This window comes from Flavobacterium johnsoniae (assembly GCF_030388325.1).
In the GTDB taxonomy this organism is placed as follows: domain Bacteria; phylum Bacteroidota; class Bacteroidia; order Flavobacteriales; family Flavobacteriaceae; genus Flavobacterium; species Flavobacterium johnsoniae_C.
Map to the genome: position 1 here is coordinate 4,902,077 of NZ_CP103794.1, position 57,671 is coordinate 4,959,747.

The following is a 57,671-nucleotide window of genomic DNA, read 5'->3' on the forward strand; positions in this document are numbered from 1 at the left end:
TATTGCCGTTCTCGTCGCTGATATATAAATCCTTACCCTCCATCCAGGCCGTCAGCGTACCGCCGCTTACTGTTTTCAGCACTGCTTTTCCTTTTCCTGCTTTTATCGCTTTTGCAATATCGGAACTGTTCATCTTTCCTGCAACCACATGATAGGTCAGAATAGTCTGCAGCATTTTCATGTTTTCCGGTTTCAGTAAATTGTCTACTGTTCCTGCAGGAAGTTTGCCGAAGGCTTCATTGGTGGGTGCAAATACGGTGAAAGGGCCTTTTCCCTGAAGCGTCTCTACCAGTCCCGCCGCTTTTACCGCCGCCACAAGTGTGGTATGGTCCTTAGAGTTGACTGCATTTTCTATTATGTTTTTATTTGGATACATTGCTGCCCCTCCCACCATCACGGTTTTCTGGGCGTTCATCGTAAATCCGAATCCCAATGTTAAGACTGCCAAGGCTAAAAATTTTCTAGTTTTCATAATTACATTTTTTTTTAAGTTATAAAGTCATCTACGCTGCAAACTGCTTTATGGTTTTACCACAAAAAGGAATAATCGCGAAAAAATAGGCATAAAAAACACACAGGCTTTAAAAACTGGTGTTTATCCCCAAAAAAAAATATTTACTTTTTATAATTTTTTTTGCCAATTTTTTTTGCCAATTTTTTTTTATTAAAAAACAGCCCCAAATTAAAACCGCATCTTATAAAATTTCGTTAATAACATAATATGATTATGTTATTAACCTTAATAAAAAACCTAGATTATGAAAAACGAAGTTAAAATTCAGCAGGTAAACCCTTCACTTGACAGCAGAAGGAATTTCCTGAAAATCAGCGGTCTCACATTAGCTACAGCAGGTTTGGTTTTGGCCGGATGCAGCGACAATGATAATGACGATAACATGGAGGACACTTCACTTCCGGGAATACGAAACGGTGTATTTGATTTAGGGTCAGGGGATTTCGGCGTGCTTACATATGCCTACGCCCTTGAACAATTAGAAGCAGATTTTTACACTAAAGTGGTGAATGCCTCAAACTTCAATACGGTTTTCAGCAGTTTGGAACGTGAAGTTTTAACAGATCTGTACCACCATGAAGTGGTGCACAGGGATTTCTTTAAAGCGGCATTGACCGGAGCGCTTCCCAATCCGGGCTCTCAGCTGCTTCCCTCTTTAGCCTTTAATTACGGTTCCTTGAATTTCAACAGCCGCACTGAGGTACTGGCCACTGCAAAGGCGCTTGAGGATACGGGAGTGGCCGCCTACAACGGAGCCGGCAGATTGATAAAAACGGCTGACTACCTATTGCTGGCCGGAAAAATTGTTTCTGTAGAGGCCAGACATGCCGCCGCAATAAGAAGCCTGATCAATCCCAATTCAAAAGATTTCGCCGGAGATGATATTGTCAATATGTCAACAGGTCTGGATGACGCAAAAGATCCTTCTAAGATCCTGCCGATTGCCGCGAACTTTATTACTACAAAATTCACGGCCAAATACCTTCCTTAATACTAACTGCTAAAACTTAGAAATTATGAATATCTTAAAATTTATAGAAACTTTTACCGATGATAATTTGATGAAAAGCACCGGCACCCGCAGGGACAGCTTTTCGCAGTTTGGGAATATCGGAAAAAATCTAGCCATGGCATCAATCCCTTTCGGATTATCAGCTCTTACCAGCAAAGCTTTTGCTAAAGACATTACAGCAACTCCGGCAACTCCTATCGGGGCACTCCAGTTTGCATTGACTCTGGAATATCTTGAAAATGAATTTTATGCTATGGCACTGGATTCAGGGGTGATCCCTGCCTCTGAAAACGGCGGACGGGATCTGAAAGTTTTCCAGCAGATTGCAGATCATGAATCCGACCATGTCAAGTTTTTGATTGCAGGACTGGGAGGAACGGCAAGTGCCAATTTTGTTCCAAAACCTACTTTCGATTTTACAGTAGGAGGAGCTTTTGATCCTTTCAATGATTACCCTACCTTTTTAGCGTTAGCGCAGGCTTTTGAGGATACCGGTGTAAGGGCCTACAAAGGCCAGGCGGCCAACTTGATAACAGCACCCGATTTATTGACCGCTGCCTTGCAGATCCATTCTGTTGAAGCGCGCCATGCTTCAGAAGTCAGAAGGCTCAGAGGTCTTAAAGGATGGATTTCCAATTCTGAGAGAGGTGCAGGAATGCCGGCTGCGACACAGGCTGTGTATGATGGAGAAGGTATCACGATGCAGGCAGGGTTCAACACGGCCTCTGCATTTGGAGCCGCGGCAGGATCTGAAGCCTATGACGAACCGCTTACCACCCAGCAGGTGGTCGATATCGCCAACATCTTTATTGTCTGATTTTTACATAAAACGCTTTCATAGTAAAATGAAGGCGTTTTTTTTTCATAAACCCAGGCAGCAACTTCTTGAGGCAGGAATGCTTTTATAAATGGGTAAATCCAGCGCTCCAGCGCAAATGATTTTAAAGGCATTTTAGAGAAAGACATTCAAAATTGGCATTACATTAACATTTTATTCCGGGCATAACCACCCTTCTGGTTTATCTTTGTATTTCCACACAATTCCATCCAGGACAATGTTCAAAAAGCAGCTCATCAAAGCAAAACAGGTATTGATGCTCGGACAGCGGCAGCTCTCCCGCAAACAGTTTATATTTCTCTCAAGTGTTCTTATCGGCATTACCGCATCCTTTGCGGTAATCTTTCTAAAGGCTTTTGCCCACTGGGTATATTCATTTGCAACCTACATCAACGGAACATTAAAATTGAGTTTCCTTAACAGCATACTGCCTGTTGTTGGAATCCTGCTTACTGTTCTGGTAGTGAAAAAAGCATTGGGCGGGACCCTGGAAAAGGGGACTTCACAGATTTTGTATATAGTGGCTAGAAAAGCCAGCATTATCCCTAAAAAGCAGATGTATGCCCAGATTATCACCAGCTCGCTGACCGTCGGACTTGGAGGGTCTGCCGGATTGGAAAGCCCTATCGTGATCACGGGCGCCGCATTCGGTTCCAATTATGCCCAGCAGTTCAGGCTGAGCTATCAGGAGCGCACGCTGCTGATTGGATGCGGGGTGGCAGCAGGCATTGCCGCCGCATTCAATGCCCCCATCGCAGGGGTGCTTTTTGCCATCGAGGTGCTGCTTGTCGATGTGACCATTTCGGCTTTTACCCCCATAATGATTGCCGCGGCCACAGGTGCGCTGGTTTCCGCAATCGTCCTGAATGAAAACATACTGCTGGCTTTCCGCGAAAAACAGACCTTTGACTACCATAATATTCCCTTCTATGTTTTGATGGGGCTTTTCACAGGCTTTACAGCGGTATTCTACGCCCGCAATTTTTTAAGGACCGAACATGCCTTTGCGCATTTAAAATACGGCCCCTATAAAAAAGCACTTATCGGCGCCTGCATTCTGGGTCTCATGATCTTTATATTTCCCACCCTTTTCGGAGAAGGATATGAAAGCATCAAAACTCTTGCTGATAAGGATCCCGGAAGGCTGCTGGAAAACACGCTGTTCTCGGATTTGGCGTCCAATGACTGGATGCTGCTGGGCTTTGTCGGGGCTTCCATGCTGCTCAAAGCTTTTGCCTCAGGCATAACATTGGGAAGCGGCGGCAACGGGGGGAATTTTGCCCCTTCCCTCTTCCTTGGCTCATATGCCGGTTATTTCTTCTCAAAACTTTTAAACCTCTCCGGTCTTACCGATCTGCCTGTGGGCAATTTTACCCTGGTGGGTATGGCCGGGATTCTCAGCGGTCTTTTTCATGCGCCGCTGACCGCCATTTTCCTTATTGCGGAAATAACCGGAGGATACGATCTGATGATTCCCCTGATGATTGTCGCCTCGGTAAGTTTTGCCGTTTCCAAACGTTTTGAAAAGCACTCCCTCGATGTAAAAAACCTGGCCAGAAAAGGAAATGCCTTTACAAGCAATAAGGATTCTAATATCCTCTGCACCCTAGAGATTGAAGACCTGATAAAAAAAGATTATCTGACCGTGGAACCCGATCAGCCGCTTGCAGACGTCGCCGGGCTTCTGGCACATTCCGACCAGGTGATTTTTGCAGCCGTCGATAATGAGAATGAGCTTCGGGGACTGGTTTACTTCAATGACATAAGGGAAGTGATTTTCGATAATCTCAAAACAGAAAGCATTCTGGTCAAGGATATCATGACACAGCCCGTGCAGCCCGTGCATCTTTTTGACAGCATGGAAACGGTGATGAAAAAATTTGAGAAAAGCGGCAAGGTCTTTCTTCCGGTGCTCAAAAACGGAAAATATTACGGCTTCATAACAAAATCAGACGTTCTGGAATCCTACCGCAACAGGCTCAAATCAATGATTTTCGAATAGGGCTTCAACCGCACTTTGGCAGATCAGGCGTCCCTGGCTCTATCTTTTTCCTATTCTGTTTCCAATTAGCAAAATTAGCCTTATCTTAGTAATGCATGCCGCAATTAAGAAAACGCAAACTTTTGAATTTTAAGATTATGAGAATACTAACAGATTTGCTGAACCTTCATGAAGGGGAGGACGACAGGGCAAAAACACTCGAAGCCGTTAAGAAAAACATCACCTTCAAAGGTGCCAATCTCTGGATTCTGGCCTGCGCCATAATCGTCGCCTCGGTCGGGCTCAATGTAAACTCCACCGCGGTGATTATCGGAGCCATGCTGATATCCCCTTTGATGGGGCCGATAGTAGGCGCCGGGTTTGCTTTGGGCATCTATGACTTCTCACTGCTGAAGAAATCACTTAATAACCTGCTTACGGCAACTGCTGTAAGTCTGGCGGTATCCACCCTTTATTTTTACCTGAGCCCCTTTAAGGATGTGCAGTCCGAACTGCTGGCCAGAACCTCTCCCAATATTTACGATATCCTAATAGCCTTCTTTGGAGGCCTTGTGGGGGTTATTGCCGTGACCAGGTCCGAAAAAGGGAACCCGATTCCCGGTGTGGCCATTGCAACAGCACTTATGCCGCCGCTCTGTACGGCAGGTTACGGACTTGCTACCGGACAGTGGAAATTTTTCCTGGGGGCTTTCTACCTCTACAGCATCAACTGTGTCTTTATAGGTATCGCAACCTTTCTGATTATAAAATACCTGAACTACCCTGCCGTAAAGCAGATAGATGAAAGCCATCAGAAAAGGGTCAAATACACCATCGCCTTTCTAATCACTGTTATGCTGGTGCCCAGCAGCTATCTTGCCTATTCGCTTTACAGGGAACAGCAGTTCAAAAAAAATGCGGATCTTTTTATTGAAAATGAGTTTTCCGCCAAAGGATATACCATCGTGTACAGAAAGACGGACTTCAACCCTAAAAACAAAAGGCTCGAACTGGCATTCCTCTCAAAACGCTTTTCTGAAGCAGAAATAAAAGACCTTGCCGGAAGACTCAGCCGGAACAAATACCTGGCCGGCACCCAGCTGCTCATTAGGCAGGACAGTACCGACCGTTTCAATGCCCTGAAGGGAGATATTCTGAACCAGATCAAAAGCAGCGAAAATGAAATGAACCTGAAAGATGTCAGGATCATGCAGCTGGAGAAAGAACTGGCCAGAAACCAATTTGACAGCCGCCAGATCCTCAAAGAAACCCGTGCGCTCTATCCTGCAGTCAATTCATTATCCATCAGCAGAAATACCCTTGTAAGCCCTAAAGACAGCATTACTTCGGTAACGGCTGTTATCTATGACGCATCAAAAGACCTTTCCAAAACAGACAGCGAAAAACTGCAGAAATGGCTCAATGAACGCTTATCGGTAAATGATGTGGAACTCTTCCGCAAACACTAAGCTCCCTAAAATCTCATTTTCTGTTTTCTGCTGTACAGCCGCAGAATGGAGAAGCCTGTGATGCCCGCCGCCGTGGAAGCTGCCAGTATGGCAAATTTGGCTTCGTTCTGCAGCACCGCATCGTTAAAAGACAGTAAAGCAATAAATATCGACATCGTAAAGCCTATTCCTCCCAGCAGTCCAAGTCCTAGCACATGCACCCAGGTGACAGATTCGGGCAGTGCGGCTATTTTCAGCTTTACCGACAGCCAGGACATGATAAAAATCCCGACAGGCTTGCCCAAAAAAAGACCCAGGACTATCCCAAGGCCCAGACTGCTGAAAAGCCCCTGCAACATAGCAGGTTCAAAGGTTATATTGGTATTGGCAAGCGCAAAGACAGGCATAATCAGAAAATTGACAGGACACGCAAGGAAATGCTCCAGTTTTTCAAGCGGCGACTCGGTATCGTCTTCATTGGTTGGTATGGTCATCGCCACCAATACTCCGGCTATGGTCGCATGGACCCCGGAATGATGTATAAAATACCAGATCAATATCCCCGGGAGCAGGTAAAACAGCAGGTTTTTAATACCTGAGCGGTTAAAAATGACCAATAAAACCAGCAATGCTCCCGCATAGCCCAGATACATAAAGTTCAGCTCCGAGGAATAGAATAAGGCTATCACTAAAATTGCAATCAAATCATCGACAATTGCAAGGGCGGCCAGAAAAATCTTCAGCCCAGAAGGCACTCTGCTGCCCAAAAGCGATAAAATTCCAAGTGCAAAGGCGATATCCGTAGCCATAGGAATGCCCCAGCCTTTAGCTGTTTGGGGATCCGAAGCATTAAAAAATGCGTAAATCAGGGCAGGGACCGCTACCCCTCCCGCCGCGGCAAGGACAGGCAGAACCGCATGTGAAAAGGTGGAAAGCTCCCCTTCTATTACCTCCCGTTTAATCTCCAGACCGACCATCAGGAAGAAAACCGCCATCAGCCCGTCATTGATCCAAAGCCCTACAGGATATTTTAAATGAATCCAGGCTGTATTGAATCCCAGTTCAAAGTTAAGGATCCCTTTAAAACCTTCCGACCAGCCAGAATTGGCAATGGCCAAAGACACCAGCAGGGATGTTATCAAAAAAATGCCGCCTGCCGAGGAGGAGCGGAAAAAATGCGCGAATATTTTTAAGTTGATCAGTTTTGTCATATCCGCAAATTTAAAACTTAATTACTGTTATTCCAATCGTAAAATTGAGGATATGAATTGGCCTGATTCAGAAATTGCGGGGCTTATCCAAATCAAAGCTTTGAATGCAAACGATATCAGCACCATATAAATCTCTTTAAATTTTAACAGGGGAATCTAGCTGCTGTTTTTTTTCGTTAATAAAATTTAGAATCATTCTACTGGTTTTCACCAAATAAGAAAAGACATTTTGAATTAATTTTATTTTGAATTAAACCGATGAAAATGAATGCTATTGATAAAGAGTCGCTTCAGGATGCTCTAAAAAGCATAGATGAAAAAATTAACCGGCTGAACAGACAAAAAATAACGGCTTTATTTGAATCCTTGGGTCTGCTTGAAAGAAATGATATTTCCAAAGAATATCTGAACTGGGAAAATGTGCTGATAGTGGTTCCGAGCCGGGATATTTTTAATGAAATAAAAAAATATAAAGATCTGACCTCAAGGCTTGCATTGGTCATAAACACCAATGCCGATCAGATTCATATTTATGATTTTGCTCTTTGGGATAAAAGCATCAGGAACAAGACAAAATTTCAAATCAGGGAACTGCTCAAATCAAATTTTGGCGGCACCGAAAAAATCGCTGAAAAACGTGACTGGGTTAAACTGCTGCTCAAATAAAAAAGGCACATCGAAAACCATTGCACAAATAATTGGTATGCTTCTTTAATGGAGGTCTATAATACTGCCTGTTAAAACTTGCACAGTACTGATTAACTTTTAGAATCTTCAAATCCTAAGACATGTTTTGTATATACTTTTTGATTTAAAACTGCTTAAACTTTAACATTCAGTATCATATTGAAAACTTAAATAAAATGAATTAGTAAAATAAGGGATTGCTTCCTCTTTTTTAGATCATTTAAACCCAACAGGCCATATAAGCCCCAACCTAATCAAAAATTAAAACATATTTTTTTTGGGTTGCCTGCAATTTCACCAAAAATTTAAAAGCGTTTCTAATGGCAATAAACCATCAAAATTTTGTGGAAAAACTTTAATAAAATCTGTTGATTAAAATAAAAAATTAAAACAATCAATAATTGATAAGCGCATCTTCGAATGTATATTGGACATTTTTGAACGGATAAAATATTGAAAATAGATGTTTGACTCTTGGTGCAGAATCGGTGCACGCACATTCAATACACCACCTAATACACTATAAAACAACTACTTGAATCCCTAAGTTCGAAACATTACTAAACATCAAAAATATTATAGCAATCACTCGTTTTAGAATTGCAGCAAAATGATGGCACATGATTTTTTGGAAAATAGAAAGTAAGCAAAATCAAGTGCTAACAAGTTTAGATTCAAAACTATTATACATTACTTTATTTAAAAGCATCTCGCGAATAGCAGCATATTCACTGTATCTATTTCGAACAAGAGATTAAATCTAAAAAGCAGATAACTTTCATGAAAATGTTATAATTACAGCTTCACACATCTAAAATTGACGTGATGGCAATAGACCTCATTCCATCTTTTCCACTTGTTCCCATCATATAACGAGTGAAGTATTGATCGGCGAATAAAAAGATCCTCCACATCATATAGTCCGTCATCGTTTGGAGCGTATTGTACTGTTGCTGCAATTCCTTGAAACCGTCATATCCAGTATCTGCCACTTTTATATAGAAATGTCTTGACAAATATTAGCCAGAAATTTCCCTTTGGATTTTAATATATAATCATCAGGCAGTTCAGGTACATTTAAGAAATATAATCAAAAAAAAATATTTTAACCTACAAACTCCATCCTGCTTGCAAAAGTTGATAAATGATGATCCTGTTCTACAGTATTGCTGAGATATTTTTCTAATTGTTACTATTGTTCAGTTTATATCTAGTCCCGTAAACATTCACTTACACCTTGAAAAAGTAAATTGCGGGACCAAAAAAAGATTATAATTATTTAAACAAAGAATAATGAAACTAAAATTAATTGTACTGCTTACTTTATGTATGTCTCCATTTTTATACTGTCAAGATTGGAATGGTATTCCCGTTCCTGCAAATGCTGGAACAGGAAAAATTTGGAAAATTCAGCCACAGTCTGATGATTTTAATTACACCTATAAAGCGTCCACTAATCAAGCAACGATTGGCGGAAAGTGGACTAACTTTTATCACAACACTTGGGATGGTCCAGGGCCTACAAAATGGAGGTATGAGAATACTACCGTTAGCGGAGGAAATCTGCATGTTTTTGCAACTAGACAGGCAAATGAAACTAAGACTTTTACTGTAGATTGTGATGGAGATAATGTTGCCGAAAGCTGGACTATGGCGGCTACAAGAGCGGGCTGCATTACATCGAAAACAAGGGTAAAGTACCCTGTATATGTAGAAGCGCGTTTTAAAATCGCAAATGCAGTTATGGCTTCTGATATTTGGATGCTTAGTCCAGATGACACCCAAGAAATCGATATCCTGGAAGCATACGGCGGAAAAGCAACTAGAAATGATTGGCTAGCACAACGTTTGCATTTAAGTCACCATGTATTTATTAGAAGTCCGTTTTTGGATTATCAGCCTACCGATGCCAGCACATGGTACACGGGAGCTACAAAAACCTATTGGACAGACAAATGGATTCGTCTTGGTGTGTACTGGGCTAGTCCAACTCGGTTAGAATACTACTTGGATGGTCAATTAGTCAAGGTAATGGACAATCTAGATACTGTGAACGGCAAAGACGGAATAGACCCATTAAATTATACCTCAACAGCTACTCCAAGAACTGCCGCTACACGCACGGGACTGGTAAAAGAAATGGATATCATTATTAATATGGAAGATCAAAACTGGAATGCCTGTAAAGGACGTACTCCTACTGATGAAGAAATTACAAATTTTGACAATCATAATTTCAATATCGATTGGATTCGAATTTACAAACCTGTGACCGATCCAAATTTAGGGAAACAAGATGCCAAGATTGAAGAAAAAAAATTGATGCTATTTCCAAATCCTTTTAAAGATTCTATTCAAATAAATTCAGAAAAAAACATAAGCACTGTCCAAATTTACAGTTTAAGCGGAACTAAATTGTTGGTTGAAAAAATCAATAATACCAATGCTACTATTGCTACTAAAAACTTAAGCGCTGGAATGTATATTGCAAAAATTAACTGGGAAGATGGCACTACAATTTCCCAAAAGGTCATAAAACAATAAAGCTCAAAAATTTCAAACTAAATTTACTTTTCTCGAAAAAAATACAACATTTGAAATCTTGAGCATTAGTAGCGTTGGAGATTAACTATAGATCAGTATCCAACGCTAATTGGATCAATAATGTGAGCTTTTGCATGCTGGATTTAGTTTTTATCCTTTTTTATCCGTTCCAATTGCTCTACTGAAAGTTTTTGCGAAAAATATACTTCTGGTTTCAAAAAGAGATTCGTGTTTTTCATTTTCGGGTCATAGATATCTAAACTTAAATCACAATCAAAACGACCTAGAATACTATAGTTTTTATTAGGACCACCCATATCTGTAAAATGACATAATCCCCAACTTATACCACGTCCGTTGCCGTTACTTGTAAAAGCATCGGGTACATAAGCCCCCGCAGCAGTAGGCAGCAAAGCCGAAACCGAAGCAATATTAAAATTGACTCCATCCTTTGCATATTGGATAGTGTTGCTTTCATTTCCGTTACTTGTAATCAGGGCAGCAATACCCTCTTTAAAAGGAAACAAAGCGGTTTCGTGACCTGAATTGAATAAAGGATTCAAAGGATGCTTAGTGAATGGTCCCAAAGGATTATCGGCCATAGCCAAGCCATTCCCAACTAAATAATCAGGCCGATCACCATAAGCCGCCTTAAAATACAAGTAGATTTTACCTTTATACAATAAAGGATACGGATCATGAATAGAAAATTGATCCCAAGTCCCTTTATCACCATTTTCGACAATTATTTTATTTGCCGCTATCCATGGGCCATCTGGTGAATCAGAGTATGAAGCAGTCACAGGACAATGATCTCCTTTTTTTCCGCTGGCTTCCATAAACCCTTGGTAATACAAATAAAATTTTCCTTCCCATTTTAAAATATCAGGAGTCGCTACTGAGCGCCATCCTACTTGTGGCAGTAAAGGTCTTTCGATTGCCACGCCCTGTTCTTCCCAAGACAAGCCATCTTTACTGGTAGCGTACCATATTTCACATAAATCCCAATCGGTTGAGGGAATGTTTTCGGTACTTTCACTAGCTCTACTAGCACCTACAGGAGCTGTTTCTGTATCTCTTTTAGTGTACCAAACATAGTATTTTCCATTTTCGAAAATAATTTTGGAAGGGTCACGTCTTGAGATTGTTCCGTCTCCATTATGATAATCAAATCCTTTGAGTTCTGTATATTTAAAACTCGAAAAGAGTTCGTTATCCTCCGGTCTTGGAGTTAAATAATTGTCATACAAACGCTCCATAGCCGCACTCAAAGCTCGGTTTGGTTTGGTTTGTGGAATATCCCATGGATAACCGACAATCTCTTTTTGCTTCGAACTTCCACAAGAAGTGGCTAAAAATAAAGTAACTAATCCGATAGAAATTGTGGTCGTAATTCGGTTTTTATTTAAAATAGCTAACATCATTTGTATTTTATTGAGTTTGTAAACTGTTTAATAGTTTTTGTTTAAATTATTCTTCCCATTCTTTATAAAGGGCTTTCAATTGTGCATACGCTTTCTTTTTCTTTTTTCGAAAAGCATCTACAATTCCCCATTCTCTATAACCCGATGTGGGTGTGCCTTTGTAATTACTTCTATAATCATTGTAACTCCATAGCGATACACCCGAAATCCAAGGAAATTGTTTTAATTCCTTGATATAAGTCACCAATTCTTTACGCAGTTCCGAATTGGGTTCATTACCAATCTGGCTTAATCCAATTTCAGAAACAAAAATGGGTTTGCCTTGGAATTTTTCATGTGTTTTTTGCGCCAATACGGGAGCATTTCCATAGCTATTCATCGAAATAAAATCGACTTTTTCGTAAGGTTCGGTGCCAATTTCTCCCTTACGATAAGACGTAATGGTAACATAGGTTTTGAGGCGGGTAGTATCTAAACTAGCCACATAATCGAGCATCTCATTTACATAATCGTATTGGTCTTTAGTCAAAGCTTTTTCGTCCCAGTCTGCTACAGCATCCCGTAATTCGTTCCCCACACTCCAAGCCACCACTGAGGGATGATTAAAATCTCTTTCGATCATATCGGCCATCCATTTTTTGGTTACTGGATTATTTGGAAACGATTGAGGGTCATCATCGCCCCAAACCGGAATTTCTTCAACTAATAGAAAACCATTTTTGTCACAATAATCCAAAAGGTTTTTGGACAAAGGCGCATGCATCAATCTCGAGAACGTACAACCTAAAGACTGAATGTCTTTCATGTCTTTTTTAATCAATCCATCTGGCTCGGTATTGCCGTATTTAGGATGGTCGTGTACCCGATTGACTCCATTCATACGTACCGCTTGATTGTTCAAATAAAACTGTTCGCCACGAACTTCAAACTTTCGAATACCAAAATTATCTTCGGTAACATCCATTTTTTTTCCCTCTACTTGCAGTTCGCTCGTCAATTGGTACAAATTAGGACTATCAAAATGCCAAAATTTAAAATCAGCTAGTTTGCGTTTGAATTTTATTTCAGCAATAGCGGTTGCATTTCGGTTTATTTTTACCGAAACAGGAGCTACATCAATCCCTTTAATTTTGGGTAGAATTTGAGCTGTGGCACTATTGGTACCATTATTTTCCACCTTGTATTTTATAGAAAAATTGATTTCTCCTTTTTCAAAATCAGGTATGGATGCAATATGTTGGTAAACGAAACGCAAATCTTCAGTAGCTACCAACCACACCTCACGGCTAATACCGCCCCAAGCCCACCAAGCGCCTCGTTTGTAAGAGTTATCAGCCATGACAATAATCGAATTGCTTTCGCCTAGTTTTAGAAAAGGAGCGATGTTAAATTCAAAAGGCAAATAGCCTCCAACATGTTTACCTAGTAATTTCCCGTTGACCCAAACCATAGCGGTTTCATAAACAGCTTCAAACTGAACTCTGATTTGTTTTCCTTGCCATTTTTGAGGAACTCTAAAGTCTTTTTGATAATAGCCTTTGCCCACATAAGTTGCATATTTTTCGTGAGTATCCCAATTCCCCGGTACTTGCATAGTATCCCAATTAGAAAAATCCGATTGCAACAATTCTGATTCAGAAAGACTATTCGAAGCCTTAAACTTCCATTTTCCATTTAATGAAATTGTTTGGGCATTAGAAACTATAAAGCCTAAAAATACCAGTATAATTAATTTTGTTTTCATATTTTCAATATTTACGCCTGTTTATTTCCGACCAATAGCTTCCTCTATTCTTTGTTTCTTTCTAGTTTTAAAATAAAAGACTGACTTATTCTATCCCTACTATCAATGGTTATTGGCAAAAAATTTCAAAAACAGCTACAGGCACATTTGAATGGCTTTGTTCCAATTCGATGCTAAATCCTTTGGTTGTTATTTTTGAATCGAAAGTCCAAGTATTAATTGCTTGACAATTGTTTTTTTTTTCGAATAAAACTTTTCCACTCCTGTCTTTGATGGTGTAATTCTGCACACAAAACGGAACCACTTCTTCGGGATGTCCCATTAAGGTCGATTCCATGGGGTGGTCGTAATCAGGGTCTAAGAATAGTTTTATTTCAGAAAGTGCTACTTCGGTTTCCCATTCCACTTTTAGCGTTGGTTTGGTATCAGTAAGATCAGCCAACCAAGCATTGGCACTGCCATAAGGACGTACAAAACCATTGGTTAGATTTTCTACTCCAAAACACGCTATGGTTGGTTCGATTTGCATGGCAATATTCTGTCCTTTGGGTCTGCGAAACGGAATCCAAAATTCAAAAGCATCAATTCCGATGTTGTCAGGAGGCGTTTGTTTTCCGTTATTATTTACCGCTTTATTTTGTCCGTTGAAGACCGAAAGAACTCCTGTATATCGTTTTGTACTGCTTTGAATACTCAGTTTGTCATTGGATAAAAAAGTAACAAAAGCATACTGATTTTCAGTCGTGGCTGTTTTAAATTCAAAAGCTACTTCTTGTTCGCCCGGGTTAATTTTTATTTCTATCGTTTCTAAAATAATATCAGGCGTGTAATTTCTGGCTTTGGACGAAGTACGCAATTGTACTGTTAGCATGGTAGCTTCTTGCGCTTTTACTTTTACTTTAAAGCCATAGTTTTGATGGGCTTTGAAAGGCAATAATTGAGCAACCGCCACTTCTAGAGATGTATATTCACCGTCAAAATCTATTTGGTTTAATTTTAAAGTAGAAGAAGCTTGGATGGTTGCTTGTTTCAATAAATTTTGAGTTTTATCAATGGCTATCCCTGGAATGCTTTGCCCATTGATGCTCAAGGTTTGTTGCAATTCTTTTAGATTATCAGAAATTAGCAATTGGGCTGGTTTCAAATTATTTTTCACACATTGTGCCGCTCCGTATCCAACAGCCTGTGCGGCATGAGCACAAGTTGCCATGACACGAGTCGAACCAAAAGCTACGTGAGTAGCGCTAATGATACGTCCGGAAAGAAATAAATTCTCTATATTTTGACTTATCATGGTGCGTAGCGGAATCTGATATACCCCTTTAGAATGGTATTGGGTACAACCCGGACGGCTGTCATAGACCCCATCCGAAGGATGTAAATCGACTGCCCAGCCTCCAAAAGACACCGCATCCTCAAACGTATTTTGTTCGATTAGATCTTGTTGTTTGATCATATAATGTCCCTCAAAACGGCGGCTTTCTCGTTTACCAGGAATCGTTCCAACCCACTCCAACGTTAGATTTGCAGCATCAGGAAATTCACCCGAGTTTTTGATGTAATCCCAAACTCCATAAACTACTTTCCATAGTTCCCATTTGATGTCTTCAGATTCGTGAATGGTATCTTTTCGTCCGCCATATTCCAACCACCACAAACGACAACCCGAATCTTTATCACTCAAGCTTTTATATCGTGGAATTTCGGTAATGTCTTTTAAGGCAAATTCTGGAGCGACATATTTTACTGGTGCTCCCGTATCTTTACTGTAAAAATAAATGGTATGTCCTAGTAATTCACCATAGGATTGGTCAGGAGCAAATTTCTCTCCAAATTCTTCCACTTTTTCAGCACCCATTCTAAACGCAGCGCCAGCCTGAAAACCCACAATTCCATCTCCCGAAGCGTCACAAAATAAATTGGATTTAAGGATATAAGTAGTTGAGTTTTGGCTACAAAAGGCAGTAACTTGACTAATGTTTTTGGTATCCGCTTTTTCTACCTCATAAACTGCGGTGTTTAATAACAGCGTTAAATTTTTCTCATTCGAAACTTTTTCTAACAAAACCGTATCAAATATAAGTGCATTTCCTTCTTTATTTCGATATAAATTTTCGACTAAAATCTCATCGATGATACCGCCCTCACGAGCCCAACGGTTGTTGTTTCCCATATGTGAAGTTGCGCCCAAAGTCCACAAACGAACTTCGCTTGAAGCGTTACCACCCAAAACAGGTCTATCTTGAACAAGAGTTACAGTTACACCCTCACGGGCAGCTGCAATGGCCGCACAAACACCAGCTAATCCTCCGCCAACAACGACTAAATCAGATTGAATTGTAGTAATTTTATTGGATCTTACTTTTGAACTAAAGCTTTCTACTTGCATTTTTTTCTTAATTAAATCGTATGTATTTATTCTTTATTTTTATAAACTATGAAGATGCCCAATAAGCAAACTGCTGCTCCCACTCCTACCACGATAGAAATTAAAATAGTAGAAATAAATTCTAATGAAAGTATTAAGGCTCCTGTTAAGGCAACTCCAATTCCAATGACTCTTCCCCCTTTTTTATTACTTCCATCCGAATCATCTTCATATACATTTTCACCAATAGCTGTTTTTTGTACATAAGCTTCATAAGTATCTTGGGATGGATTGGTTTGGATTAAATAGAATTCTGATACCAACATTAATACCATTGGAACAGCAACACCTAGAATCATTTCGGCACTACGACTCAGGGTTATATCTAGTAATTGTGGAGCTAAAAATTTGAAAAATCCCGTAATCAATAAGGTGATTAAGGTAACCGATAACATACTAGTCCCTGTTTGTTTTTTAGAGAAAATAGTCCACAACGGAGGCAAAAACATGGCTCCTCCTGTTACCGCTGCTAAACTCAAAACAAAATTGACAACACCTCCTAAAAGTGGTACAACCAAAGCTACCCCAATGGTAATCAAGCCTAAAACAACGGTAGCCGTTTTCCCCACACGCATCAATTGAGCGTCACTTGCCTGAGGTTTGAAATGTTTAAAAAGGTCATTGGTAAAAACTCCTGCGGCGATATTTAAAGTGGTATTTACCGAACTAGAAGTGGCAAATATCATCCCAACGAGCATTAAACCGAGCATTCCCGCTGGTAAAACTTCTTTACACATTAATAAATAAGCACCTTCTGACTCTACTCCATCAAGATTTGGGTTTAGAATGCGGTAAATCATAGGAGGTAACATCCAAAATAACGGACTTATCACATACAAAGCTCCAAACAACCAGCCCACTTTTTGAGCGTCTTTGGGTGTGGCAACAGAGGTGTAACGTTGTACATAAGCCCAGTTTCCGGCCAAAAAAAATAAATTATAAAGTCCAAAAGCAATTATAAAAGCAATAGAATATTCTTCGTTTACCAAATTGAAAAAAGCATCAGGCGAAAGTTCTATGAATTGGCCTACTCCTCCAATTTTATCAAAAGCCAATGGAACTATGATTATGACAACGGCTGTTAAAACCACAAACTGCAACACATCGGTAACGATAACTGCCCAAAGTCCTCCCACGGCGGTATAGATTAAAATTAAGATCCCTAAACTGATGATGCTGGTATAAATAGGAATCCCTGTAGAAACCTCTACAATCTTGGCCACAGGGTATAAAAATGCTCCTGTGGTAAATAATGAAGTCAGTAGAAATAAATAGGTATATGTTTTTTGAATTTTAAAACCATAACGATTGGTTATGTATTCGGCTACGGTTAGCGAATTTGTTTTACGCCATTTGGGAGCAATAAAAAAACCTATAAGGATACCTGCAATAGCCATAGTCCATTGAATACTTACAGCTACCCAACCACTTTTGTACGCTATAGAACCCCAAACAACAAAGGTTCCTGCCGAGAAAAAACTCATGAATAAAGACAACCCACTCATCCACCAAGGCAAGGCGCCTCCAGCAGCAAAATAGGATTTCATGTTTTTTCCTGTTTTAGAAAAAGCCAAACCGCAAACAAAAATGAGTGCAGAAAAAATCAGAATCACCCAAATATCAATGTTTTTCATATAAGTAAATTTGTTTTTTAGTGGTCATTGATAAAATCGCTTTTTAACCAATTTTATTTGCATATGCAAAGCTTTCTTAAAAGGCGATTTCATAACCTTTTTTTAATTTTTATTAAAAGTAAGAATTGAATAAATGGAATTAAATTATATTTTTTACAAACCCTACCGAGAACGTTACCGAAGCTTGTTAAATCTTTCGAGAACGTTACCGAAAATTATTGTACTTTTATAACCTATTAATCATTTTCATTTGTAAAATAATCTTTTCAAGTTGTTTAATTCGCATGAAATATATTACCATCAAAGACATTGCTAAACAATTGAACACTTCAGTTTCTACGGTTTCAAGAGCCTTCAACGACAAGGCTGATATCAATCCTGAAACCAAAGCATTGGTTTTAAAAACGGCCAAAGCATTAGGATATCGTCCTAATCCTATTGCTAAAAAGTTAATGCAACAGCGTTCTTTTACTATTGGTATTATTGTACCTGAGTTTATCAATGCATTTTTTCCTGAGGTCATCATAGGGGTTCAAGAAATTTTGTTTGAAAATGGATATCAAGTGCTAATTGCTCAGTCTAGCGAATGTTTTGAAACTGAATTAAAAAATATCAAAACCTTAGAAGATAGCATGGTTGATGGCTTGATTGTTTCATTATCAAGTGAAAGCAATAATACCGATTATTATCAAAATTTAATTGCGTCGGGCTTTCCAATCGTGCTTTTCAATAGGGTAAACAATCAACTCAATTGTTCTAAAGTTGTTTTTAACGATTACAAATGGGCCTTTTTTGCCACCGAGCATTTGATTAATCAAGGTTGCAAGAATATTGTACATCTCAAAGGTAGGGATGGCGTTTCATTGACAAATGAGCGTCTAAGAGGGTTTTTAGACGCTCACCAAAAATACCAATTGAGCTATAATAAAAATCAAATTGTAGCTACGGGATTCACATTAGCCGATGGTCAAAAAGCGGCGCAAAATATAATAGACTCAGGAAATATTCCTGACGCTATCTTTGGAGCAAATGATCCGGTAACTATTGGAGCCATGCAAGTTTTTAAGAAAAATGGATTTTCTATACCAAATGACATTGCTTTTGTTGGTTTTACCGATTCACAAATGGCAACTATAATTGAGCCTCCACTGACTTCTGTTTCGCAACCTGCAAGGGAAATTGGTGAAGAAGCTGCTAAAATACTTATTGAACAAATTGAAACAAAGAAAGGTTTCCAGCCTAAAAGCATTACCTTAAATGGGCAATTAAATATACGTGCTTCTTCTCTAAAAATCACTTCATTGAAGTGACGAAAGTCATTTTATAAATTTTAGCAATGTGATAAATTATTAGCTATTAAATATTTTGCATGAAGAAGCTGGAGCTATTCTTGATCCAATTGTTTTTAACATTATTTCTGCAATTATTTCTTTCATAAAAACAACAACTTGCCTATACCGTCAAATCTTCAGTACTTCATCACTATTGCGACAACTAATTTTTTTAATCTTATTATATTACATTAAAAGTATAGGTGTTTAGAATACTATTGATTTTAAATAAAGACTTATTATAAGCTACTAACTCTAAAGATATAAAATTCCTCTATGGCAAGGTAACCAGTAGCAATCCAGTTTTACACTGAAAACCTTTAATTCATTTTGTACAAATTATTCCTATTGTTCAGTTTATATCTAGTCCCCTAAACATTGACCTACACTTTGAAAAAGTAAATTGCGGGACCAAAAAAAGATTATAATTATTTAAACAAAGAATAATGAAACTAAAATTAATTGTACTGCTTACTTTATGTATGTCTCCGTTTTTATACAGTCAAGATTGGAATGGCATTCCCGTTCCTGCAAATGCTGGAACAGGAAAAATTTGGAAAATTCAGCCACAGTCTGATGATTTTAATTACACCTATGAAGCGTCCACTAATCAAGCAACGATTGGCGGAAAGTGGACTAACTTTTATCACAACACTTGGGATGGTCCAGGGCCTACAAAATGGAGGTATGAGAATACTACCGTTAGCGGAGGAAATCTGCATGTTTTTGCAACTAGACAGGCAAATGAAACTAAGACTTTTACTGTAGATTGTGATGGAGATAATATTGCCGAAAGCTGGACTATGGCGGCTACAAGAGCGGGCTGCATTACATCGAAAACAAGGGTAAAGTACCCTGTATATGTAGAAGCGCGTTTTAAAATCGCAAATGCAGTTATGGCTTCTGATATTTGGATGCTTAGTCCAGATGACACCCAAGAAATCGATATCCTGGAAGCATACGGCGGAAAAGCAACTAGAAATGATTGGCTAGCACAACGTTTGCATTTAAGTCACCATGTATTTATTAGAAGTCCGTTTTTGGATTATCAGCCTACCGATGCCAGCACATGGTACACGGGAGCTACAAAAACCTATTGGACAGACAAATGGATTCGTCTTGGTGTGTACTGGGCTAGTCCAACTCGGTTAGAATACTACTTGGATGGTCAATTAGTCAAGGTAATGGACAATCTAGATACTGTGAACGGCAAAGACGGAATAGACCCATTAAACTATACCTCAACAGCTACTCCAAGAACTGCCGCTACACGCACGGGACTGGTAAAAGAAATGGATATCATTATTAATATGGAAGATCAAAACTGGAATGCCTGTAAAGGACGTACTCCTACTGATGAAGAAATTACAAATTTTGACAATCATAATTTCAATATCGATTGGATTCGAATTTACAAACCTGTGACCGATCCAAATTTAGGGAAACAAGATGCCAAGATTGAAGAAAAAAAATTGATGCTATTTCCAAATCCTTTTAAAGATTCTATTCAAGTAAAATCAGAAAAAAACATAAGCACTGTTCAAATTTACAGTTTGAGCGGAACTAAATTGTTGGTTGAAAAAATCAATAATACCAATGCTACTATTGCTACCAAAAACTTAAGCGCTGGAATGTATTTTGCACAAATCAATTGGGAAGATGGCACTACTGTTACTCAAAAAATTATTAAAGAATAAAATGAAATTCATCAATCTAACCCACCAAACACTCCTGACCCTAACTCTTTCACTTTTATTAAATAGCTGCTCGAGTACCACTAATCAAACATTAAAAACTCCTATAGCTGTTCATAACGAACCGGTAGAAATCCAATATACAGTAGAAGGAAAAACGGAACGGATAGTCCACCTGAAAGTAGATTCCAAAAATAACTATTCTAACTTATCCTTAGTTTGTGATAGCCAAATTTTGGTAGACAATATTGATATTCCGAACGCTGGTATTGTTACTGTAAACGCATTAGTCGATTTTAAAACAGAGGGAGAAAAGAAAATTAAAATACTCAAACAAGGTGGTGAGATCACCCTTTTGGATATAAAATTTAACGCTACAGACATTCCAGCTATCCCGCAATTTAAAGACATTTCGGATGAATCTGGATTAAAGACAGAATATACTTGGAAATACGGCGGTCCATCGGTGGGTGATTTGAATAATGATGGTTTGTATGATTTTGTTTTAAACAACCACGACAAAGTGCCTGCCAAACTTTTTTGGAATCTCGGAAACAACAAAGTTCAAGAACATTCCGAAATACTCAAGCAATGGGACATACACGGTTCTGCAGTCGGCGACTATGACAATGATGGCGATGTGGATATTATTATTGCACAAGGCGGTGGTAATGGAACTGACCCACAACCGCCTCATTTACTACGCAATGACAATGGAAAATTTACAGAAGTTTCGATCGAAGCCGGAATTACACACGGCTCACGCGGTAGAGCAGTTCGATGGATCGATATGGATTTGGATGGCGATTTGGATTTATTACTTATCAATGCCGAAGGAATTAATAGTAGTTCCGGAAGTCAACAAATTATATACACAAACATAGGAAATGGTCATTTCAAGATTGCACATAGTAAAGCAATTGAAGGTGCCAATGCCGAACGCGTTTTAGTGACGGATATTAATGGAGATCAAAAAGACGACTTAATTCTGTTTTCGCCTATATCGGTTTGGGTTGGCAATGGCGATTTAACCTTTACTGATGTTACCAAGCAATGGGTACCCGAAAATCTTCAAAAAACAGATTTGATTACCGGGGCATGCGAAATAGATATTGACAATGATGGAGACATGGATATTTATTTAAGTAGAGGAAAACCTAGCTACGAAATAGCCAATAAATCTTTGGATTACAACCCTATTACCAAACGTATGGATATGCGAGACGAAGGCAACAAAGGCATTACCAGCATCGACTTTGAGGCTCCGGGTCACATTACCTTATCGGGTATATTTTTATGGTATCGTATGTATAATGATGGATTTCCTTTGCACTTAGGCGCTTCCAAAAAAGAGATCCTGGACGTTCAGGAAAAGGACACCATAAAAGTAACCCCAGAAATGGCCAAAGGATGGCCGAATGAAAGAAAAGAAAATGGTTGGTATCTTGGTTATTTAGGCAACAACAAATGGCGATTGGAATCTGTTAGAAACGGCAATATCTATTGGGAAATTAGAATATCTATTGATGGAGTTCAATCTGTACATCCAGAATGGACACCGCAAAACAGAAATGTTCAGGATGTATTATTTAGAAACGACAATAATCATTTTACCGATGTTACCACCAAGTGGAATGTACCTTTGGGAGGAAATAATCAAGGGGTGGTTGCAGCCGATTTTAATAATGACAGTCATATTGATTTGTTCGTATATAGGTTTGGCTTTTTGAAATCGAGCGTGAGTGATTGGCTTTTGCTAAATAACGGAAAGGGGCAATTTGAAACTACAACGCTTCATAATGCTCATGACCCTAATGATCCTGGACATGGGGATATGGGGCAAGCTTTTGATTTTAACCTTGACGGAAATATCGATTTACTAAACGGAAGCGATAATTATGGAAAATGGTATCTGTATGACAATAGTTTGATCCAGAATAAAAACTATGTGCTAGTTCGCGTAAATTATTCCGATTTGCATCATATTGATCCGATGTCTGCTACTGTAACGGTCACTACACCCTCTAAAAGCTATACCAAAAGAGTAGGATCATCAGGAGAAGTATTTTCGCAAAGTTTATTGAATACCGTACATTTTGGTCTAGGTGATGACGAAACAATTAAAAGCATCACCGTTCGATGGAGAAATGGCGAGACTTATACTGCAAAAAATTTAAAGGTAAACCAAGTTTATACTACTCCGTGAATCATTTAACAACTAGATTAAAAAACACAATTATCCTAAAAATATAAATGATGTCTATAAAAAGAATAATGATACTATTGGCGTTTGCTAATTTACATTGGGTTCAATCTCAAACGATAACATCTGGTCCTCCAGAACCGCCCTTGGGGAAAAGATGGGTTCTAAATCCCGAGCTTTCAGATGAGTTTAACGGAACGCAAATTGATACAACCAAATGGTTTGATTACCATCCGCAATGGAAAGGCAGAGTTCCTGGCTTGTTTCTGGCTTCTCAGGTTTCCGTAAAAGATGGTTTTTTACAAATTAAAGGGGAAAAAATGAAAAAAGACACCCTTATCAAAAACGCCAACGGGGAAGAAAAATTTACTATCGCAGGCGGAGCGGTTGTCTCCAAAAAAACAGTGTTATTTGGGTACTATGAATCCCGAATTAAGGCTGCGGCTACCACTATGTCGGCTACTTTTTGGTTTTCTACCAATGGAAAAACGAAAAGTCTAAAAGAGTGTGACAAATACAGTTTAGAATGGGATATTCATGAATCTATTGGCAGAAATGGACCTTTTGAAGGCAGTTATTTTGCCAATGGAATGCATTCTAACTCTCATTATTGGTACACAGACTGCAATGGAGAGGTTCATGATTACCGCGCTCCTCAAGTTGTTTTTCAAAATGCGGAATTATCTTCTGAAAATTTTAATGTGTATGGTGGATGGTGGCGCGATGAACAAACAGCAAGTTATTACTACAATAATGGTGAACCAAAACATCAAAAATTTTATTCCGAAATAAACAAAAAACCGTTTGACAGACCAATGCACATGCGTCTGGTATCAGAAACCTACCCTTTTCCTTGGATTGAGTTGCCAAATGATGCTGAATTAGCAGATCCAACAAAAAATACCGTTTATTATGATTGGGTACGCGCTTATAAATTGGTAGAGGCTAATATGCCAATTCCGTCTTCTAACAACGAACCGGTTATCCCTCTTTTTAATGAACAAATTCTTTTTCACGTGGCTATTATAAACTTAGTTTCTAAAACAATTTTAAAAATCCCAATACAATATAAGGCCATTGAAGATCGTGAAATACTACTAAAACTATCCGATCCTGAAGGAAAACTAATTAAAGAAACTAAATTCATTGCCTACACTGGTTATGCTAATTTAGAATACGATATGAGAATAGATAAAAAACTTGAACCAAAATCTGGATATTCATTATTGGCTATAATTCGACCATTGAACACTAAAGATCCTGTTGATATTGATTCTAGTACATTGATTATTAATTTAAAAAGCAAATAATTAAACTATAAATTAAAATGACAAAAATAGTCACTTTCGGTGAAATTTTACTGCGTCTTTCAACGGAAAGACATTTAAGGTTCTCACAAGCAGAATCGTATAAAGCTACTTATGGCGGTGGAGAATTTAATGTTTCTGTATCTCTGGCAAATTATGGTCTGAATACAGAATATATTACACGATTACCAAATAATGAATTAGGTAATTGTGCACTAAAAGAGATGAGAAAACTTAATGTCGGCTGTCAGAATGTGCTCTTGGATGGTGATCGAATTGGGATTTATTTTCTAGAAACAGGAACTAGTACAAGAGCCAGTAATATTGTTTACGATCGCGAAAATAGTGGAATGTCAACTTTAAAAAAAGGAATGATTGACTGGAAAGAAATTCTAAAAGATGCCACTTGGTTTCACTGGAGTGGCATTACTCCTTCCCTATCTGAAAGTGCCGCTGAGGCTTGTGTTGAGGCTTTGGAAATTGCAAAAGATATGGGCTTAACAATTTCTTGTGATTTAAACTACAGATCAAAACTTTGGAAATATGGTAAACATCCAAAAGAAGTTATGCCTAAAATTCTGCAATATTGCAACGTAATTTTAGGAGATCTAGACACTGCAAATTTCATGCTGGGCCTACCACAAATGAATCCGGATTATCAAAATCAGGAATCACTGCCCGTGCTGTATGATACCATTTTTAAACTAATTCCGTCGTTAAAATTTATGGCAACCACATTGCGCTATTCTGTAAGTGCTTCTCATCAACGTATAGGAGGAATTTTATACGATGGAAATACAATTTATGATGCAGACGTTCAAGATGTAACTCCGGTTGTAGATCGTGTTGGAAGTGGTGATGCTTTTATGGGAGGCTTAATTTATGGATTAAATGAAGAACCACTAAACAAACAAAGAGCCCTTAATTTTGCTGTAGCAGCCTGCTGTCTGAAACATACTATTGCAGGCGACTATAACTTAGTAACACTTGAAGAAGTTGAAAAATTAATTGGAGGTGATTTTACAGGAAAAGTATCAAGATAATATAAATATGGCACAATATACCCGAATTGAAGTAGCTCAAGCGATGAAAAATACTGGAATGATTCCACTATTTTTCAGTAATGATATCGAATTAAGTAAGAATATTTTAAAAGCGTGTTATGATGGTGGTGCACGTTTGCTGGAATTTACAGCTCGTGGCGATTTTGCGCACGAAATTTTTGGCGAACTTACCAAGTATGCAATTAAAGAATTACCTGGAATGATAATGGGGGTTGGCTCCGTAACCGATGCTGCAGCTGCCTCGTTATACATGCAACTTGGCGCAAATTTTATTGTAACTCCAGTATTACGTGAGGATATTGTAATAGTTTGTAACCGACGCAAAGTTTTATGGTCTCCTGGGTGCGGAACACTTACAGAAATAACAAAAGCAGAAGAATTAGGTTGCGAAATCGTTAAACTTTTTCCGGGCGATATTTATGGACCTGAATTTATAAAAGGAATTAAAGGTCCACAACCTTGGACATCTATTATGCCAACTGGAGGAGTACATCCAACAGCTGAAAATCTGACTTCATGGTTTAACGCTGGAGTAACTTGTGTAGGAATGGGATCCCAATTAATAACTAAAGAGATTGTGGCAAATAAAGATTTTAAGGAATTAACTGAAAAAGTTAAAGAAGTTATTGAAATTATTTCGAAGTTAAAATAATTATATCTAAATATAAAAAGAGATTGTGATAAAATTATTTTATTCACAGTCTCTTTTCTACTTTATAACTCGTTTTATTTTTTTGAATATTCGCTTTTTTAGTTCCAATCTAGTCCGCTACAATAGTATCTAACTTTAAAATAGAGGTACTATCAAATAATTTCCATTTATCAATTTTAATTTTCTGCTTAATAGCTTTTGTACCTAATACATAAGCCTTGGCATTATTAACCGCATCTACGGACAATAAAGTATCTTCATTAAAGTACCAAACTGAAAAACTATTGGGCTTATCTTCTTTTCTAACCACGACCTCGGTATAGCCTTGTGACAGACCAACCATTTGTAATTTGAGATCGTACTGATCCGACCAAAACCATGGAATGGTGTCGTAAACCGAAGCACCTCCACATATTGCAGCAGCCGCGATTTTGGACTGATCTACGGCATTTTGAACCGATTCTAAACGGATAAAGCGGTTGTAATGCGGGTTAAAATGATACGTACAATCACCAATTGCATAAATATTGGCCTCACTGGTTTGCGCCTTTTCATTGACTATTATCCCATTTTCAATTTTGATTCCTGCTTGTTCTGCCAATTCTTTATTTACCAAAATACCTACACCCACAATAATCATATCCGCTGGATAACGAGAACCATCGGTACAAACCACTACGTTTGAAGCGTCATTATTTTCAATTGCGCTTACATTTTTAGCCGTAAGCACTTCTACCCCATTTTGATGATGCAACTCATGAAAAAAACTAGACATTTCTGGAGCAGTCACTCGTGCTAAAATTCGAGATTCACGTTCCAATACCACCACCTGAGCACCTAATTTTTTTAAGGAAGCAGCCGTTTCTAGTCCGATATAACCTCCACCAATCACAACAACACGTTTGGTAGCGCTCGCATTGATGCCCTTTTTGATAGAAGCAACGTGCGCAGCGGTACGCAAAGGAAATACATTTTGAGCAGTTGCTAATCCTTCAATTGGCGGTACAATTGGTCTTGCTCCCGTAGCCAAAACCAATTGATCATAAGACTGTTGCGTTCCGTCTTCCAAAGTAATGGTTTGCTCTTTTGCATGTATTGCGACCACCTTTACCCCCAAATTCAAGGTGATGTCTTCTTTTTGGTAGCTTTCTGCTGATTTTAAAACATTCTTATCAATACCATCATCACTTGTCAAATAGGCCTTAGACAAGGGTGGGCGATGGTATGGCAACACAGGATCGGCATCAAAAAGCAATATGTCGCCTTCCCAGCCTTCTTTTCGTATAGCCGTAGCACAATTTACGCCGCCATGGCTCGCTCCTATAATCACACAAATTGGTTTCTTAGTTTCAGACATACAACATTTTTTAATTATTTAGCCACACGAAGCACTACTCCGTCCAACGCTTCGGTAATTTCTAATTGACAACACAAACGGCTGAATTCATCCGCATCATCATCTAATTCTAGCATATCCGTTTCAATTTCGCTAGCGGTTCCCGTTTTTGAAACATGTTCTGGTAAAACATGTACGTGACAAGTAGCACACGAACATACCCCTCCGCAATCACCATCGATTCCTTTGATACCATTGTCAACTGCAAGTGCCATTACGCTACCCGATGTTCCTTCTAAAGTTATTGTTTCATCATCGCTAGTGATAAAAGTTATTTTTGCCATTTTCTTTATTTTTTTAATTAATTAAATTTTACTTGTAAGCGGTGAAAGCCAACTTTACGTTTGAAATCACCTAAATCTTCGATATTTTCTTCGGCACTCACAATTTCCATAGTGCTCACTTTTTCCGTTAATACTTCCACCGCTATTTTCATAATTGTACGAGCGTGGGTTGCTCCCAAACAGTTGTGTGTCCCGAATCCGAAGCTCAAATGCGGGTTCATTTTACGATCTAAAACCACTTCATTTGGATTTTCAAAAACAGTGGCATCTCGATTTGCAGACGCCCAACACAAAGAAGCTCTTGTATCTGCTTTTATAGCATGTTCACAAACAGCAGAATCAGTTTTGGCTACTCTTCCCATCTGAGTTAATGGCGCAAAATAGCGAATCAACTCTTCAATAGCTTTGTTTCTTATTTCGGGTTCTACACGCAAACGATCTAATGACTTTGGGTGCTCTGCAAAATAAGCAATGGAATTTGACACCGCATTGATTACCGTATCACGGCCACCTGCAAACGTCAAAATCATCACGCCTTTCACTTCTTCTTTTGTTAATTTTTTGCCATCAACTACAGCATTCAGTAATACTGAATACAAATCTTCTCCATTCTTGGCAATGGCTTCATCAATTCGGCCATCGATATAATCATACAAAATAGCCGCTTTAGCACCATCTAAGGCTTCTCCTTCACTACGAAAAACGTGAGTTCCCCATGAAATCCATAAGTCAGCTTCTTCATAAGGCGTATTTAGTAATAAAGTCAAGGCTCTTGACTGTAGTTTTAATGAAAATTCACTGATTACATCTACCGAATCTTTGGCTAAAACCTCATCAACTAAAGCACTAATTTGCTCTTTTAATTTGGCTTGGTATTCTTCCTCTAAAGGTCTTTTGAACCAAGGATCCAAAATAGCTCTAAAGTCTTTATGTTGCGGCGGATCTACTTCAAACGGAATCTGACGTGTTGTTCTGATGTTCACTTCTGAAGGAATCACAATACGACCTGGTACCGCCCCTGATTGAAAGGTTTTCCAGTCGTGAGCTCCTTTGCGCACATCTTTGTGACGCAATAGCATGGTTACAGGATCATTTTGATCGTCCATTTCTCCAAAACCTTGGTTTACACGTGCTTCTTCAAATGGATCGTTAAACTCACTATTTTTCATCTTTTATATTTTTATTAGTATCTTTTTTTTCAACCTGGTACGTTTTAAATGCTGATGACAACACACCTACAACGTCTCGAAAAAGACCTTGCAGGAACATTAACTAACATTATTTATTAGTACTAAACTTTTCATACTGATCATTAAACTCAGCTTCTTAAGTCTATTTTCAGTTTTTAGAACCCATTAAAAAACAACAAACTGTCTTTGATGTGTTCTTGCCAGTATGGCCATTCGTGTGCGCCTTCAAATTCTTGGTATTGATGGTTTATATTGGCATCTGTTAAACCTTTATGCAGATTCCGATTGTATTCGATGAGTAAATCCTCTTTGCCACAATCAAAACGTATGGGTGGCAATTGCTTTTTATTTTTTATAATCAAACTTAAAACGTCTTCGTTAATGGGGTCAAATTGATTGAAATTGCTCTCGTTTTCTTCAACAAAAAGATGCATTTGATTTTTATTGGTCATCGAAGAATGTCCCGTAATGGCTTGGTAACGCTCTGGAAATTTGGCTCCCAAACGCAAAGCGCCATACCCGCCCATCGAAAGCCCCGAGATAAACAATTTGGATTTTTCGCTGGTGCAATCGATGTTTTCTCTCACGGCATCAATCACATCTTCGACAATCCATTTTTCATAATGGGCATTGTTGTGCGGTAAATATGCCGAACCGTCTCCCCATAATCCATCCGAAGGCATCGCAATTACCATCGGTTTTATCAATCCTTCTTCCATCATTTTTAAAGCTGTAAAATGTACTCCTGCTTTGTGCGCCCAAATCCAAGCACTACCATACACCCCATGCATTAGCGTTACAATAGGAAGGTCTTTTAAATCTTCAAAAGGCGGTACAAAAACACAGATGTCACCTCGCCCATTCAGATTAGGGGTTCTAACCGTAATGAATCGAAGGTTATTGCTCTCAAATTCTGGATTGGATATTTCGGTTGTTCTAAATTTTGACATCATTTCTAAAATTAAAAAGTAATTACACCTTTTGCATTTTTTCCAGCCAACATATCGTCTAAGGCTTGTTGCAATTCTTCCAGAGGATACGTTTTAGTAATCATCTCGTCTAATTTGATTTCTCCTTTTCGATAATGTTCGATAATTTTAGGGAAATCTTTTTGCGGATTGCATTTTCCGTACAACGGATTGATGTATTTTTTATCCCATTCGAATAAGGCCATATCAATCAAAACCTCTTGTTCGATTCCGCTAACTTGAACAGCAGTGCCAGCATTTCGAACCATTGCCAACGGTGCAGCGCCCAAAGCTGGAATTGCAGTACACTCAAAAGCGTAATCGGCACCACGACCAGCTGTCATTTCTTTTACCTTTTGAGCCGCTTGTAACAGTCCTTTGTCATTCTTATCGGCCAAAATGGTATGAGTCGCACCAAATTCAACCGCCATATTCAATCGCTCTTGATTGATATCAATCGCAATGATTTTACAAGCTTTCGACACTTTTAATCCTTGAATTACATTCAAACCAACTCCTCCTGTTCCAAGCACAACAGCTGATGAATTTTCGGTAACCTGAGCCGTATTTACAGCAGATCCAAAACCCGTCATAACGCCACAACTTACGATACTTGCTGCCGAAAAAGACATGTTTTGAATTGGATTTTTAACTACTGCCGATTCTTTTACCAGAGTATATTCAGCAAGCGTTCCTATATTAAAGGAGCGAATGATTGGCACTCCATTCAGAGTTGTTCCTTCCAAATGGGCATGTCCGGGGGTGTACCCATTTCCTCCTGCTACTACAGGCGAATTATTTTCGCAAATGTGTTCATTCTCATGCTCGCATTGAAAGCATTTTCCACAAGGAGTTGCCCAATTCAAAATCACTGCATCACCTACTTGTACACTTTTTACATTTGTCCCAACTGCAGTAACAATTCCTGCTCCTTCATGCCCCATTACAATTGGTTTTCCCCAATTTAAGGAGTCATAATCGGTATGACACAAACCTGCCGCTTTAATGGCTACTATCACCTCATCCCCTTGCGGATCATTTACTGTAATGGTCTCTATAGAAAATGTTCCATCTCCTTTTGCAATAGCTGCTTTACAATTGATGCTCATAGAATACTTTTAAAGTTTATCTTTTTATAAAAGTTAAAAGTATATACTATAGTCATTAGTCACAGTACCAATATTGCACAATTAATACCTTATATTGACCTAAAATTTTAAATAAGCTTCTTTTACTAATCAATATTGAATATATTTGAAGAAAAAAAATGAAAGCACTATTTGAAAAAGTACCCTCTTCGGTAGAAAGTTCTTTTAACGCATTTGTATATGAGGCTGAAAATTTTGAAACACCTTGGCATTTTCATCCTGAATATGAACTTACTTATATTGTAAAAGGAGAAGGTACCCGTTTTGTTGGTAATAGCGTTCAGGAGTTTAAAAAAAGGGATTTTGTATTGTTAGGTACAAATTTGCCGCATTATTGGAAAAATCATGATAACCTAAAAGGCGGAGTTCAATCGATTGTATTGCAATGGGACGATAGCGTTTTGGGCGAAAATTGGTTGGAGAAAAAAGAATTTCATTCTATAAAAAGGATATTATCAGATGCTTCAAAAGGACTCTCTTTCCGCACTATTGAAAACGATGTGATTCTCGAGCGGCTGCAAAAAATCATTACCCAAAAACCACTAGAAAAACTACTTGCCTTACTTCTACTTTTAGAAGAACTAAGCAAAATAAAAGAGGTGGAAACCCTTAGTTCAGACGGTTTTGTACCTAATCTAAACAGTAAAGCAAATGACCGAATAAATCTGATTTATAATTATATACAAGAAAATTACAATCAGAAAATTCGTCTGAATGAAATTGCCGATTTAGTGCACATGAATGAAGAAACCTTTTGTCGCTTTTTCAAAAAAAACTTAGGAAAGTCATTTTTCACTTTCGTGAATGAGTACCGCATCAATTTAATTTGCAAACAACTAATTGAAACCAAAAAACAGGTAAGCGAAATTGCCTATGAATGTGGGTATGAAAGTTTGCCTTTTTTTTATCGTCAGTTTCAAAAATTCATGAAATGCTCGCCTTTAGTATTTAGAAAAAAATACCATCTAGAGGATGTCGGCACTACTATTGAAATATAGAAAATATAAAAAAAGATTATAACATATAGAAACATAGATTTTATTTCGAAAAATTTCAGGAAAGTTTGCTAGAAGTTTTTTAAAAAAATATCTTTATCGATTAATCCCAAAATCAAAAAAATGAAAAAAATTAACCTACTACTTTTTGCATCCTTTTTACTGGCGCTTACCTCTTGCAGTTCGTCAGATGATGCTACTGCAGAAACAAATGCCAACTTGATTGTAAAATTAAAATTTGATGAAAATCAGGTTCGATTAGACAACTTAGGAAACCCTTCGGTTATAGCACAAGGAAATGCGGCACAAACACCTATAATGAATGAAATGAGTGCTCACTATTTAGAACTATCCCCTACTGCGAATACTTTAATAGGACAAGGTGAAGTTATTTACAAAGGTGAAGAAACAACCAAGGAGGTGAAAAAGCTATTGATTTTAGCAAAGAAAATTTTGTGAAAGACGAAGAAATGTTTTTAAAAATCCCTTTAAAAGATATTAAAAAGGGAAATTATGAGTGGCTTCGTATATCTGCTTCTTATCAAAATGGAAAAGTAAAAGCACTTTACAATGATGCCGAATACGATGCAATATTGACAAGCTTTTTAGGTTATAACACTTATATTGATAATTATACCATAAATGGTAAAAACGTAGTTATAAAAGCTAATAAACTACAATGTTATTGGGGTTTTGAAGCTTTATGGACTGTTATTGATGGTCAAGCACCAGCAGGAGCCATAACGGTTCCAAACCCAATTTACCAAACTTCTCCAATTCCAGAAGGTTCTTGCGTCCTGACAAGTAAATTTGATAAAGCTTTAGCTATTACAGTAAATGAGACAAAAGATGTAACGATTACTATTTCATTTTCTATAAACAATAGCTTTGAATGGAACGAAGTAAATGTTGATGGAAAATATGAACCTGCAGCGGGAGAAATTCCAGTAGATATGGGGTAACGAGGTCCTAAGTTAGCTGTGGATTAAAACCGAAAAAAGCATTATAAAAAATACATAAGAAAGCTGAAAAATTTCGCTCGTTTTGATTAGCATCTTTTTTCTAGCTTATAAAAAAACGCTTATAGTAGGATTTTAAAGTTCCTCTGTCAGCGTTTTTGTTTTTTCAACTATATTTACTTTTAAATTCAATCTGAGTGCTCCTTTTAGATTTCATCTTTTCTTGAAGCAATTTTCTATTCATAATATTATAAAGTGGAAATCGTTAGTCTTAATTATTTTTATCATTCTCAAAACCAGTAGCTCTAGGGTTTTGAATTTGACTTTCATATCTCTTTCCATCTTCGCCTGTAAACTCTTTGAAATAATGATAGTAAGAACCATAACCTCCATTATCATTTTCTTCTTTTAAACGCAGTTTTTGCCATTCATTGAAATATTTTGTGGCTTCTTTTTGGTCGCCTATTAAAAAGAAATAATCATTTTTAGAGATTACTTTTCCTAATTTATCAGTCAGTTCCAGATTGACAAAGAACTTTGACTTTACCGTTTTCAGTACTTTTTCATTTATAGGAAAAAACGATTTGGCACTATTTTCCTCAATTTTTGACACTTCAAAATTTTTGGTTGAAATCACCGCACCCGAGTCATCTTTCATTTCAAACTTCACCTTACAGTCTTTATATTCTTTATAAAAATCATTAATGATCCAAATATTTCCAATAAAAGCTTCTTTAGTATCCCAACGGCGTTTTTTGAATTCAAAATTTACCAATAAGGGCTGATAAGCCTTTTGAACAAAATAATAGGAGTTTTTTGGTTTTCTGTAATTATCTACAATCGCCCATTTCATATCAGGACCATAAGTGATATAATGGCACAATGCAATACCACTTAAACTTGGTTTGTCACGTCGGAAATGTTCGATTCCGTTTTGGAAAATAATTCCTTGTGCATCTTGCGTTGCATTGACAAACTCTTCCAACGAACCTTTCATTTCACTATTAAAGACATCCCAGTTTTGCATACGCAAATGCGTCAAATCGGCCCAGTGGTGACCCCAGCTCAATCCCGGAGGCCACATTTCATTTTCAGGAATAAATTTTTTCAAACTCTCTACCGATGGCACAGAGGTAATAGCAAATTCAGGAACAATTGGAAATCCGTTTGCATTTGTTTGGTACCAATCTTCGTGCAACCATCGTCCCATTTCATAAAAATAACGCAAAGCATGAACCGCTTCTTTTGGTTTAAATCCCGCTTGTTGTCCTACATGATCCGTCATTGGTGAATCGGGGACATACGGCAAGTTCACATGAGCTTGCAAGGAATCACCTAAACGCTCCAAAAACTGTCGCCCGAATTTTGGATCACGGGTACGGAACATCATTTCTTCTCCACCTTCCATCATGATTAATGAAGGATGATTTCTACGAGCCACAACGACCTTCACTCCTTCGTTAAAAATTTCAGCTAAGTTTTTCTCATCCGATGGAATATTACCTGTTCCTAGCGGAATGATGTCTTGCCAAACGGTCATACCCATTTCATCACAATATCGATAAAACTCAGGAATTTCTGGAGGATGCCATCCGAAAATCCGAATGTTATTCATATTCATTTCTTTAGCCAAACGAATCAACTCTTTGTAATCGCTTATTTCTGTGCGACCCACAAAAATATTTGGCGGTCCACCCCAACAAGCCGAACGAATGAAATGAAACTTTCCATTTATATAAGTCGAACGCGGAAAACTAACATCGACATCCTTTACAAAACCAGGATTCCATTTGGAAGTCACCTCACGAATGCCAAAAGTAGTTTCGTTAACATCCTGATTTAGTTTACCATCTTTAATGGCTATTTTTGCGATATATAAATTTTGATCTCCTAAATCCCAAGGCCACCATAACTTAGCATCCTTTAGATGTATTTTTTGAATTACTTTATGCGTTCCAGGGGAAATCGTTTTTTTTAAAACAACTTTCTCTTCCTTCATTTTAAAGTTTTTACCATTCAGCACTGCTTCAAAAGAACATTCTTTGGCTACTGGATTGGTATTTTCCACCGTAATTTCAAGACTTACATCTGCTGAGCCATCTTTATTAATTTTATTATTGGCATACACATCTTTAAAACGAATCTTACCCGTACGTATCAATTTTACGGGCCCTACAATTCCGATTGGAGTAATATCTCTCCAATAATCGCCAAACCAAGGTGTTTTTTTACCCGCTACAAAAGCATTCACTTGAGGAGGTGTATCCAGTTTTACGACCAACATATTTCGTCCTTTGAGGAAATCCCATTTATGAATTCTTAAGTAGTCGTTGACATTGAAAGAAAATGGAGAAAATACCCCTTCATGCTTTCCTAAGTAATGACCATTTAGCCAGACTTCACAACTGTAATCAACACTTTCAAAAACAAGATCTACCATCTGGTTTTCGATACCTTCTGTTATACTGAATTGCAAAGCATACCACCACTCATATTGTTGTACCCATTGGGCTTTGACACTATTTCTTCCAAAATGCGGATCCTCAATTACTCCTGCTTTCCATAAATCAGTATAGACATCTCCTGGCACTTTGGCGTTGTTCCATACTAAGGTTTCAATATCTTCTGCAGGTAACTTATGAAGCCCTTTTTTCACACCTTCACCGGGTGCCATCATTTTAAATCGCCATTTATAACCACTTAAATCAAGCATTTGCTGACTTGAATCTTCAAGTGACAAAGTCGTATTGGGTTGTGCGTAACTGCCTAAAATCCAAAATAAACTTATAAAAAAAGTAATACATTTCACTAACTTTCTTTCCATTGCTTTACAGTATTAAAACAAATTCATAAAACTGATTTTCAAAAAAAGAGATAAAAACACTTCGTTTTGAATATCAAAATCTGTTAATTACATTGATGATTGCTTCTCTTAAATTATGCTACGCCATTTCCAAAAGCAACAATCACAATTCCGATTACCATACAAGCCAAACCCACATACAAAAAATTTCTCGCTTTGTCTGAGGCATTACGCCACTCTCCTGTTACAATACCACTCATAATAGCGGTAACCACACATGAGGTATTGAATATGGCATAACCAACAGTATTCCCGCTACTTCCTAATTTAAAAGCGGCATACGCAAACAATGCTGAAGCTGCATAGTGAAAAACAGCCATTACTAAAATTAATATGAAGTTTTGAGAGAAAGCAGGAGTTTTAAAATTTACCCACGCTTTTTTAGTAGACAATTGTCCGATAAAATAAGCGGTCATTACTACACCTCCACTAATGAAAATGGGAAACATTACTGCAACAGCGGTAATCCATTCGGCATTTCCATGTGCTTGACAAGCTTCATGTAAATAAGGTCTTCCGACAGCATTGGCATAACTAAATCCAGTAGCCAATAATCCTCCTACAACAGCGATTATAATACCAGTAGCCATAGATCCTTTTTCAGGAGCGCCGTCTTTTCCAGTTGATTTTTCAAATTTTTCTCTAATAAGACCTGCTTGACCATTGGCAAAAACCCCAATCAGTACTACAAAAAGTCCTGATAGAATAAGTGTTAATTTATTTGTTGGGGGCAATCCCTCTACAACGAAAGGCAATAAGGATCCTACCAAAATAATCGTTCCGATAAACAAAGAAAAACCTAAAGACAAACCAATGTGATTAATGGCTTTTCCCCACATCATTACTCCTGTTCCCCATAAGAAACTAGCTAGAGCCATTTTGACCAAAATTTCAGTTGGCATGTTCAAAAAGATTTCCGAAAAACCCGTAATTAGCGATGCAGAGGCAATAATGGGAACTACAAACATGGTCAACAAGAAGAATAAACTCCAGGTGTTCTCATATTTAAAATCTTTTGTAAATTTTTCTGGTAGCGCATAAAGCCCTAACATCAATCCGGCGAAAATTGCCAAAAACATTCCTTCAGTCATGTATTTATTTTTTTTGGTTGTTAATTAAATTTTTAAAAGGAAAATTTAAAAATCGTTTCACTTTGAAAATCTTCTTCCTTTTTGGTAATTGATTTTGGTGAATTACTGATGTTCATACCGTTTGGATAACGATGTGTTTCACAACAAAAACCTCTATATTTTCCGTACTGCTCGCCAGTCTCGCGCTGCAATGCATCCGAAGTGTATTTTCCTGTATAAAAAAGCATTCCTGGTTCTGAAGTAAATACGGTTAAAGAACGATTCTTTTCTGCACATTGAAATTCAGCCACTTGTTCAAGTTCAAAATTATTTTTATCAAAAATGAAGTAATGTTCAAAACCATCATTCATTTTAGCATGTAAGTCAACAATTTTTTGTGTAAATCTTAAATCATCTACTTGCCCTTCTAAGTCTACTACTTTACCCGTTGCAGCACCGGTATGGTCTATTTCTAACTTCTTTGCAGCCTCCACAGTCACAGTATGATTTTCAATCGAATTGGTAAAACCCGATAAATTAAAATACGTGTGGTTGGTAAGCGACAATGGTGTGTCCGCATCTGTACTTGCTAGATAACGGACACTCAACACATTGTCATTGTCCAAACTATAAAAACAAAAAACTTTAACATTTCCGGGAAAACCTTCTTCTAAATCAGTACTTAATAGGGACATTTTCACCCCTACTTTGTCTCCGTTCATTTGGATTTCGCTTTCCCACATTTTCTTATCAAAACCTACTGCACCTCCATGTAAATTGTTGTTACCACAATTAGCGGCTAACAAATATTCTTTTCCGTTTAAAGTAAATTTAGAATCCTTAATTTGCGATGAATATCTTCCGACAACTGATCCAAAATAAGGTGCATTATTCTTGTATTCTTCTGAAAAATAACTTTCAAACTTCTCAAAACCACATACCAGTTCGTCATGACTTCCATCGCTGTTAGGCACTGTAATTGAAGTTATTGTCGCTCCAAAATCCATTATTTTTACAACCATTCCGTTGTCATTGGACAAAGTATATTGCGTTACTTCATTGTTATGATGCGTTCCGAATTTTGATTTAGTTACTTCCATTTTTTATTTTTTTTTATACAAATACTTTATTACAAATAGTAGTTGCTAGTCAATATTATACTTTCAATTAAGCTACTATTTTGTTTTGCCACTGATTCAAAGATTAAAATCGATTTAATAAACATTTCGATAACAAATCTTTTTAATCGAAACGATTTTATCTAACTTCCTTTTAGTTCTATTTATATTAGATTTTTGAGGATGACTTTTTAAACACTATTCTCAATTGCATGATAATATTGAGGGTTTAATCAAAATCTAATTTCGGCTAAAGCCATTTTAATTAATTAAATTGAACCTTTAGCTAAAGCTAAAGGCAATTGAATTCAGTTTTTATGATCAAAAGTTAGCAACTCTCTGTCAAGTTCGAACGACTTTCTTTATTTAATCCGATTCCTAGTTGATGAAAACATAAGATGACTGTCTACTTTCGTTTTAGGCTTCACATTATTTACATTTTATAAGGTGCTAATTTCTCCCAATTGAATATCACACCCGTGCCGGGATAATCCGGTGCTACTGCTCTGTGATTTTCTACCACCAAAGGACGTGTAGTATATTCGTCTATAGGGAAACTGTGTACTTCTAACCAACCTGAATTGGGTTGCGAAGAAACCAAACTTACATGTAGTTCTTGCATTCCGTGAGAGCAAGCAGGAATATTGTGTTTATCGGCTAATCTAGCCGCTGCTAACCATCCTGTAATTCCACCACAATTGGAAGCATCAGGCTGAATAAAAGACAATTTTGCTTGGTCAAAAGCGTATTCAAATTCGTGAATGGTGTGTAAGTTTTCGCCCATTGCTAAAGGAAATCCAGTTTTATCAACGATTTCGCCGTAGCCTTTGTAATCGTCTGGGATGATTGGTTCTTCAAACCAAGTAATATCGTATTGTTTGAAACCTTCAATGGCGCGAATTGCTTTTTCTTTAGACATGGAATAATTAGCATCGACCATAAAAGTTACGTCCGGACCAACAAATTCACGCACTGCTTTGATACGTTGTAGATCCTCTTCAAGATTCTCACGTCCAATTTTAATTTTCACCGCTCTAAATCCAGCATCCATGTAGCCTTGCATGTTGCGCAAAAGCTTTTCAATTGGAAATTGCAAATCGATTCCACCACAATACGCTTTACACGTATTGCCTTCACCACCTGCCATTTTCCAAAGTGGCTGGCCTGCTTTTTTACATTTAATGTCCCAAAGCGCAATATCAATCGTTGAAATAGCAAATGAAGCAATACCGCCACGACCTACATAATGTACGTGCCATTCCATGAAGTCGTAAATTCCATCAATATCAGTTCCATCTTTTCCCACCAATACCGAAGCAAAATCATGCTCTACCATTGCTTTGATCGCGTAACCACCTTTACCGCCAGTATAGGTATATCCTGTACCTTCTGAACCATCTTCAAGTGTAATTGTAGTGGTAACCAATTCAAAATGAGAATGATCTCCGTGTTTTGCATCATTTAAAATTTCAGGTAACGGCACCTTAAATAATTGCACTTTTACATTTTTAATTGCAGTATTCATCTGTTACTTAATTTGTTATTTTAATTTTATCTTTATTTCTGCTGGTTTTGCAGCTCCTAAATTGGCGCTTCTGTGACTTGGTAATGCATTCGAAATTAGCAATTTATAATTTCCTTTGATCCATGTTTTTTCACCCTCTAAATTGGTTTGTTTTAAATCTTCTTCAGTCAGGTTAAATGTTAGCTTTTTAGTTTCTCCTTTATTTAATGGTACTCTTTGGAAACTTTTTAAGGCATAGAAAGGCAAAAAGTCTTTGGTGTCTTCGGGTACTAAGTACATTTGAATCACATCTTCATAATCTTTGTCCCCACTATTTTTTACATCTACAGACACTGAAATCCTTTTTCCTTTTTTGATAATTGTCTCTGAGGAGCTAGGATTTTTAATTTCTAAAGTGCTGTACGAAAGTCCAAAACCAAACGGATACATCGGTTCTTCGGTCATGTATTTATAGGTTCTGCCTTTCATGCTATAATCATCAAAAGGAGGCAGCTGCTCCACATTTTTTGGAAAGGTAATTGGCAAGTGACCAGAAGGTGCTACATCGCCAAAAATGACATCAGCCACGGCATTTCCTCCTTGTTCACCTGGATACCACATCAAAACAATAGCATCAACATAAGGTTCTACTTCGTCTAATGAAACGGGACTTCCTGTTCCTAAAACCAAGATAAGCGGTCCTTTTTTGTTTTTACTTACTGCTTTTATATAATCAATTTGACTTTGCGGTAATTTTAAATCTTTACGGTCTCCTTTGTGTTCCGAAGCAATAGCATCCACTTCTTCTCCTTCAATTTCGTTTGAAATACCCGCTACTAATACTGTTGCATCAACTGTTTTGGGCACTTGCACCGCCCAGTTCAATGGGTTTAAATTATTTTGAAAAGGCAATACTCCCAAACGATATTCTACAGAAGTTCCTAAAGATACCTTCTCGGTAATTCCTTCTAAAACGGTCACCATATTGGGCGCAGATCCATAATAATTGGCCAACAATATATCTGTTGAAGCCGCGAACGAACCTGTAACATATAAGGTTTTAATATTTTTATCCAAAGGCAATACATTGTCCTTATTTTTCAACAGTACAATGGATTGCTGCGATGCTTTTCTGGCAACTGCTTTATGCGCATCGGAGTTGATTACTTCAATACCAATGGTATTGTATGGATTGCTTTCGTCTTTGTCAAAAAAACCTAATTGAAAACGAATTAAAAACAGTTTTTTCAAACGCTCATTAATCAACTCTTCGGTAATTAATCCTTTATCCAGCGCCGATTTTATATTTTTATAGACCCAACCACAGTTCAAATTCACTCCTGTTTTTAAAGCAAGTGCAGCGGCTTCCTCCACAGTTTTTACTTTTTTGTGTCCTTTCATAATGTCCACTAGAGCACCACAATCAGATACGATATAACCCTCAAATCCCCATTGCTTTTTTAAGATGTCATCCATCAAAAGCTTGCTTGCATTGGCAGGATCACCATAAACAGCATTGTAAGCCCCCATGATTCCTTGTACTTTCCCTTCTTGTACCAATGACTTAAAGGCTGGTAAATAAGTTTCGTACAAATCTAATTTGGAAGGATTGGCATTAAAACTATGACGCAATGCTTCCGGTCCAGAGTGTACGGCAAAATGTTTTGCGCAAGCGGTGGTTTTAAAATACTTAGGATCCTTACCTTGTAAACCTTCTACAAAAGCAACTCCAATTTTGGAAGTCAAAAAAGGATCTTCACCATAGGTTTCTTGACCTCGACCCCAACGAGGGTCTCTGAAAATATTGATATTGGGCGACCAAAAAGTCAATCCCGCATAAATACCCCTATTTCCAATTGATTTTGAAACTTGAAACTTGGCTCTTGCTTCATCCGAAATAGCGTTCGCCACTTCTTTAATCAAACTAGGATTAAAAGTAGCGCCCATCGCAATACCTTGCGGAAAAATAGTGGCTTTTCCATTTCGGGCAACACCGTGAAGTGCTTCGTTCCACCAATTGTATTCAGGAACTCCTAAACGAGGAATTGCAGGGGTATCTGAAGTAAATTGACCACATTTCTCATCAATAGTCATTGCATTCAGCAACAAATCAACCCTTTTTTCAAAAGACAATGATTCGTCAAACCATTTTTGGTGCTGACTTTTCACCGTTGATGCTGCTATTAAACAAGCGCAAAGGATTATATTCGAAATGTATTTACTAAAAAACTTCATCTATTTTTATAATTATGCGCTACTTTAACTCAAGTTGTTGAACACCAGAATAAGCATCGCCCCGCATTTTTTCAAAATCCTTCACCATTTCTGATAATTTCTTCGGATTTGATTTTGCTACATTATTTTTCTGAGCGGGATCTTTTTTTACATTGTATAATTGATAACTTTTTTCCATTCCAGTTTCAATCTGAACGTCGGCTATTACAGCGGGACCTTCATAAGGTGGAATCATCAACCAATCTCCCTTTCTCAGTAATGTTTTTGTATTCGCTTCAAGTATCAAAGAAGTTCTTCCTTTATCACTTTTTCCTAAAAAAACAGGCAAAATATCTTGACTATCCGTTGGACTTGCCTTTGCATCAATTAAGGTTGCCAATGAAGCCATCAAATCCATTTGACACACTAAGGCATCGGATACTTTTGGCTTAATCGTTCCTTTCCAATACGTGATGAAAGGAACATGAGCACCCGCATCTAACAGACTGTATTTGCCTCCTCTTAAACCTCCTTTGGGGTCATGATTTCCTAATTTTTCAACCGCATCATCTTCATATCCATCATTTAAAACTGGTCCATTATCACTAGAAAAAACAATCAAAGTATTCTCTAACATTCCTTCTGCTTCTAAACTTGCTACAAATTGACCAATTATCCAATCGGCCTCAAGGATTACATCGCCACGTGGTCCCATACCCGATTTACCTACAAAACGAGGATGCGGTGTTCTAGGAACATGAGGTTCTTGTAAAGCATAGTACAAAAAGAAAGGTTTGTTTTTGTGTTCTTTTACATAAGTGGTCGCTTTTGCTAAAAAATGATCCGCCATATCTACGTCTGACCATTTTGCAGATTGTCCCCCTTTCATAAAACCAATTCTAGGAATTCCATTGACAATACTATTGTTATGTCCATGGTGCCATTTCATTTTTAGTAATTCAGGATTTTCAATTGCTGTAGGTTCTCCTGGGAAATTCTTATGGTAATTAACTTCAATTGGATCTTTAGGATCTAAGCCAACCACATTTCCATTCTCAATATAAACCGTAGGCACTCGATCTTGCGTTGCCGCCATAATATGTGAATAATCAAAACCTACTTCATTGGGTCCAGGAGAAATGTGTGCATTCCAGTTCACATTTCCTGTTCCTAAACCTAAATGCCATTTTCCGATAACGGCAGTTTCATATCCTTTTGACTGAAAAACCTTTGCAATTGTTTCTTGCTCGGTAGAAATCAACAAAGGAGCTGTTCCTGGTAAAATTTTGGCATCTTTATTACGCCAAGGATACACCCCTGTTAAGATTCCATACCTACTTGGAGTACAAGTAGCAGAGGTCGCGTAACCATTTTTGAAAAGTATCCCCCCATTGGCCAACTTATCAATATTTGGTGTTTGCAATGCAGTAGCACCATAACAGCTTAAGTCTCCATAACCCAAATCATCAAGGTAAATTAAAACTACGTTGGGGCGAGTTGTTTTAGTAACCTTAGTCTGAGCCAAGCAAGTTGTAGCGATTGTTAAACAAAGAAACGTTGCAAGTTTTAAATAGGGGGTAATTTTCATAATAATTGTGTATTAACTAAGCTTTATGTCTAATGTAAAATGTTTTCTTTTCTAAATATTGTTCAAAACCATATTTACCATCTTCACCACCAGAACCAGATAATTTATATCCGTTGTGGAAGCCTTGGTGCTGCTCACCATGACCACGGTTTACATAAATTTCTCCGTACTCTAATTCGTCATTACATTTCATAATCGTGTTCATGTCATTGGTAAAAACCATCGCAGCCAAACCATATTCACAATCATTGGCAAAACCAATAACTTCTTCAAAAGTTTTGAATTTTAAAACAGGTAAAATTGGTCCAAAAGACTCTTCGTGAACAATAGTCATGTCTTGCGTAACATTGGTCAAAACAGTTGGTTCAAACCAATATCCCTTTTCAAATCCAGCACCCGTTGGTTTGTTTCCACCAGTGGCAACGGTTGCTCCTTCTTTGACACTCACAGCAACTAAATGTTCCATTGCTTTCAATTCCGCAGCGTTTACTTTTGGTCCCATATCTGTTTCTTCCAACATTGGATCACCTACTTTTAACGCTTTTACTTTTGGAATGAATTTTTCCATAAAAACATCATAGATATCCTCGTGCAAATACATACGTTCGTTACAAGTACACACTTGACCACAGTTGTCAAAACGCGAATGTAAGGCAGCATCTACAGCCGCATCGATATCAGCATCAGCAAAAACGATAAAAGGTGCTTTTCCTCCTAATTCTAATTGAACGTGCGTTAAGTTATCTGCTGCATTACGAGCAATATCCTGACCTACAGGTGTAGAACCTGTCATGGTAACCATTTTAGTGATTGGGCTTTTTACCAAAGCATTCCCCATAGCTCTACCTGGACCTGTAAGAATGTTGATAACCCCCGCAGGAATACCTACTTTATTGGCAATATTTCCTAACTCTAAAGTAGACAAAGGAGTTTCAGAAGTTGGTTTAATAACAATACTGTTTCCTGCAATCAAAGCCGGTCCTAATTTACGAGCCGCTAAAGCAAAAGGAAAGTTCCAAGCCGTGATGGCAACGATTACGCCACGAGGCACTTTCTGAATCCAAATTTGCTCATTGGCATTATCAGAAGGAATAATATCTCCTTCGATTCTACGAGCGCCTTCACAAGCATACTCGATAAAAGATGAAGCTACCGCTACTTCAAAACGAGCTACCTTTAATAATTTACCTTGCTCTTTTACAATTAATTGTGCTAGGTATTCAGCATTTGCTTTAATTTCGTTCGAGAATTTATATAGTAACTCTGCTCTTTCTCTGGCAGGTTTTTTCTTCCACTCTTTTTGAGCTTTATCTGCAAAAGCTAAAGTTTCTAAAGCTTCTTCAGCAGTACCGTTTTGTACTCTTGCCACCACTTCTTCAGTTGCGGGACTTAAAACGTCAATTGTTTCTCCAGAAGTAGAAGTTCTCCACTCTCCGTTTATAAATAATTGGTATTCTTTAATTTCAGCCATTTTACTCCAATTTTAAATATTAATATTAACGTCCCATCCAGCCACCATCAACAAGCATCGTTGTACCGTGCATGTAAGACGCTGCTTCAGAGCATAAGAAAACAGTTGGTCCAGCAAAATCTTCTGGTTTACCCCAACGACCTGCTGGTATTCTTGATAAAATAGATGCAGAACGAATTGGGTCATTACGCAAGGCTTCTGTATTATCAGTATCAATATATCCTGGAGCAATAGCGTTTACATTTACACCTTTACCTGCCCATTCGTTAGCAAAAGCCATTGTTAATTGACCGATAGCTCCTTTACTGGCAGCGTATCCTGGAACTGTAATTCCACCTTGGAATGTTAATAAAGAAGCTGTAAATACTACTTTGCCACTTCCTCGACCAACCATATCTTTACCAATTTCTCTAGTCAAGATAAATTGTGCATTTTGATTTACTTCGACTACTTTGTCCCACATTTCATCTGGGTGCTCTGCTGCTGGCGCTCTAAGAATAGTTCCTGCATTGTTTACTAAAATATCAATCTGAGGAAAGTCAGCTTTGACAGCTTCAATAAAGGCATACAAAGACTCTCTATTACTAAAGTCACAAGCGTATCCTTTAAACTTTCTTCCTAAAGCAGTTACTTCTTTTTCAACTGCACTTCCTTCTGTTTCTAATGAAGCACTTACTCCAATCACGTCAGCACCAGCTTGCGCTAAACCAATAGCCATTGCTTTTCCAATTCCTCTTTTGCAACCTGTTACCAAGGCTACTTTTCCTTTTAAACTAAATGTATCTAAAACACTCATTATCTTTTTTTTTTAAATTATTTATTCTTAGTATTAAAAACGATTCCCGATACATTTCTTGCTCCTTTTCACTCCACAAAAAACACTCGAACAGACGTTTTTAATAATTACACTAACGGATTACAATTGGCAGTCCATCAATACTTTTAATCCTTCTGGATTTTTGTCGATGTTTTCAAAAACCTGTTGAATATTACTTAACGGTTGTACATCGGTAATCATTTGTTCAAAAGGCAATTCGTTGGCAGTGATCAATTCAATTGACTTTTCATAATCTTCTTTCTCGTAAACACGCGCTCCGATTAAGTTTAATTCTTTCCAGAAAAATTTAAACAAATCCACTTCTTTTTTAACCCCGTGTATAGCTACCATTACAATTCGCCCACGAATACCAGCTACCTCACACATGATATCTAAAGCGGGCTGTACACCAGCTACTTCAAATACAACATCAGCTCTGCGGTTTTCCGTTTTGCTCTTTACATATTCAACTAAATCGACCTCAATTGGACTTACAGCGTCAAAACCAAGTTCTTTTGCTTTTGCAATACGATTTGGATTTACTTCTGAAATAATAACCTGCGCCCCTACTTCTTTAGCTACCATGGCTACTAATAGTCCGATTGGGCCTCCTCCTAAAACGACTGCTGTTTCTCCTCTTACCAATCCACTTCTGCGAACATCGTGTGTTGCTACAGAAAGCGGTTCAATTAGTGCCGCTAATTTTAAATCTGTAGAAGCTTTTAATTTATGAAGGACGAAAGTGGGCACATTCCAATATTGTTGCATCGCACCTTCACTATCAATTCCGATAAACTTCAACTCTTCACAAATGTGATTGAAACCTTTATCAGATGCTTTTACTTTTCTATCATCTAAAGGACGCACTACAATTTTGTCTCCCACCTCAAAATCCGTAACGCCTTCTCCAACTGCATCTACCACACCTGACATTTCATGCCCGATTGTTTCTGGAATACTTACGCGTTTGTCCATCATTCCGTGGTAAATGTGTACATCGGTTCCACATACTCCTACATAGGCAACTTTAATTCGTACTTCACCTTCAGCAGGTGCTACAATTTCTTTATCAATTACTGAAAAGGTTTTATTACCTTCATATCTAGTTGCTTTCAATTTATTTTTATTTTAATATTATTATTATTTATGCATGTTTTCAGCTTTCTCTTCTTTTCCTTTAACTGATTTTTCACCTGGAGCCACGTGAGTTGTTTTTCTTTCCGATGAGAAACGCATGATACTTTGATAATTCCAGTTGTTGTATTTATGAGTGAGTCCCCAACGCAAAGCTTCGGTTGGCTCTTTTTCATTATCGGCAGTTCTGTTTATACCAATGGCATGTGGAGCATCTTTTATAGAAGCTTTGATTTCAAAATTGATTCCGTCAGGTGACCACTGTATCGTGTTTTTTTCAGGTCCATCGGTCGTGATTAAGGAAGCAATTCCGCCATTATAAGGCCATACACAAATTTCGTGACCACTATTACTAATTGGGTTATAAGGTGATTTTACATAAGGGCCAAGAGGATTATCTGCTATAGCAACCCCATGACGAATTTGACGACCACCGAAAGTCATTTCTTCTCCCATTTGTTCCCCTTTGTAATACAAATAGAATTTTCCTTTATAAGGCAAAATACAAGGGTCGTGTGTTTTATGACTATCAAAATCCCCTTTTTTCTCTACCAGAAAACGGTTGTCTTCCGTACCTTTCCATATACCATTTTCAGCTGGGGCCAACACTGGAGCATCCAATTTTGTCCAAGGACCATCTGGCGAAGTTGACCAAGCCATACCTACTTTTTCTTTTACACGTACATTGTATATTCCTTCGACAGTTTGGTAGCATAAATAATATTTTCCATCCCATTTCATGATTTCAACAGTAAAAACCGAACGATCATCGTAAGAACCTTTTTTCCCTCTTGCCACTGCTATGCCTTCTTCTTTCCAAGTCCAACCATCTGTAGAAGTAGCGTACCAAATATCACATCGATCCCACGGAAATACTTTTTTATTTTCCATATCCCCACCAAAACCTTCAGTAGGTCCGGTGCTTTTAGAATACCACACATAATACTTGCCGTTTTCCTGGATAATTCCACTTGGATCACGACGCACTACTCCCTCTTCATAAGCCAAATCACCTTTTAAGGTTTGTGGTTCACCAAATTCAATAAACCATTCGTTTCCTAAAGATTGATCCCATTTTAAGGCTCTTTTAGTAGCCGCACTTAAATGATCAACATCTTTAATACCATATTTGTCTTGATATTTTATAGCCAATTCTCTAAGCTCTTTCTCCTCTTTTTTAGACTGAGCTGTAGCCGATGTAAATGCCAACCCTAAAGAGAGCATGCCCATCATTACTGTTCTTGTTGTAGTATTCATACGTATCGTTTTTTTTAATTAGTTTATTTTTGAGTAATTTTTATTGTATTGCTTTCTAGATTGCTTGTTTTAGCTTTTATACTAATGTTTGAAGATTGGTCTTTTTTGGATTGTATAATAAATAGGCATCTTCCTTGACTCAAGACAATTTTATTAGACTGAAAATCCTGTACATTACCCACAGCTCCATTATCAATCCCTAGAACTTTAGCTTTTCCTTCAACCGTAAAGCTAATCTCAGGATTAAAAGTTTTTATTGGATTACCATCAGCATCAACAACTTGAGCTACAATGTGAGCCACTTGATAACCGTCTGCATTTATCAATGTTCTATCCGTTGTCAACTTAATAGCATGGGGTTTTGAAGGCGTTATTAATTTCGTTTGAACAGTTTTTCCTTTATGAGTGCCTTTAGCGTAAAGTGTACCTTTCTGATACGGAACAGACCACTTGTAAATATGATCTTCAAAATCTGCCAATTTTTTCTTCCCAAGAGACACTTCATTCAAAAACAATTCTACTTCATCACAATTGGAATAAATTTCTACTATTGTTCTAGTACCGTTTGCATACTCCCAATGTTCATTTACATCTTGCCAAACCCATAGCGCTGTTTCCCAGGCACCTTTTTTCTTTTCAACAGGCTGCCCTGTTTTTTCATCAACTTTATAATTTGATTTTTCTTCTGTTTGGGTAGCAATGTATAATTCAGGTGCATCATTCCATAGCGACTTCATCATGTGGTAAGAAGGCTTTTCAAATCCCGCAAAATCAAGCATACCGCTGTCAGTTCCTTTTTTTGGCCATCTTTTGTTAGATTCTCCCAAATAGTCAATTCCAGTCCATAAAAAAGTTCCAGATACAAACGGACGATCCAATATGGCTTTCCATTCATGCCATTGTACCAAATTCTCAGTACCCATTATAATTTTATTTGGATAGTTTTTATGTCCGTAGTCATACATTACGCGACGGTAACTGTAGCCCAAAATATCTACTGCATCTCCAAAACCGTTTATATGACTAACCGATGGCAATATGGAATTTGCAATAACATATCGGGTTGTATCCATTTCTCTCGTCCATTTTGCCAATTTATGAGCTGTTTCACCAATATTGTATTTTTCTTTTGGACTGGTTTCATACCTTCTCTTAATTTCTTCTGGACCAATAGGTGGAATAGACCAGAAATAATTACCATCCCAATTCATATTAAAGAAACCCGTTGCATCAACTGATCTTTGATATGTCCACTCTATTTCGTTACCAATGCTCCACTGAAAAATTGAAGCATGATTTCGGTCGCGTAACATCGTGTTTTTTAAATCACGTTCTGCCCAGTCCTGAAAATGTTCGCCATAACCACGTGTAATGTAATCTACCGACTTCTCTTTCATATTCAAGCGTTTGTCTTTTGGATTATCCCATTCGTCAAAAAACTCATCTTGAACCAGAAATCCCATCTCGTCACACAAATCGATAAATTCTGCCGATCCTGGATTATGAGAAATACGAATCGCGTTTACTCCTGCTTCTTTCAACTTCACAAAACGTCTTCTCCAAACATCCTTAGGCACAGCAGCACCAACCAATCCTCCATCATGATGCAAACACACTCCTTTTATTTTCATGTTTTTGCCATTCAAATAAAAACCAGTGTTAACATCAAACTTTATAGTACGCACACCAAAAGTCGTAATCGTTTCATCAACCGATCGTCCATTTTGTCGAATCGTGATTTTTGCATGATAAAGGTTGGGAGAATTCACATCCCATAAAGCAGGATTTGCAATAGTTGTTCTTAGCGCTAGTTCTTTTTCTTTTCCTGCATTCAAGCTAAGTTTCGTCGTTTCTTCTGCTACCTTCTTATTAGTAGCGTCTAGAATTTCGGCAACTACTTCAAAATCCTGAGTCGTATCAAAAGCATTCTTTACTTTAACTTCTACATTTACTTCACTTTTTTCTTTTGTAACTGCAGGAGTTGTGATATAAGTACCCCAAATAGGAACGTGCAATTTGTTTTTGGCAATTAATTTTACATTTCTATAAATTCCCGAACCTGTATACCAGCGGCTGTCAGCGTATCTTGAATGATCTACCTTTACTTTCACCGTATTTTTATTATCACCTATATAAGGAGTGATGTCATAATAAAATGGAGAATATCCATAAGGATGCTCACCCAGCTTTTGATCATTTAACCAAACTTCGCTGTTATTATAAATTCCATCAAAAAGAATATAATGTAAGGTATTGGATTCTTTACCTAGTGAAAAATCTTTTTCATACAAACCAATTCCACCTACTTTATATCCAGTAGCTCCTTCTCCTTTAATAGAGTCAAAACTAAAAGTGGCACTCCAATCATGCGGTAAATTAATTTCTTCCCAGTTATTCACACCCGCCTGTTCTGCTCTTTCCAATTTAAACCTCCAGTCAAAATTAAAATCAGAACTAGTCCCGTCTGTTTTTGAAGCTGTACAACCATATAAAGCCATACACAATATACTTCCGTAAGAAATCTTTTTCAGTACATTATACCTCTTCTTTTTTAAATTCTTTTTCACTCTATGTTTTTTTAATTAACTATAAAGAGATTGTTTCTCTTTTAACTATTTGTGTTTTTTTATTGAGTTTCATTATTCTTTTATTCTGAACATGACAGAATAATCAAATAGACAATCCAAATAAAAAATTAAGTATCGGATTACATTAAGCAACAATGATCGTTAGTATATTTATTTCACAAATTCATTTCGCAACAAATTTGTCTTTTAATATAAAATTATATATATCATAATTTAAATAGATTTAAATAGCACAATACATATAAAAACCTTTTATTTTTTATGAATAAACAGCATTAGCAAATATGGTGATAATAAGAGATATAGTAACATATAAGCAACTAGACATAAACTGAACATTGCTAAAATCGAGAGGTATTGCACACAAAATAAACTAGACAATTTTTATATTGCACTTGTTATTAAGTACAATACTATAAGCAAACCCCATTAACTTACATTTTTTTCATATAAATTTAATCATCAAGATTTATGAAATTCCTATTTAACCGACAAGCACCCGTAAAAAGAAAAAAACCAAAGAAATTTGAATTCATTCATTCTTTGAATTTAAAAAAGTATTTTACTCTACTTATTGTACTCTTTTTTTCATTTTCGACAACCGCCCAGAAAACATATAAAGAAAATGAGTACCTCCGAAAAGCCAAAGCCATAAAATATATTGACTCGAAAAAAGCCATTTATTATTACAAAAAAAGTATTGAAAAATATAAGATAGAAAAAGACACTTTCAACTTAATACACAGCATAAGCGAACTTGCCGATTTATACGGACATAGTGTCGATTATGGAAATTCCTACGATTTGTACTGGAAAGCATTATTACTTGCTGACCAATCTAAAGACGATTTCTCCAAAGCCACTATATACCATGCTTTGGGCTGGCTTTATAGTTTTTACCAACGGGATGATGAAGCCTTAAAATATTTTACCCTTTCTCATAAATTAAAAGAAAAACTCGTTGCTGCAAATGAAATGGATAACGGATACATTGTGAGCGATTATTTTGCATTAGTAAATTTTTATCGTGTAAATGGGAATTACAAAATGGCCAAAATTTACCTTGATAGCTGCTATATCTCCAAACAAAAAACAAAAAACAAAGCCAACAATGGCTATATCGAGGCCGAAGCTGGTTTTCTTGCCGCTACTGATAAAAAGTTTGATGCCGCTATTTCAAAATTACTAGAGGCAAAAAATTATTTTGAAAAAAACGACAAATCCTACCTTATTATTATCAATTCTTTATTAGGAAATGTATATAAAATGAAAGGAGATTATACTCAGAGCGAAATTTATTTAGAAAAATCATTAGCCTTATCCAAAATATACAAAAGCCATGCGAATTATAAATTAATGGATCATACTGCTCTGGCCACAGTTTACTCTAAAAGCAACAAGTACAAACTTGCTTATTTTCATGCAAATGAAGCTATGACATTGAATAATAAAATATTTGGCCGAAAAAGCAAGAACAATCAGCACTTATTTGAAATAAATGACAAATACCGCATTCAAAAGCAAAAGGAAAAAGAACTATTAAAAGAACAGCATATAAAAGAACTGGAAAGCGAAGAAAATATTTGGTTTCTCAAATCGACAATCATGATAATTGTAATTCTATTTTTAATAATCTACGGGCATCAGCTGTTTAAAAACATTCGCAGAAAGCATCTTGCCGAAAAAGAATTATTAGCAAAAAAACAGGAGTTAGAGCTGATAAAAAATAGTGAGATTTTAGAATTAAAAAATAAGGAACTCACGTCATCTGCCTTACAGCTAATTGAAAAAGAGGAATTTATAGAAAAACTAAAGAAAAGCATTACCGAAAACAAAGAGAATATTGACAGCACCTCTATAAACAATATGCTAAAAACTATTCAAGGTTCTTCTGCAAGTAACTGGAAAGAATTCGAAGCCCGATTTACTGCCGTGAACCAAAGTTTTTATAAAAACCTTAAAGAGAAATATCCAGATCTGGGGCAAACTGATCTCAAAATATGTGCTTTGGTAAAGCTTAATTTTTCCAGCAAGGATATGTCCTCTCTATTAGGTATCTCTTTCGAAAGCGTACACACCTCAAGATACCGTTTACGCAAAAAGTTTAAGCTGGATAGAAATGAAAATTTAGCCGATTTTATTGCTTCACTTTAATCCATACTACACAATAGGAGACAAATAATCCAAATTAAACTGATATATACTGTCTTTTTACCTTTTAGCAATTAAAATCTTTTTAATGTGCGTCAACTATATGAGGAAATAATCTAACGCAGAATCTTGGCATAAAAATAAAATCCAAAATCAACTGCAAAACGCATATAAACTTAATACTAATAACTATAAAACAACCTCAATTCTGAAAATTAACCTGAATTCATCAAAGATTTATATAAAAACCAAATTTAATTTTACGAGTTTATTTTTAGTTATTCTTTAACTGAAAAAATCCAGACAAAATAGTACTATATAAGCAGTATTTTATCAAAAATTGAGTTTTGTCAAGATATAGTTGTGTCTAGTTTAGTTAGTTCAGTTGTTAAACGCCTTATTTTACTAAAAAAAATGCATGTCTGTTCAGTTTATATCTAGTTTAAAAAAAACCATTGATAATGTCATTTAAGTAATTTAGCAATCGATAAAATACGAAATCAATAAAAAATCCGGACTAAAATTTCATTATCAAAAAAAAAAAAAAAAAAAAAAACTAACCGTCAATTAATTTAACTACCAAAACTTTATGAAAAAAGAGTATAACTTTTGGAAAAAGACATTCCTTATAATGTTTTTTCTCTTGTTTCTTTGTGCATTCGATGTGAGTGCACAAAACAAACTTACTGGAAAAGTAAAAGATGAAAGTGGGCTACCAATACCAGGGGTAACAATTAAAATCCAGGGATCTACAACTAGTACCTCTACAGATATGGATGGAAGCTATGAAATGGAGGTGAGTGAAAAACAAACCTTAGTTTTCTCATTTATGGGATACAGAACACTCACAAGAACTGTTGGCACTACTAAAAAGTTAGACATTCAGATGCAGCCTGATACGCAAATTTTAAATGAAGTTGTGGTCGTAGGTTATGGAACTCAAAAGAAAAAAGAGGTTACAGGTGCTGTTGCTACCGTAAAGGCAGACCTTATTGCGAAAGCTCCAGTAGCAGATGTTGGAGAATCATTACAAGGCCAAATTGCTGGGGTTAACGTTCAGGCTGCTAGTGGGCGTCCTGGTGAAGCAACTAATATCCAAATTAGAGGAGTTGGTTCATTGACAGGTTCATTAGAACCATTGTATGTAGTGGATGGAATTCCTTATCAAAGCAACCCAAATATCTCACCTGATCAAATTGAATCATTAGACGTATTAAAAGATGGTGCTGCTGCCTCCGTTTATGGTACTAGAGCCTCAAATGGTGTTATCTTGATTACTACTAAAAGAGGTAAAAAGGGAAAAATTAGTATAGATTTCAATGCTTATTCGGGTATCCAAAATATTACTTCAGGTACACCTTTAATGAATACTCAGCAGCAATTGTTTGAGGATTATACAACAAAGGCAATGTTGTCTAGCCAGTTACCAACTTTTTTTATTACAACACCAGAACTTTTAGACTATGATAGTGACTACGTTGGCGACGTACAAAACAACAATGCTTTAATTACTAATTACGGACTAGGTGTTTCTGGTGGAACACAGGATTTAACATTGAATTTTAATTCAAATTATTATAACCAAGAAGGAGTTTTAATTAACTCTGATTTTGATAGATTAAGTAACCGCATTAATGGTCAATTTACAAAAGGTAAATTCAAAGCGTTTGTAAGTATGGGGATGACTGTAGAAAATAGAACGCAAGAACCATGGTCTTTATATGAATATGCTATTGGACAAAGACCATGGCAAATTCCATTAAGCGATGTACAGGGATCCGGGTCTAGTGTTGATTATCCTGTAGAAAATGCTATTTATTATGGCTATTTGGCAAGAGAATTACAAAATGTTGACAAAAGAAAAGTTACATCAAGCAATATTGCCGTTAATTTACAATATGAAATAGTAAAAAACTTAACCTATAAATTAAATATAGGTAAAAGTAATTGGGATTATAGAAGGTCTTTTTTCCGTCCACAAGTATTGGTATATGGTCTTGATGGCTCATATAATGCAACTGCCTCAAGAGCGGATGCATTATTGAACGAAGATTACACTTTTACAGACAGATCTACTATAGAAAACATCCTGGATTATAAATTAAATTTAGGTAAACATTCTTTGAACTTTACTGGAGTAGCCTCACGCGAAGAATACAATTCGAAACAAGTTGGTGTAGGTGTAATTGGTTTATTAAGCAATGAAACGCCTTCTTTAGGTTCAGGTCAGGCAGGAACAAAACCAACAAGTTATGATTACACAAATAGCATTAGTGGTTTATTAGGTAGAGTACAATATAACTACAATGATCGTTATTTAATATCAGCTAGTATTAGACGAGATGGTTCCTCAAACTTTGGACCTGATAACAGGTACGGTACTTTCCCGGGTGTTTCTGCTGGTTGGAATATATCTGAAGAAAAATTTTTCAAGGATGGTGCTATCAACAAAGTAGTAAACAGCTTAAAATTAAGGGCAAGTTATGCTCAGTTAGGTAACCAAAGTATCCCTCCATATACGTATGCGGGTCAAATTGAGTCAGGTGTAAATTACTTATTTGGTTCAGATCAGTCATTAGCAAATGGAGCTATACAAAGACGTTTCTCTAATCCAGATGTAAAATGGGAAACAAGTATTTCAAATAATATTGGATTGGATTTAGCTATGTTTCAAAACAAGTTAACTTTTACTGCTGATATCTACAAGAATGACAAAAAAGATATGTTATTGCCTCAGCAAACTCCTGCGTCTGGTGGTACGTACAATCCCAACGCAGTCGATGTGTATAGCCCAATCATTGTCAATGCTGGAAATATGACTAACAAAGGTATTGAGCTAGCAATGAGCTATAAAAACCAAATGGGAAATGGTCTCAAATATAATATTTCTGGAACTTTTACTAAAAACGTAAATGAAATAACTAACCTTGATGGCATTGAAAGAGGTTATGGTAACGGACGTCCTACCAATTCATTAGGGAATGCTGTAGATTTTACTACATTCTTTGCAGTAGGTCATGAAGCTGGCGCTTACTTTTTACTAGAAAATGCAGGTGTTATAAAAGACGACGCAACTTTACTTGAGTACAAAAAAATAGAACCAAGTGCAATTTTGGGTGATATGCGCTACATTGATCAAAATGGTGACAATAAAATCACTGACGATGACCGTGTATATGCGGGTTCTGGTCAGGCAAAATTTGAATCAGGGTTGAATTTAGATCTAACGTACAAAAGTTTCGATTTTGGAATTCAGACTTATTTTTCTTACGGAGCTAAATTATTCAATGGTTCAAGATATTTTGCATACACACAAGGGAGACATTTAGACCAATATTCTATGTGGTCTCCTGAGAACCCTACTTCTGATGTGCCTTCAGACAGAGGAAATGCTTATCACAATAACGTTAGAGCAAGTTCTGATTATTGGTTAGAAGATGGTACCTACTTCAGAATTCGTAATTTAACTTTAGGTTATTCATTACCTGAATTGCTTATGACTCAGTACGGAATAAGTAAAATAAGATTGTATGTTACAGGTATGAACCCTTTCACTTTTACAAAATATACTGGTTACGATCCTGAAGTTGGTGGAAATGGAATCAGTACACGTGGTGTAGATAGCGGTAGTTATCCTGTTTCGAGAAGATTTGTGCTTGGTTTACAGGTTAAATTTTAACAACTTAAAATTAAATTAAAATGATACATAGAAAAATAAATATAAAAGTAAAACTAGCATCATTAGCGATATGCACTGTTTTACTTACTTCAGGTTGTAATGATGAGGATTTTTTGACTCAGGTAAATCCAAATACAATTACAAATCAAACTTTTTGGAAAACTACAAAAGATTTTCAGTCAGCCTTAACTACAGTTTATGGGGCTTTACAATTTCAATCAATAAGCGGTAATGGCCTAATTGAAGATGAAATTATGGCAGACTTAGGGGGTACTGAATCTTGGTACAGACCCTATGCTTACAGAAATTTCACTTTTAACGATGCCAGTGAAGCGGTCACTAACAAATGGGCAAATTTGTACACTGGAATATTTAGAGCCAATCAAGTAATAGAAAAAATTCAATCTGCTGACCCAAGTATTTTTGCTGCCGGTGAAAAAGAAAGTATTGAAGGCCAAGCCCGTACCTTAAGAGCTTTCTTCTATTTCTTAGTAGCTAATACTTATGGAGGAGCTGTTATTCATACAGAAGTTCCGCAAACAAAAGCAGATTTTAATGTAAAATTTAGCTCAATCGCAGAGGTTAATAGCCAAATTATCATTCCTGATTTGGAATTTGCTAAAGCCAATCTGCCAGAAACATGGTCTGGTAAAGACTTAGGTAGAGTTACTTGGGGTACCGCTACTTCTATACTTGGAAAAGTATATTTATTTGACAAACAATGGGGACCAGCTGCGACTGAATTTAAAAGTGTAATTGATTCAGGTGTTTATAGCCTGACTGCGAATATCATGGATAATTTTGATGAAGAGCACGAATTTAATAGTGAGTCAATTCTTGAAGTTGCCTATAGTGCAACTGAAAATCCAGGTGCTAACGGAAGTAATGTTGACGACACACCTTATGCAGCTGGAGCAGAAGCTTCAAATTTAGCTGTAGGGCTAGCGCAATTAAATTATGGTGGATTTAATACGATATTGCCTTCTTATTTCTTACACGAATTATACACTAATGATGCGGTAGATGTCACAAATCCAATAAACACTACTAATTTACAGTCTAAACGTCTTACTGCTACTATTGCCCCAAAAAATCTTGAAGGACAATATTATTTAAGAAATGTAGCTGAATTAAAAGGTTGGGGTTATGGTCAAAGTGCCTATGTTAAGAAATATACTAACTGGTATCATTTGGCTAACGAGGACGGAAACTCTAGAAGCGGAATTAACTGCAGGCAAATTAGATTGGCAGATATTTATTTAATGTATGCTGAAGCAGTTCTTAACAGCACTGGCGATGTAAATGAAGCTATTAAGTATATTGATTTTGTTAGAACTCGTGCGGGTGTAATTACATTAAAACAATATTTAGCAACAAATAGTAATACGTTTCCACAATTACATATAAGCAAAGAAGTACATGGTAATCAACCTTTAGTACCTCCTACAAAAGAAAATGTTTTAACACATATTCATAGAGTAGAAAGACCGCTTGAATTGGCTTTTGAAGGTCATAGATGGAAAGACTTAGTACGATGGGGAATTGCAAAATCTGTTTTCAC

At 37.1% G+C, this 57,671-nt stretch carries 40 protein-coding genes (2 of these 40 running past the window's edge); 18 read left to right on the top strand and 22 right to left on the bottom strand.

The window, feature by feature from the left end; genetic code table 11:
• Window positions 1-472, bottom strand: partial view of a fasciclin domain-containing protein gene (locus NYQ10_RS20825; RefSeq protein ID WP_179005231.1) — the 5' portion only. The gene continues 83 nt to the left of window position 1, outside the view; only the first 472 of its 555 coding nucleotides appear in the window; its start codon is at window positions 470-472; its stop codon lies off the left edge, out of view.
• Between the two features lie 286 nt (window positions 473-758).
• On the opposite strand from NYQ10_RS20825, the gene NYQ10_RS20830 reads away from it, so the two are divergent.
• The 4 genes from NYQ10_RS20830 (at window position 759) to NYQ10_RS20845 (ending at window position 5,814) form a co-directional block, all read left to right on the top strand.
• Window positions 759-1,505, top strand: coding sequence for a ferritin-like domain-containing protein (locus NYQ10_RS20830; protein WP_179005229.1), 747 nt, complete (start codon window positions 759-761; stop codon window positions 1,503-1,505).
• Window positions 1,506-1,530: 25 nt separating this feature from the next.
• Complete coding sequence (locus NYQ10_RS20835) at window positions 1,531-2,343, top strand: ferritin-like domain-containing protein (RefSeq protein WP_179005227.1); 813 nt, start codon at window positions 1,531-1,533, stop codon at window positions 2,341-2,343.
• Between the two features lie 238 nt (window positions 2,344-2,581).
• Entirely contained in the window at window positions 2,582-4,366 is a 1,785-nt protein-coding gene (locus tag NYQ10_RS20840; RefSeq protein ID WP_179005224.1) for a chloride channel protein, read from the top strand.
• A 137-nt stretch (window positions 4,367-4,503) separates the two neighbouring features.
• A complete protein-coding gene (locus NYQ10_RS20845; RefSeq protein WP_179005222.1) occupies window positions 4,504-5,814 on the top strand; it encodes a DUF389 domain-containing protein in 1,311 nt (436 codons plus the stop codon).
• A gap of 5 nt (window positions 5,815-5,819) precedes the next feature.
• On the opposite strand, the gene nhaA is transcribed toward NYQ10_RS20845, so the two are convergent.
• A complete protein-coding gene (gene nhaA, locus NYQ10_RS20850; RefSeq protein ID WP_179005220.1) occupies window positions 5,820-7,004 on the bottom strand; it encodes a Na+/H+ antiporter NhaA in 1,185 nt (394 codons plus the stop codon).
• 264 nt (window positions 7,005-7,268) lie between these two features.
• Between nhaA and NYQ10_RS20855 the strand changes: the two genes are divergently transcribed.
• Together NYQ10_RS20855 and NYQ10_RS20860 are read left to right on the top strand one after the other, a co-directional pair.
• Window positions 7,269-7,670, top strand: coding sequence for a hypothetical protein (locus NYQ10_RS20855; protein WP_179005218.1), 402 nt, complete (start codon window positions 7,269-7,271; stop codon window positions 7,668-7,670).
• A 1,314-nt stretch (window positions 7,671-8,984) separates the two neighbouring features.
• Complete coding sequence (locus NYQ10_RS20860) at window positions 8,985-10,235, top strand: T9SS type A sorting domain-containing protein (RefSeq protein WP_276174769.1); 1,251 nt, start codon at window positions 8,985-8,987, stop codon at window positions 10,233-10,235.
• A gap of 143 nt (window positions 10,236-10,378) precedes the next feature.
• Here the strand turns inward: NYQ10_RS20860 and NYQ10_RS20865 are convergent, their stop codons facing one another.
• From NYQ10_RS20865 to NYQ10_RS20880, 4 genes are all read right to left on the bottom strand, one after another.
• Window positions 10,379-11,656, bottom strand: a complete 1,278-nt coding sequence (locus tag NYQ10_RS20865) for a glycoside hydrolase family 117 protein (protein WP_144219842.1) — start codon at window positions 11,654-11,656, stop codon at window positions 10,379-10,381.
• Window positions 11,657-11,705: 49 nt separating this feature from the next.
• Window positions 11,706-13,403: a glycoside hydrolase family 2 protein gene (locus tag NYQ10_RS20870; protein WP_144219298.1), complete on the bottom strand. Its 1,698-nt coding sequence runs from the start codon at window positions 13,401-13,403 to the stop codon at window positions 11,706-11,708.
• Between the two features lie 109 nt (window positions 13,404-13,512).
• The gene (locus tag NYQ10_RS20875) at window positions 13,513-15,792 is read right to left on the bottom strand and encodes an FAD-dependent oxidoreductase (RefSeq protein ID WP_276174770.1); all 2,280 of its coding nucleotides are present in this window, start codon (window positions 15,790-15,792) and stop codon (window positions 13,513-13,515) included.
• Between the two features lie 26 nt (window positions 15,793-15,818).
• On the bottom strand, window positions 15,819-17,465 hold the full coding sequence (locus NYQ10_RS20880) for a sodium:solute symporter family protein (RefSeq protein ID WP_144219297.1): 1,647 nt from the start codon (window positions 17,463-17,465) through the stop codon (window positions 15,819-15,821).
• 284 nt (window positions 17,466-17,749) lie between these two features.
• Here NYQ10_RS20880 and NYQ10_RS20885 point away from each other — a divergent pair, with 284 nt between their 5' ends.
• From NYQ10_RS20885 to NYQ10_RS20910, 6 genes are all read left to right on the top strand, one after another.
• Entirely contained in the window at window positions 17,750-18,775 is a 1,026-nt protein-coding gene (locus NYQ10_RS20885; protein WP_144219296.1) for a LacI family DNA-binding transcriptional regulator, read from the top strand.
• Window positions 18,776-19,242: 467 nt separating this feature from the next.
• Window positions 19,243-20,493 carry a T9SS type A sorting domain-containing protein gene (locus tag NYQ10_RS20890; protein ID WP_144219295.1) on the top strand — a complete coding sequence of 417 codons (1,251 nt, stop codon included), beginning with the start codon at window positions 19,243-19,245 and terminating at the stop codon, window positions 20,491-20,493.
• Window positions 20,456-22,696: a CRTAC1 family protein gene (locus NYQ10_RS20895; protein ID WP_144219294.1), complete on the top strand. Its 2,241-nt coding sequence runs from the start codon at window positions 20,456-20,458 to the stop codon at window positions 22,694-22,696. Before NYQ10_RS20890 ends, NYQ10_RS20895 begins: the two co-directional genes overlap by 38 nt.
• 50 nt (window positions 22,697-22,746) lie before the next feature.
• Entirely contained in the window at window positions 22,747-24,003 is a 1,257-nt protein-coding gene (locus NYQ10_RS20900) for a beta-porphyranase D (RefSeq protein WP_223704652.1), read from the top strand.
• 17 nt (window positions 24,004-24,020) lie between these two features.
• The gene (locus tag NYQ10_RS20905; protein WP_144219292.1) at window positions 24,021-25,043 is read left to right on the top strand and encodes a sugar kinase; all 1,023 of its coding nucleotides are present in this window, start codon (window positions 24,021-24,023) and stop codon (window positions 25,041-25,043) included.
• 7 nt (window positions 25,044-25,050) lie between these two features.
• Complete coding sequence (locus NYQ10_RS20910) at window positions 25,051-25,716, top strand: bifunctional 4-hydroxy-2-oxoglutarate aldolase/2-dehydro-3-deoxy-phosphogluconate aldolase (protein ID WP_276174771.1); 666 nt, start codon at window positions 25,051-25,053, stop codon at window positions 25,714-25,716.
• A gap of 109 nt (window positions 25,717-25,825) precedes the next feature.
• Here NYQ10_RS20910 and NYQ10_RS20915 read toward each other — a convergent pair whose 3' ends face one another.
• The 5 genes from NYQ10_RS20915 to NYQ10_RS20935 form a co-directional block, all read right to left on the bottom strand.
• Window positions 25,826-27,073, bottom strand: coding sequence for an NAD(P)/FAD-dependent oxidoreductase (locus NYQ10_RS20915; RefSeq protein ID WP_289878080.1), 1,248 nt, complete (start codon window positions 27,071-27,073; stop codon window positions 25,826-25,828).
• Window positions 27,074-27,087: 14 nt separating this feature from the next.
• Window positions 27,088-27,396 carry a 2Fe-2S iron-sulfur cluster-binding protein gene (locus NYQ10_RS20920; protein ID WP_144219289.1) on the bottom strand — a complete coding sequence of 103 codons (309 nt, stop codon included), beginning with the start codon at window positions 27,394-27,396 and terminating at the stop codon, window positions 27,088-27,090.
• A 17-nt stretch (window positions 27,397-27,413) separates the two neighbouring features.
• Complete coding sequence (locus NYQ10_RS20925; RefSeq protein WP_276174773.1) at window positions 27,414-28,565, bottom strand: cytochrome P450; 1,152 nt, start codon at window positions 28,563-28,565, stop codon at window positions 27,414-27,416.
• Window positions 28,566-28,741: 176 nt separating this feature from the next.
• Window positions 28,742-29,539: an alpha/beta hydrolase gene (locus NYQ10_RS20930; RefSeq protein ID WP_289878081.1), complete on the bottom strand. Its 798-nt coding sequence runs from the start codon at window positions 29,537-29,539 to the stop codon at window positions 28,742-28,744.
• A gap of 8 nt (window positions 29,540-29,547) precedes the next feature.
• On the bottom strand, window positions 29,548-30,663 hold the full coding sequence (locus tag NYQ10_RS20935; RefSeq protein WP_144219286.1) for a Zn-dependent alcohol dehydrogenase: 1,116 nt from the start codon (window positions 30,661-30,663) through the stop codon (window positions 29,548-29,550).
• 158 nt (window positions 30,664-30,821) lie between these two features.
• Between NYQ10_RS20935 and NYQ10_RS20940 the strand changes: the two genes are divergently transcribed.
• The 3 genes from NYQ10_RS20940 (at window position 30,822) to NYQ10_RS20950 (ending at window position 32,659) form a co-directional block, all read left to right on the top strand.
• Window positions 30,822-31,700: an AraC family transcriptional regulator gene (locus NYQ10_RS20940; RefSeq protein WP_144221583.1), complete on the top strand. Its 879-nt coding sequence runs from the start codon at window positions 30,822-30,824 to the stop codon at window positions 31,698-31,700.
• A gap of 120 nt (window positions 31,701-31,820) precedes the next feature.
• Window positions 31,821-32,156 carry a hypothetical protein gene (locus tag NYQ10_RS20945; protein WP_223704651.1) on the top strand — a complete coding sequence of 112 codons (336 nt, stop codon included), beginning with the start codon at window positions 31,821-31,823 and terminating at the stop codon, window positions 32,154-32,156.
• A gap of 11 nt (window positions 32,157-32,167) precedes the next feature.
• Window positions 32,168-32,659, top strand: coding sequence for a hypothetical protein (locus NYQ10_RS20950; RefSeq protein WP_223704650.1), 492 nt, complete (start codon window positions 32,168-32,170; stop codon window positions 32,657-32,659).
• A gap of 268 nt (window positions 32,660-32,927) precedes the next feature.
• Here the strand turns inward: NYQ10_RS20950 and NYQ10_RS20955 are convergent, their stop codons facing one another.
• The 11 genes from NYQ10_RS20955 to NYQ10_RS21005 all read right to left on the bottom strand — a co-directional run bounded on the left by NYQ10_RS20955 (window position 32,928) and on the right by NYQ10_RS21005 (window position 50,259).
• On the bottom strand, window positions 32,928-35,480 hold the full coding sequence (locus tag NYQ10_RS20955) for a glycoside hydrolase family 2 protein (RefSeq protein ID WP_276174774.1): 2,553 nt from the start codon (window positions 35,478-35,480) through the stop codon (window positions 32,928-32,930).
• A 113-nt stretch (window positions 35,481-35,593) separates the two neighbouring features.
• Window positions 35,594-36,610 (bottom strand): L-rhamnose/proton symporter RhaT, encoded by a 1,017-nt coding sequence (locus NYQ10_RS20960; RefSeq protein WP_144219282.1) that lies wholly within the window; start codon window positions 36,608-36,610, stop codon window positions 35,594-35,596.
• Between the two features lie 32 nt (window positions 36,611-36,642).
• Window positions 36,643-37,689 (bottom strand): aldose epimerase family protein, encoded by a 1,047-nt coding sequence (locus NYQ10_RS20965; protein ID WP_144219281.1) that lies wholly within the window; start codon window positions 37,687-37,689, stop codon window positions 36,643-36,645.
• A 451-nt stretch (window positions 37,690-38,140) separates the two neighbouring features.
• Window positions 38,141-39,232 carry a mandelate racemase/muconate lactonizing enzyme family protein gene (locus NYQ10_RS20970; protein WP_144219280.1) on the bottom strand — a complete coding sequence of 364 codons (1,092 nt, stop codon included), beginning with the start codon at window positions 39,230-39,232 and terminating at the stop codon, window positions 38,141-38,143.
• 15 nt (window positions 39,233-39,247) lie between these two features.
• On the bottom strand, window positions 39,248-41,380 hold the full coding sequence (locus tag NYQ10_RS20975; RefSeq protein ID WP_276174775.1) for a glycoside hydrolase family 3 C-terminal domain-containing protein: 2,133 nt from the start codon (window positions 41,378-41,380) through the stop codon (window positions 39,248-39,250).
• 85 nt (window positions 41,381-41,465) lie between these two features.
• Window positions 41,466-43,013, bottom strand: coding sequence for a sulfatase family protein (locus NYQ10_RS20980; RefSeq protein WP_276174776.1), 1,548 nt, complete (start codon window positions 43,011-43,013; stop codon window positions 41,466-41,468).
• Window positions 43,014-43,029: 16 nt separating this feature from the next.
• Window positions 43,030-44,484 (bottom strand): aldehyde dehydrogenase, encoded by a 1,455-nt coding sequence (aldA, locus tag NYQ10_RS20985; protein ID WP_144219277.1) that lies wholly within the window; start codon window positions 44,482-44,484, stop codon window positions 43,030-43,032.
• A gap of 25 nt (window positions 44,485-44,509) precedes the next feature.
• The gene (locus NYQ10_RS20990; protein WP_144219276.1) at window positions 44,510-45,280 is read right to left on the bottom strand and encodes an SDR family NAD(P)-dependent oxidoreductase; all 771 of its coding nucleotides are present in this window, start codon (window positions 45,278-45,280) and stop codon (window positions 44,510-44,512) included.
• A 120-nt stretch (window positions 45,281-45,400) separates the two neighbouring features.
• Window positions 45,401-46,417: a zinc-dependent alcohol dehydrogenase gene (locus NYQ10_RS20995; protein WP_144219275.1), complete on the bottom strand. Its 1,017-nt coding sequence runs from the start codon at window positions 46,415-46,417 to the stop codon at window positions 45,401-45,403.
• 24 nt (window positions 46,418-46,441) lie between these two features.
• Window positions 46,442-47,692, bottom strand: a complete 1,251-nt coding sequence (locus NYQ10_RS21000) for a glycoside hydrolase family 117 protein (RefSeq protein WP_223704647.1) — start codon at window positions 47,690-47,692, stop codon at window positions 46,442-46,444.
• 23 nt (window positions 47,693-47,715) lie between these two features.
• Window positions 47,716-50,259: a sugar-binding domain-containing protein gene (locus NYQ10_RS21005; protein WP_223704646.1), complete on the bottom strand. Its 2,544-nt coding sequence runs from the start codon at window positions 50,257-50,259 to the stop codon at window positions 47,716-47,718.
• Window positions 50,260-50,751: 492 nt separating this feature from the next.
• On the opposite strand from NYQ10_RS21005, the gene NYQ10_RS21010 reads away from it, so the two are divergent.
• The 3 genes from NYQ10_RS21010 to NYQ10_RS21020 all read left to right on the top strand — a co-directional run.
• The gene (locus NYQ10_RS21010) at window positions 50,752-52,434 is read left to right on the top strand and encodes a tetratricopeptide repeat protein (protein WP_144219274.1); all 1,683 of its coding nucleotides are present in this window, start codon (window positions 50,752-50,754) and stop codon (window positions 52,432-52,434) included.
• A 628-nt stretch (window positions 52,435-53,062) separates the two neighbouring features.
• Complete coding sequence (locus NYQ10_RS21015; protein WP_222104893.1) at window positions 53,063-56,110, top strand: SusC/RagA family TonB-linked outer membrane protein; 3,048 nt, start codon at window positions 53,063-53,065, stop codon at window positions 56,108-56,110.
• A gap of 20 nt (window positions 56,111-56,130) precedes the next feature.
• Window positions 56,131-57,671, top strand: the 5' portion of a protein-coding gene (locus tag NYQ10_RS21020; protein WP_276174777.1) for a RagB/SusD family nutrient uptake outer membrane protein. It continues 190 nt past the right edge of the window; only the first 1,541 of its 1,731 coding nucleotides appear in the window; the start codon lies at window positions 56,131-56,133; its stop codon lies beyond the right edge, outside the window.

What these genes read in the sequence shown, in the direction of transcription:
- NYQ10_RS20830 (WP_179005229.1), top strand. Translation starts at nt 759, where the DNA reads ATGAAAAACGAAGTTAAAATTCAGCAGGTAAACCCTTCACTTGACAGC.
- NYQ10_RS20835 (WP_179005227.1), top strand. Translation starts at nt 1,531, where the DNA reads ATGAATATCTTAAAATTTATAGAAACTTTTACCGATGATAATTTGATG.
- NYQ10_RS20840 (WP_179005224.1), top strand. Translation starts at nt 2,582, where the DNA reads ATGTTCAAAAAGCAGCTCATCAAAGCAAAACAGGTATTGATGCTCGGA.
- NYQ10_RS20845 (WP_179005222.1), top strand. Translation starts at nt 4,504, where the DNA reads ATGAGAATACTAACAGATTTGCTGAACCTTCATGAAGGGGAGGACGAC.
- nhaA (WP_179005220.1), bottom strand. Translation starts at nt 7,004, where the DNA reads ATGACAAAACTGATCAACTTAAAAATATTCGCGCATTTTTTCCGCTCC.
- NYQ10_RS20855 (WP_179005218.1), top strand. Translation starts at nt 7,269, where the DNA reads ATGAATGCTATTGATAAAGAGTCGCTTCAGGATGCTCTAAAAAGCATA.
- NYQ10_RS20860 (WP_276174769.1), top strand. Translation starts at nt 8,985, where the DNA reads ATGAAACTAAAATTAATTGTACTGCTTACTTTATGTATGTCTCCATTT.
- NYQ10_RS20865 (WP_144219842.1), bottom strand. Translation starts at nt 11,656, where the DNA reads ATGTTAGCTATTTTAAATAAAAACCGAATTACGACCACAATTTCTATC.
- NYQ10_RS20870 (WP_144219298.1), bottom strand. Translation starts at nt 13,403, where the DNA reads ATGAAAACAAAATTAATTATACTGGTATTTTTAGGCTTTATAGTTTCT.
- NYQ10_RS20875 (WP_276174770.1), bottom strand. Translation starts at nt 15,792, where the DNA reads ATGCAAGTAGAAAGCTTTAGTTCAAAAGTAAGATCCAATAAAATTACT.
- NYQ10_RS20880 (WP_144219297.1), bottom strand. Translation starts at nt 17,465, where the DNA reads ATGAAAAACATTGATATTTGGGTGATTCTGATTTTTTCTGCACTCATT.
- NYQ10_RS20885 (WP_144219296.1), top strand. Translation starts at nt 17,750, where the DNA reads ATGAAATATATTACCATCAAAGACATTGCTAAACAATTGAACACTTCA.
- NYQ10_RS20890 (WP_144219295.1), top strand. Translation starts at nt 19,243, where the DNA reads ATGAAACTAAAATTAATTGTACTGCTTACTTTATGTATGTCTCCGTTT.
- NYQ10_RS20895 (WP_144219294.1), top strand. Translation starts at nt 20,456, where the DNA reads ATGGCACTACTGTTACTCAAAAAATTATTAAAGAATAAAATGAAATTC.
- NYQ10_RS20900 (WP_223704652.1), top strand. Translation starts at nt 22,747, where the DNA reads ATGTCTATAAAAAGAATAATGATACTATTGGCGTTTGCTAATTTACAT.
- NYQ10_RS20905 (WP_144219292.1), top strand. Translation starts at nt 24,021, where the DNA reads ATGACAAAAATAGTCACTTTCGGTGAAATTTTACTGCGTCTTTCAACG.
- NYQ10_RS20910 (WP_276174771.1), top strand. Translation starts at nt 25,051, where the DNA reads ATGGCACAATATACCCGAATTGAAGTAGCTCAAGCGATGAAAAATACT.
- NYQ10_RS20915 (WP_289878080.1), bottom strand. Translation starts at nt 27,073, where the DNA reads ATGTCTGAAACTAAGAAACCAATTTGTGTGATTATAGGAGCGAGCCAT.
- NYQ10_RS20920 (WP_144219289.1), bottom strand. Translation starts at nt 27,396, where the DNA reads ATGGCAAAAATAACTTTTATCACTAGCGATGATGAAACAATAACTTTA.
- NYQ10_RS20925 (WP_276174773.1), bottom strand. Translation starts at nt 28,565, where the DNA reads ATGAAAAATAGTGAGTTTAACGATCCATTTGAAGAAGCACGTGTAAAC.
- NYQ10_RS20930 (WP_289878081.1), bottom strand. Translation starts at nt 29,539, where the DNA reads ATGATGTCAAAATTTAGAACAACCGAAATATCCAATCCAGAATTTGAG.
- NYQ10_RS20935 (WP_144219286.1), bottom strand. Translation starts at nt 30,663, where the DNA reads ATGAGCATCAATTGTAAAGCAGCTATTGCAAAAGGAGATGGAACATTT.
- NYQ10_RS20940 (WP_144221583.1), top strand. Translation starts at nt 30,822, where the DNA reads ATGAAAGCACTATTTGAAAAAGTACCCTCTTCGGTAGAAAGTTCTTTT.
- NYQ10_RS20945 (WP_223704651.1), top strand. Translation starts at nt 31,821, where the DNA reads ATGAAAAAAATTAACCTACTACTTTTTGCATCCTTTTTACTGGCGCTT.
- NYQ10_RS20950 (WP_223704650.1), top strand. Translation starts at nt 32,168, where the DNA reads ATGTTTTTAAAAATCCCTTTAAAAGATATTAAAAAGGGAAATTATGAG.
- NYQ10_RS20955 (WP_276174774.1), bottom strand. Translation starts at nt 35,480, where the DNA reads ATGGAAAGAAAGTTAGTGAAATGTATTACTTTTTTTATAAGTTTATTT.
- NYQ10_RS20960 (WP_144219282.1), bottom strand. Translation starts at nt 36,610, where the DNA reads ATGACTGAAGGAATGTTTTTGGCAATTTTCGCCGGATTGATGTTAGGG.
- NYQ10_RS20965 (WP_144219281.1), bottom strand. Translation starts at nt 37,689, where the DNA reads ATGGAAGTAACTAAATCAAAATTCGGAACGCATCATAACAATGAAGTA.
- NYQ10_RS20970 (WP_144219280.1), bottom strand. Translation starts at nt 39,232, where the DNA reads ATGAATACTGCAATTAAAAATGTAAAAGTGCAATTATTTAAGGTGCCG.
- NYQ10_RS20980 (WP_276174776.1), bottom strand. Translation starts at nt 43,013, where the DNA reads ATGAAAATTACCCCCTATTTAAAACTTGCAACGTTTCTTTGTTTAACA.
- aldA (WP_144219277.1), bottom strand. Translation starts at nt 44,484, where the DNA reads ATGGCTGAAATTAAAGAATACCAATTATTTATAAACGGAGAGTGGAGA.
- NYQ10_RS20990 (WP_144219276.1), bottom strand. Translation starts at nt 45,280, where the DNA reads ATGAGTGTTTTAGATACATTTAGTTTAAAAGGAAAAGTAGCCTTGGTA.
- NYQ10_RS21000 (WP_223704647.1), bottom strand. Translation starts at nt 47,692, where the DNA reads ATGAATACTACAACAAGAACAGTAATGATGGGCATGCTCTCTTTAGGG.
- NYQ10_RS21010 (WP_144219274.1), top strand. Translation starts at nt 50,752, where the DNA reads ATGAAATTCCTATTTAACCGACAAGCACCCGTAAAAAGAAAAAAACCA.
- NYQ10_RS21015 (WP_222104893.1), top strand. Translation starts at nt 53,063, where the DNA reads ATGTTTTTTCTCTTGTTTCTTTGTGCATTCGATGTGAGTGCACAAAAC.